The 56,940-nt window shown below is 72.2% G+C and carries 51 protein-coding genes and 1 pseudogene (2 of these 52 running past the window's edge); 25 read left to right on the top strand and 27 right to left on the bottom strand.

The genetic code is table 11. The features are described 5' to 3' along the window. The 5 genes from IE153_RS14315 to IE153_RS14295 form a co-directional block, all read left to right on the top strand. Positions 1-972 carry the 3' end of a glycosyl hydrolase 115 family protein gene (locus IE153_RS14315; RefSeq protein ID WP_189590081.1) on the top strand. 1,890 nt of this gene lie to the left of the window's left edge, so the window shows 972 of its 2,862 coding nt (coding positions 1,891-2,862); its start codon lies beyond the left edge, outside the window; it ends in the stop codon at positions 970-972. Between the two features lie 399 nt (positions 973-1,371). After that, on the top strand, positions 1,372-2,760 hold the full coding sequence (locus IE153_RS14310) for a cytochrome P450 (protein WP_229828997.1): 1,389 nt from the start codon (positions 1,372-1,374) through the stop codon (positions 2,758-2,760). Further along, positions 2,744-3,748, top strand: a complete 1,005-nt coding sequence (locus tag IE153_RS14305) for a (-)-alpha-amorphene synthase (protein WP_229828996.1) — start codon at positions 2,744-2,746, stop codon at positions 3,746-3,748. Before IE153_RS14310 ends, IE153_RS14305 begins: the two co-directional genes overlap by 17 nt. 193 nt (positions 3,749-3,941) lie before the next feature. After that, positions 3,942-6,845, top strand: coding sequence for an ATP-binding protein (locus IE153_RS14300; RefSeq protein ID WP_189590078.1), 2,904 nt, complete (start codon positions 3,942-3,944; stop codon positions 6,843-6,845). Between the two features lie 161 nt (positions 6,846-7,006). Further along, positions 7,007-8,059 carry an SGNH/GDSL hydrolase family protein gene (locus tag IE153_RS14295; RefSeq protein ID WP_229828995.1) on the top strand — a complete coding sequence of 351 codons (1,053 nt, stop codon included), beginning with the start codon at positions 7,007-7,009 and terminating at the stop codon, positions 8,057-8,059. A 27-nt stretch (positions 8,060-8,086) separates the two neighbouring features. On the opposite strand, the gene IE153_RS14290 is transcribed toward IE153_RS14295, so the two are convergent. Beyond that, on the bottom strand, positions 8,087-9,535 hold the full coding sequence (locus IE153_RS14290) for an MFS transporter (protein ID WP_229828994.1): 1,449 nt from the start codon (positions 9,533-9,535) through the stop codon (positions 8,087-8,089). A 232-nt stretch (positions 9,536-9,767) separates the two neighbouring features. On the opposite strand from IE153_RS14290, the gene IE153_RS14285 reads away from it, so the two are divergent. Then, complete coding sequence (locus tag IE153_RS14285) at positions 9,768-10,373, top strand: response regulator transcription factor (protein ID WP_229828993.1); 606 nt, start codon at positions 9,768-9,770, stop codon at positions 10,371-10,373. A gap of 306 nt (positions 10,374-10,679) precedes the next feature. Here the strand turns inward: IE153_RS14285 and IE153_RS14280 are convergent, their stop codons facing one another. The 7 genes from IE153_RS14280 to IE153_RS14250 form a co-directional block, all read right to left on the bottom strand. Then, complete coding sequence (locus IE153_RS14280) at positions 10,680-12,083, bottom strand: cytochrome P450 (protein ID WP_189590077.1); 1,404 nt, start codon at positions 12,081-12,083, stop codon at positions 10,680-10,682. 133 nt (positions 12,084-12,216) lie between these two features. Continuing rightward, on the bottom strand, positions 12,217-13,323 hold the full coding sequence (locus IE153_RS14275; RefSeq protein WP_189590076.1) for an NAD(P)/FAD-dependent oxidoreductase: 1,107 nt from the start codon (positions 13,321-13,323) through the stop codon (positions 12,217-12,219). Positions 13,324-13,490: 167 nt separating this feature from the next. Beyond that, positions 13,491-14,654 carry a substrate-binding domain-containing protein gene (locus IE153_RS14270; RefSeq protein ID WP_189590075.1) on the bottom strand — a complete coding sequence of 388 codons (1,164 nt, stop codon included), beginning with the start codon at positions 14,652-14,654 and terminating at the stop codon, positions 13,491-13,493. A 47-nt stretch (positions 14,655-14,701) separates the two neighbouring features. Beyond that, complete coding sequence (locus IE153_RS14265; RefSeq protein ID WP_189590074.1) at positions 14,702-15,760, bottom strand: ABC transporter permease; 1,059 nt, start codon at positions 15,758-15,760, stop codon at positions 14,702-14,704. Beyond that, positions 15,757-17,307, bottom strand: coding sequence for a sugar ABC transporter ATP-binding protein (locus IE153_RS14260; protein ID WP_189590073.1), 1,551 nt, complete (start codon positions 17,305-17,307; stop codon positions 15,757-15,759). Before IE153_RS14260 ends, IE153_RS14265 begins: the two co-directional genes overlap by 4 nt. 78 nt (positions 17,308-17,385) lie before the next feature. After that, entirely contained in the window at positions 17,386-20,502 is a 3,117-nt protein-coding gene (locus tag IE153_RS14255; protein WP_189590072.1) for a SpoIIE family protein phosphatase, read from the bottom strand. 145 nt (positions 20,503-20,647) lie between these two features. Further along, complete coding sequence (locus IE153_RS14250) at positions 20,648-21,070, bottom strand: secondary thiamine-phosphate synthase enzyme YjbQ (RefSeq protein ID WP_189590071.1); 423 nt, start codon at positions 21,068-21,070, stop codon at positions 20,648-20,650. Between the two features lie 122 nt (positions 21,071-21,192). Here IE153_RS14250 and IE153_RS42725 point away from each other — a divergent pair, with 122 nt between their 5' ends. The 4 genes from IE153_RS42725 to IE153_RS14235 all read left to right on the top strand — a co-directional run bounded on the left by IE153_RS42725 (position 21,193) and on the right by IE153_RS14235 (position 24,125). Next, positions 21,193-21,276, top strand: coding sequence for a putative leader peptide (locus IE153_RS42725; RefSeq protein WP_349817350.1), 84 nt, complete (start codon positions 21,193-21,195; stop codon positions 21,274-21,276). Positions 21,277-21,438: 162 nt separating this feature from the next. Beyond that, complete coding sequence (locus tag IE153_RS14245) at positions 21,439-22,308, top strand: ABC transporter permease (protein ID WP_189590070.1); 870 nt, start codon at positions 21,439-21,441, stop codon at positions 22,306-22,308. Then, positions 22,281-23,021 (top strand): ABC transporter ATP-binding protein, encoded by a 741-nt coding sequence (locus tag IE153_RS14240; RefSeq protein WP_189590069.1) that lies wholly within the window; start codon positions 22,281-22,283, stop codon positions 23,019-23,021. The genes IE153_RS14245 and IE153_RS14240 overlap by 28 nt, the downstream gene beginning before the upstream one ends. 72 nt (positions 23,022-23,093) lie before the next feature. Then, on the top strand, positions 23,094-24,125 hold the full coding sequence (locus IE153_RS14235) for an ABC transporter substrate-binding protein (RefSeq protein ID WP_189590068.1): 1,032 nt from the start codon (positions 23,094-23,096) through the stop codon (positions 24,123-24,125). A 42-nt stretch (positions 24,126-24,167) separates the two neighbouring features. Here IE153_RS14235 and IE153_RS14230 read toward each other — a convergent pair whose 3' ends face one another. Together IE153_RS14230 and IE153_RS14225 are read right to left on the bottom strand one after the other, a co-directional pair. After that, the gene (locus IE153_RS14230) at positions 24,168-24,329 is read right to left on the bottom strand and encodes a hypothetical protein (protein ID WP_189590067.1); all 162 of its coding nucleotides are present in this window, start codon (positions 24,327-24,329) and stop codon (positions 24,168-24,170) included. Beyond that, positions 24,326-25,081 (bottom strand): serine hydrolase, encoded by a 756-nt coding sequence (locus IE153_RS14225; RefSeq protein WP_229828992.1) that lies wholly within the window; start codon positions 25,079-25,081, stop codon positions 24,326-24,328. The genes IE153_RS14230 and IE153_RS14225 overlap by 4 nt, the downstream gene beginning before the upstream one ends. Between IE153_RS14225 and IE153_RS14220 the strand changes: the two genes are divergently transcribed. Next, positions 25,071-26,147: an NAD(P)-binding domain-containing protein gene (locus tag IE153_RS14220; RefSeq protein ID WP_189590065.1), complete on the top strand. Its 1,077-nt coding sequence runs from the start codon at positions 25,071-25,073 to the stop codon at positions 26,145-26,147. The two genes, IE153_RS14225 and IE153_RS14220, sit on opposite strands and share 11 nt — an antisense overlap. Positions 26,148-26,171: 24 nt before the next feature. On the opposite strand, the gene mltG is transcribed toward IE153_RS14220, so the two are convergent. Continuing rightward, on the bottom strand, positions 26,172-27,020 hold the full coding sequence (mltG, locus tag IE153_RS14215) for an endolytic transglycosylase MltG (protein WP_189590064.1): 849 nt from the start codon (positions 27,018-27,020) through the stop codon (positions 26,172-26,174). A 43-nt stretch (positions 27,021-27,063) separates the two neighbouring features. Next, positions 27,064-28,866, bottom strand: coding sequence for an ABC transporter ATP-binding protein (locus IE153_RS14210; RefSeq protein WP_189590063.1), 1,803 nt, complete (start codon positions 28,864-28,866; stop codon positions 27,064-27,066). Between the two features lie 86 nt (positions 28,867-28,952). Here IE153_RS14210 and IE153_RS14205 point away from each other — a divergent pair, with 86 nt between their 5' ends. Continuing rightward, positions 28,953-29,402: a MarR family winged helix-turn-helix transcriptional regulator gene (locus IE153_RS14205; RefSeq protein WP_189590062.1), complete on the top strand. Its 450-nt coding sequence runs from the start codon at positions 28,953-28,955 to the stop codon at positions 29,400-29,402. A 76-nt stretch (positions 29,403-29,478) separates the two neighbouring features. On the opposite strand, the gene IE153_RS14200 is transcribed toward IE153_RS14205, so the two are convergent. The 3 genes from IE153_RS14200 to IE153_RS14190 form a co-directional block, all read right to left on the bottom strand. Further along, positions 29,479-30,963, bottom strand: a complete 1,485-nt coding sequence (locus tag IE153_RS14200) for a cation:dicarboxylate symporter family transporter (RefSeq protein WP_229828991.1) — start codon at positions 30,961-30,963, stop codon at positions 29,479-29,481. 175 nt (positions 30,964-31,138) lie between these two features. Beyond that, entirely contained in the window at positions 31,139-32,743 is a 1,605-nt protein-coding gene (locus IE153_RS14195) for a peptide-N4-asparagine amidase (RefSeq protein ID WP_189590061.1), read from the bottom strand. Between the two features lie 43 nt (positions 32,744-32,786). After that, entirely contained in the window at positions 32,787-33,518 is a 732-nt protein-coding gene (locus IE153_RS14190; RefSeq protein WP_189590060.1) for a L,D-transpeptidase family protein, read from the bottom strand. A 320-nt stretch (positions 33,519-33,838) separates the two neighbouring features. On the opposite strand from IE153_RS14190, the gene IE153_RS14185 reads away from it, so the two are divergent. The 4 genes from IE153_RS14185 (at position 33,839) to IE153_RS14170 (ending at position 38,388) form a co-directional block, all read left to right on the top strand. Beyond that, positions 33,839-35,644: an ABC transporter ATP-binding protein gene (locus IE153_RS14185; protein ID WP_189590059.1), complete on the top strand. Its 1,806-nt coding sequence runs from the start codon at positions 33,839-33,841 to the stop codon at positions 35,642-35,644. After that, complete coding sequence (locus IE153_RS14180) at positions 35,641-37,422, top strand: ABC transporter ATP-binding protein (protein ID WP_189590058.1); 1,782 nt, start codon at positions 35,641-35,643, stop codon at positions 37,420-37,422. The genes IE153_RS14185 and IE153_RS14180 overlap by 4 nt, the downstream gene beginning before the upstream one ends. Before the next feature lie 214 nt (positions 37,423-37,636). Beyond that, complete coding sequence (locus IE153_RS14175; RefSeq protein ID WP_030835227.1) at positions 37,637-38,107, top strand: DUF5709 domain-containing protein; 471 nt, start codon at positions 37,637-37,639, stop codon at positions 38,105-38,107. A 35-nt stretch (positions 38,108-38,142) separates the two neighbouring features. Next, complete coding sequence (locus tag IE153_RS14170; protein ID WP_097215271.1) at positions 38,143-38,388, top strand: type B 50S ribosomal protein L31; 246 nt, start codon at positions 38,143-38,145, stop codon at positions 38,386-38,388. Between the two features lie 64 nt (positions 38,389-38,452). Here the strand turns inward: IE153_RS14170 and IE153_RS14165 are convergent, their stop codons facing one another. Next, positions 38,453-39,247: a metal-dependent hydrolase gene (locus IE153_RS14165; protein WP_189590057.1), complete on the bottom strand. Its 795-nt coding sequence runs from the start codon at positions 39,245-39,247 to the stop codon at positions 38,453-38,455. 145 nt (positions 39,248-39,392) lie between these two features. Here IE153_RS14165 and IE153_RS14160 point away from each other — a divergent pair, with 145 nt between their 5' ends. The 4 genes and pseudogenes from IE153_RS14160 to IE153_RS14145 all read left to right on the top strand — a co-directional run bounded on the left by IE153_RS14160 (position 39,393) and on the right by IE153_RS14145 (position 44,410). Further along, entirely contained in the window at positions 39,393-41,906 is a 2,514-nt protein-coding gene (locus tag IE153_RS14160; protein ID WP_189590056.1) for a DEAD/DEAH box helicase, read from the top strand. 37 nt (positions 41,907-41,943) lie between these two features. After that, positions 41,944-42,816: an acyl-CoA thioesterase gene (locus IE153_RS14155; RefSeq protein WP_189590055.1), complete on the top strand. Its 873-nt coding sequence runs from the start codon at positions 41,944-41,946 to the stop codon at positions 42,814-42,816. After that, on the top strand, positions 42,758-43,645 hold the full coding sequence (locus tag IE153_RS14150; protein ID WP_438817917.1) for a DMT family transporter: 888 nt from the start codon (positions 42,758-42,760) through the stop codon (positions 43,643-43,645). Before IE153_RS14155 ends, IE153_RS14150 begins: the two co-directional genes overlap by 59 nt. Before the next feature lie 13 nt (positions 43,646-43,658). Further along, positions 43,659-44,410 (top strand): annotated as a pseudogene (locus IE153_RS14145) (SDR family oxidoreductase). Positions 44,411-44,522: 112 nt separating this feature from the next. Here IE153_RS14145 and IE153_RS14140 read toward each other — a convergent pair. From IE153_RS14140 to IE153_RS14125, 4 genes are all read right to left on the bottom strand, one after another. Continuing rightward, entirely contained in the window at positions 44,523-45,308 is a 786-nt protein-coding gene (locus IE153_RS14140) for an Fpg/Nei family DNA glycosylase (RefSeq protein ID WP_189590054.1), read from the bottom strand. Positions 45,309-45,318: 10 nt separating this feature from the next. After that, complete coding sequence (locus IE153_RS14135) at positions 45,319-45,690, bottom strand: VOC family protein (RefSeq protein WP_189590053.1); 372 nt, start codon at positions 45,688-45,690, stop codon at positions 45,319-45,321. A 94-nt stretch (positions 45,691-45,784) separates the two neighbouring features. Continuing rightward, positions 45,785-46,792 carry a DUF6397 family protein gene (locus IE153_RS14130; protein WP_189590052.1) on the bottom strand — a complete coding sequence of 336 codons (1,008 nt, stop codon included), beginning with the start codon at positions 46,790-46,792 and terminating at the stop codon, positions 45,785-45,787. A 127-nt stretch (positions 46,793-46,919) separates the two neighbouring features. Continuing rightward, positions 46,920-47,333, bottom strand: a complete 414-nt coding sequence (locus IE153_RS14125) for a roadblock/LC7 domain-containing protein (protein ID WP_189590051.1) — start codon at positions 47,331-47,333, stop codon at positions 46,920-46,922. A gap of 104 nt (positions 47,334-47,437) precedes the next feature. Between IE153_RS14125 and IE153_RS14120 the strand changes: the two genes are divergently transcribed. Then, positions 47,438-47,866: a PPOX class F420-dependent oxidoreductase gene (locus IE153_RS14120; RefSeq protein ID WP_189590050.1), complete on the top strand. Its 429-nt coding sequence runs from the start codon at positions 47,438-47,440 to the stop codon at positions 47,864-47,866. Between the two features lie 46 nt (positions 47,867-47,912). Here IE153_RS14120 and IE153_RS14115 read toward each other — a convergent pair whose 3' ends face one another. The 5 genes from IE153_RS14115 to IE153_RS14095 all read right to left on the bottom strand — a co-directional run bounded on the left by IE153_RS14115 (position 47,913) and on the right by IE153_RS14095 (position 53,005). Further along, positions 47,913-48,518 carry a GTP-binding protein gene (locus IE153_RS14115; RefSeq protein WP_142165300.1) on the bottom strand — a complete coding sequence of 202 codons (606 nt, stop codon included), beginning with the start codon at positions 48,516-48,518 and terminating at the stop codon, positions 47,913-47,915. A gap of 126 nt (positions 48,519-48,644) precedes the next feature. Continuing rightward, positions 48,645-49,055 (bottom strand): DUF742 domain-containing protein, encoded by a 411-nt coding sequence (locus IE153_RS14110; protein WP_097215279.1) that lies wholly within the window; start codon positions 49,053-49,055, stop codon positions 48,645-48,647. 22 nt (positions 49,056-49,077) lie between these two features. Beyond that, complete coding sequence (locus tag IE153_RS14105; protein WP_031107026.1) at positions 49,078-49,515, bottom strand: roadblock/LC7 domain-containing protein; 438 nt, start codon at positions 49,513-49,515, stop codon at positions 49,078-49,080. Beyond that, a complete protein-coding gene (locus IE153_RS14100) occupies positions 49,512-52,127 on the bottom strand; it encodes a sensor histidine kinase (protein ID WP_189590049.1) in 2,616 nt (871 codons plus the stop codon). The genes IE153_RS14105 and IE153_RS14100 overlap by 4 nt, the downstream gene beginning before the upstream one ends. Before the next feature lie 104 nt (positions 52,128-52,231). Further along, a complete protein-coding gene (locus tag IE153_RS14095) occupies positions 52,232-53,005 on the bottom strand; it encodes an MHYT domain-containing protein (protein WP_185013564.1) in 774 nt (257 codons plus the stop codon). Positions 53,006-53,197: 192 nt separating this feature from the next. Here IE153_RS14095 and IE153_RS14090 point away from each other — a divergent pair, with 192 nt between their 5' ends. Then, complete coding sequence (locus IE153_RS14090; protein ID WP_189590048.1) at positions 53,198-53,797, top strand: class I SAM-dependent methyltransferase; 600 nt, start codon at positions 53,198-53,200, stop codon at positions 53,795-53,797. A 9-nt stretch (positions 53,798-53,806) separates the two neighbouring features. Here IE153_RS14090 and IE153_RS14085 read toward each other — a convergent pair whose 3' ends face one another. Beyond that, positions 53,807-54,706, bottom strand: coding sequence for an oxygenase MpaB family protein (locus IE153_RS14085; RefSeq protein WP_189590323.1), 900 nt, complete (start codon positions 54,704-54,706; stop codon positions 53,807-53,809). Positions 54,707-54,805: 99 nt separating this feature from the next. On the opposite strand from IE153_RS14085, the gene IE153_RS14080 reads away from it, so the two are divergent. Both IE153_RS14080 and IE153_RS14075 read left to right on the top strand, forming a co-directional pair. Beyond that, a complete protein-coding gene (locus tag IE153_RS14080; RefSeq protein ID WP_189590047.1) occupies positions 54,806-55,102 on the top strand; it encodes a hypothetical protein in 297 nt (98 codons plus the stop codon). Between the two features lie 135 nt (positions 55,103-55,237). Continuing rightward, positions 55,238-56,110: a hypothetical protein gene (locus IE153_RS14075; protein WP_189590046.1), complete on the top strand. Its 873-nt coding sequence runs from the start codon at positions 55,238-55,240 to the stop codon at positions 56,108-56,110. Between the two features lie 204 nt (positions 56,111-56,314). On the opposite strand, the gene IE153_RS14070 is transcribed toward IE153_RS14075, so the two are convergent. Further along, positions 56,315-56,497, bottom strand: a complete 183-nt coding sequence (locus tag IE153_RS14070) for a tail-anchor membrane protein (RefSeq protein ID WP_189590045.1) — start codon at positions 56,495-56,497, stop codon at positions 56,315-56,317. A 278-nt stretch (positions 56,498-56,775) separates the two neighbouring features. On the opposite strand from IE153_RS14070, the gene IE153_RS14065 reads away from it, so the two are divergent. After that, positions 56,776-56,940, top strand: partial view of an SCO1167/SCO6262 family helicase gene (locus tag IE153_RS14065; RefSeq protein ID WP_229828988.1) — the 5' portion only. The gene runs 2,643 nt beyond the window's last position; only the first 165 of its 2,808 coding nucleotides appear in the window; the start codon lies at positions 56,776-56,778; its stop codon lies beyond the right edge, outside the window.

Raw genomic sequence — 56,940 nt, 5'->3', positions numbered from 1 at the left:
CGGATCGCGGGCGGGAAGTGGGACGGCATCGTCAACCCCTACCCCTCCGAGATCCCGAAGGCGCCGGGCCGCCCGGCCGTGACCAGGCTCCCCCGGCAGGAGACATCGGGCCTGGGACTGGCCTCCGAGGGCAACGAGACGGGGACCGACCGCCCGCTGTCGTTCTCCTCCTACACCCGGGACCGCCGCTTCGTGGACGTCTTCAACACCGGCTTCCTGCCGCTGGAGTGGCGGGCCGAGGCGAGTGTGCCCTGGGTCCGGCTGAGTGCGACGGGCGGTGAACTCACCGACCAGGTCCGGGTGTGGGCCGAGGTCGACTGGGCCCGGGTGCCGGAGGGCACGCACCGTCCGACGCTGACCTTCTCCGGTGCCGGCCGGAGCATCCAGGTGCCGTTGCTGGTGGTCGACGACGGGGAGCGGGCGCGCCGGCGCGCCCGCGGCTTCGTCGAGGCCCACGGCTATGTGTCGATCGACGCCGCGCACTTCGACCGCGCGGTGCCGCGCGGCGGGGCGCGGTGGCGGATCGTCCGCGGCCTGGGCCGCGGTACGGGAGCCGTCGAGGCCGTACCGACGACGGCACCACCCGTCGCCGAGGACCTCGCCACCCGGTCGCCGGAGTTGCGTTACCGGGTCCGTTTCACCACGGCCGGAACCTTCCCGGTGACGGTCTTCCGGCTGCCTTCCCTCGATGAACGCGGCAAGCGGCGCCTCGCGGTCGCCCTCGACGACCAGCCCCCGACGGTCCTGTCGGGCCAGGCGGTCGCCACCGGCAACCGGGGCGACGCCTGGGCCCGCAACGTGGAGGAGGGCATCGAGAAGCTGACGGCCCGGGTGGCCGTGTCCGCGCCCGGTGAGCACGTGCTGAGGGTGTTCATGGTGGATCCGGGGATCGCGGTGGACCAGATCGTGATCGACACGGGCGGGGTGGCGGGCGGGTATCTGGCGCCGCCCGAAAGTTTCCGCCGCACCTGATCCGGGGGGCCGGGCGGCCCCCGTCCGTCGACCGTGTGACCCGCCCGGTCCTTCGCCTCGGCATTCTTCTCCGAATCCGCGCATACGGAAAAGACCTCAAGTCTCTTCGAGGCGCCGAAGTGACGGAAGAAGACCACCTGTTCGCATGACGTGCATGTGATTCACTCAGCGCTTCCCCGTGCACCCGTGCGCCCCCTCGGAGAAAGGGTTCACCAAGTCGGCGGCCGGCTGGGACTGGGCAGGACATGGGGCAAGCACCACGTCGTTGAAACGTCACCGTTTTCCCAGATCGACTGAAGCAGGTGGTATTCGATGAACGGCTGCGTTCCTGAATCGGAACAGGCATGGACGGTTGGTACTGCTCCAGGCATATTCCCATCCATCGGCCACGGTATCGCCTTGTTCCGCCGGCCGCTGGAGTTTCTGAAATCTCTTCCCGCGCAGGGCGATCTGGTCGAGATACGCCTGGGCCCTCAGCGGGCGTGGATGGTGTGTCACCCGGAGCTGGTCCACCGGATGCTCCGCGACACCCGCACGTTCGACAAGGGCGGACCGCAGTACGAGAGGCTGCGGGCGCTGATGGGCAACGGTGTCGTCACCTGCCCGCATGCCGAGCACCGGCGTCAGCGCCGGTTGCTGCAACCCACCTTCCGCCCCACCGGTGTCGCCGCGCAGACGGACGTGATGGCCGCGGAGGCCGCGGCGCTGTGCCGTGACTGGCGCACGGGGCAGGAGGTCGATGTCAGCGCTGCCACGCTGGGTCTGACGACCCGGCTGATCAGCCGGCTCCTGCTCTCCGACTCGCTCACCCCGGCCGCGGCCGACGAGGTGCGGCACTGCCTCGCCGCCATCGTGCGCGGCCTGTTCGTGCGCACGGTCGTGCCGGTGGACGCGCTGTTCCGCCTTCCGACGCCCGCGAACCGCCGCTACCGGCGGGCGGTGGAGCGGGTGCGCGAGCTCACCGACGCGGCCATCGCCGAACGCCGCCGGGGCACTCCCCGCGACGATCTGCTCGGGCTCCTGCTGATGGCCGCCGAGGCCGGGGACGGCGGGGTCCCGGTCACCGACCGGGAGGTCCACGACCAGTTGGTGTCCCTCCTGCTCACCGGTTCCGAGAGTCCGTCGATGTGTCTGGCCTCCACCTTCAGCCTTCTCGCGCAGCACCCGGAGGTGGAGCGGCGGTTGCACGCGGAGGTCGACACCGTCCTCGCCGGCAAGTTGCCGGACGTCGACGACCTGCCGCGCCTGGTCTACACGAGGTCCGTCCTCACCGAAACGCTGCGCCACTCCCCGCCCGGCTGGCTCTTCACACGGGTCACGACCCGGGAGGCGGAGCTGGCCGGACGCAGGCTGCCGCGGGGGACGACGGTCCTGTACAGCCCGTATCTCCTGCACCACGACCCCGCGTCCTTCCCCGAGCCCGACCGGTTCCTGCCAGAGCGCTGGCTGGAGGGCGAAGCCGCCACCGGTCCGCACGGGGCGCTGATCCCGTTCGCCGCGGGCAACCGCAAGTGCATCGGCGACCTGTTCTCCATGGCCGAGATGACCGTGGCCCTGGCGACCGTCGCCGGTCGCTGGCGGCTGCGGCATCCGGCCGGGCGGGTCGCACCACCGCGCCCCGGGGCGACGCTGGGACCGAGGTCCCTGACGATGATCTGCACGTCACGGGCGGACGCACCGGGCGGCACCGCGCCGCACGCCGCCGCCCTCGCGCCCGGAACCGCGCCGGCGGCGTCCGGGGCGGAGAAAACCCGGAGGGACGGTGACAACGGTGTCCACCACGCATGAGGAGAGGGCGGCCGTCGCGCAGGACGTGATTCCCGCTGCCACCCTGGTCGAACTGATCGACGCCCACCTCTACATGCCCTTCCCGTTCCGGCACCATCCTCAGGAGCAGGCGGCCGCGGCGGGGGTCGACCACTGGCTGCGCGTGACGGGGCTGAGCGACGAGCCCGGGGTGGCGGCCATGATCGCCCACACCCGCCCGGCCGAGCTGGCGTCCTACAACAGCCCGGACGCGGATCCCGGCATCCTGCAGCTCGTCGCTCACCAGATCGCCTACCAGTTCGTCTTCGACGACCGGGCCGAGGAGGTCGGCCGGCACCGGCCCGGCCAGTTGCTGCCGATGCTGTGCGAGAGCATCGCGGTCCTGCGGGACGGCACGGCGCCCAGCACCCCGCTGGGAGCGGCCCTGTCCGACCTCTACCGGCAGATCCGCGAGCGGTGCACACCGGCGCAGGCCGCGCGCTGGGCGTGGAAGAGCCGTGAGTACGTGCACGGACTGCTGTACGAGGCGGTGGCCCAGGCCCACCCCTCGCCCCCGCGGTCCGGGCTGTGCACCTCGATACGGTCCCTCACCGCGGGCGTCGAGCCCTTCCACCCGCTGTGTGAGGCCGCGCAGCCGTGCGAGCTGACCTCCGGGGAGCTCCACCACCCGTTGATGCGGCGCCTGAGCCGGCTGTCGGCCGACGCGGCGGTGTGGATCCCCGACCTCTTCTCCGCGGTCAAGGAGCAGCGGTCCGGCCAGATGATCAACCTGGCCCTCGCCTACCAACGGGCCCATCACTGTTCGCTGCCGGTGGCCGTCACCCTGGCCATCCAGCAGATCAACCGCACGATCCGCGAGTTCGAGAGGCTCTACGCGGAGATCGAACCGGAGTTGAGCCCTTCGGGGGTCGGCTATGTGGAAGGCATGGCCGGCTGGATCCGCGGCTGCTACTACTGGTCGCGCACCGTGCCCCGCTACGCGGACGCGGCGGCCCCGGCGCTGCCGTGAGGAGGCGCTTCGTCAGGCCGCGGAGCGGATGCCCATTCGAGCCACGGTACCCGCTGAACTCGCACCTCACGCGGCTTTAGCAGGTCATTCACCCTTCTTCGTCGTGCTCGTTCCGGAACCCGGAACGGGGCCCATCGGGAGGCGTACGCTCTCGCTGCCTCCCGATGGCCGACGACAGGAAGCGGTACGGCACATGGCGCATGAGCTGTGGCAACCCACGTCCGAGAGCCGGCCGTTGCTCGAGCGCCGCAAGGAGCTCCGGGCGCTCGAATCGGCGCTGACGGGCCTGCGGGACTCCGTCGACGGCGTGCCCCAGGCGCCCCGGGGCGGGCTCCTCGCCTTCACCGGTCCCGGTGGCATGGGGAAGACGGCCCTGCTGAATCAGGCCCGGGCCCGGGCGCAGGGCTTCACCGTGCTGTCGGGCAGGGGCGGTGAGAAGGAGCAGGAGCTGGCCTTCCACCTGGTGCGCCAGGTCGTCCAGCCCGCGCTGGCGTCGATGGACGAGCAGGAACTGCGCACCTTTCTGGGCGGCTGGTACGACATCGTCGCCGCCGCGCTCGGCCTGGTCGCGACGCCGAGCGGTCATGTGCCGGACCCGACCGGGGTCCGCGACGGTCTCGACTGGGTGATGACGCGCCTCGCCGTGATGAAGGCGCCCGTCGTCCTGCTGCTGGACGACCTGCACTGGGCGGACGTGGAGTCGCTGAGCTGGCTCGCCTCGTTCGCGCCCCGGGCCGTGGACCTGTCGATGCTGATCGTCGTCGCCTTCCGGCCCGAACTGCCCCTCGAGGCCGCCGCCTTCAGCGCACCCTCCGCCGATCTGGGGAACCGTCCCTTCACCCTGGCACCGCTCAGCGCCACGGCCGTGGCACGGATCATCCGGGACGAGGTCGGCGAGGAAGCCGAGGACGCGTTCTGCGAGGAGTGCTGGGAGGTCACCGGAGGAAGCCCGTTCGAGGCCGTGGAACTCTCCATCAGACTCGGGGAGCGCAACCTCAGGGGCACCGGTGACGATCTGCCCGCGATGCGCGACCTGGCGGCCGCGGTGAAGGGGCCCGGGCTGATCGAGCGGCTCCAGGGCTTCGGCACCACCACCGTCCGCTTCGCCTACGCGGCGGCGGTCCTCGGGCAGGCCATCTCGCCGGAACTGGCCGCACGGATCGCGGCGATCGGAAGCACGGCGGCGGCCGAGGCCACGGAGAAGCTGCGCGGCGCCCGCATCCTGGCCGACGGCGAGGGGCCCGGTGGGAGTCTGGAGTTCGTCCACCCGCTGATCGCCACCACGATCTACCGGTCCATCGGGGCGAGCCTGCGGGAGGGGATGCACAACTCGGCCGCCGAGGCCGTCCGGGCGGCCGGGCTCGGCCACGCCGCCGCGGCCCGGCACCTGCTGGAGGTGCCCTGTGAGGGCAGCTCCGAGGCGGTGGACTGTCTGCGGGAGGCCGCGCGTGAAGCCCTGCACTCGGGTGCCCCGGAGGCGGCCCGGCGGCTGCTGAACCGGGCGCTGCAGGAGCCACCGCTGCCGGAGGAGCGTGCCGCGCTGCTGCACGAACTCGCCTGCGCGACCTTCCTCATCAAGCCCACGGCCACCGTGGCGCATCTGCGGGAGGCGCTCGCGGAACCGGGCATCGACCCCGAGCTGCGTGCCTCGATGGTGTACCGGCTGACCCAGGCCCTGGCCCACACCGACCGGATGGCGGAGGCCGCGACGGTGGCCGCCGAGGAGGCGCAGCGGGCCGCCGCCCATCCCAGGATCCGGCTGCGGATGCAGGGGGACCACTTCGTGTGGAGCGCGTTCCGCACCGACGAGGCGGACTCGTCGGGCCGTTCGCGGGCGCTGGCCCGGCTCGCCGACCGGCTGTCCGGCCGCGGTCTGGAGGAGCGCTACATCCTGGGGTCGCGCGCCTGGGACGCCATGATGTGCGGCGAGCCGCGGCAGAAGGCGCTCGCCTACGCCGAGGAGGCCCTGCGCGGCGGGCTGAGCTGGACGCATGAGAACCGGGGCTTCGAGGTGCCCGTCTCGGTCGCGCTGGTGTTCATGTACTGCGACCAGCCGCGACGGGCCGAGGAGCTGTTCGCGAAGGGCATGGCCGAGTGCGAGTCGAAGGGCTGGCGCGGCTCCCACCTGGCCCTGGGCCAGACGCTCTCCGGGTACATCCGGTACCGCCGCGGCAGCCTGGCCGAGGCCGAGAACCTGGTGCGGGAGGGCCTGCGCATCGCCGACCGGGTGGAAGGCGGCGTACCCGCCCAGTGGTTCGCCATCGGCATCCTGATCCAGACCCTCCTGGCCCGCGGCCGCGTCGTGGCGGCACGCCGACTCGCCGACACGTACCACTACGGCGACATCATCCCGAACGCCGTCATCTACCCCGACCCGCGCACCGTCTACGCCGAGCTGCTCCTGGCGGAGGGACGGCCCGACGACGCCGCTCCCCTGCTGTCCCGCGTCGGCGAGTGGCTGGAGGGCCGGGACTGGCGCAACCCCGCGTGGTGCCCCTGGCAGCTGGGGCTGGCCTCGGCTCTGTCCCGCATTGCGCCCGACCGGGCGGTGCGCCATGCGCAGGACGCCGTGAAGCGGGCCCGGGACTTCGGCGCGGCATCGGCGATCGGCCAGGCCATGCACGCCCAGGCGGAGGTGACGGGCGGCGAGGCGGGGCTCGATCTGCACGCGCAGGCCGTCGATCACCTCCAGCAGTCGCCCGCCGCGTACGAACTGGCCCGTGCCCTGGTGGGTCATGGCGCCGCGCTGGCACGCGCCGGGCGGCTGCACGACGCCGCCGACCGGCTCTACCAGGGCCTGGAAGGAGCCGTGCACTGCGGTGCCGAGGGCCTGGCCGCCCGGGCGAGGCGGGAGCTGTCCGCGGCCGGGCTGCGGCCGCTGCCCCTGCGCTACCCGCAGACGGACACGCTCACCGCGCAGGAGCGCAAGGCCGCCGAGATGACGGCCCGGGGCCAGGCCGCGGCGGTCGTCGCCAAGGCATTGCACCTCACCGAGCAGGGTGTGCGGCAGCTGCTCTCGTCCGTGTACCGCAAGGTCGGCACGGACGCGGCGGGCCTGGCCGAGGCCCTGGAGACGTTCCCCCGACCGCGTCCGTAGACCGCCGACCGTCACGCGCTCGGTCAGGGGGCGGTCCAGACGGCGGGATCCTCTCAACTTCCCTCCATAAGCGACCACTTGACGTTGAACCGTTTCACTGCTTCCCTCGAAAGGCTGCCTATGGGAGCGCTCCCGTACCACCCCCACGTGAAGGGAACCCCGTGCAGACCTCCCCCCGCACCTCCCCAAGACGCACCCTGCCGGCCCTCGTCGCGGCCGTGCTCATGGCGTGCCTGCTGTCCTGGACCGGCGGCTCGCCCGCACAGGCCGCGGCCGCCCCCGGACAGCCCGGCGACCCGAACATCAAGTTCATCGGGCGCTGGGACACGACGAGCTCCTCCACCGCCTACACCCCGTACTGGGCGGGCGCCTACTACCGGGCCGGCTTCACCGGCCGGACGGTCAAGCTGAAGCAGCGCGGCACCATCGACCTGTGGGCGCGGATCGACAACGGTCCCGTGACGTTCTACGACGACGTCAAGGGGACCGTGAACCTGACCCCGGCGGCTCTCTCGCCGGGCAACCACACCCTCCAGGTCAACTACCAGGTGGTGGCCGGGTCGTACAAGGGCGACGCCGTCTTCCAGGGCCTGGTCCTGGACAGCGGCGCGACGACGTTCGCACCACCGGCCCCGGCCAGGACGGTCGAGTTCGTCGGAGATTCGATCACCGTGGGCACGACGAGCTCGCAGAACGCCCGTACCGCGTACGGCTGGCTGATCGGGGGACGCCTGGGCGTGGAACACACGCAGATCGCGCAGGGCGGGGCGTGCCTGGTGGCCGCGGCGGACGGATGTGTGGGGCTGGAGCGGCAGTTCACCAAGCTCAACCCGAACGCGGCGACGCCCGACTGGAACTTCTCCCGCTACCGGGCCGACGCGGTCGTCATCAACCTCGGCACCAACGACGTCGGTCACGGGGTGAGTTCGGCGCAGTTCCAGTCGGCGTACAGCAGTCTGCTGCGCACGGTGCGGGCCGCCTATCCGCAGGCGTGGATCTTCGCCTTGGAGACGTTCCGCGGGCGGTTCGTCCCGCAGACCGAGGCCGCGGTGAAGGCCGCCGTCGCCGGGGGTGACGCGCGCGTCTCCTTCGTGGACACGACCGGCTGGCTGGGGTCGGGCGATCTGACGGACTCGGTGCACCCCAACGACCGGGGGCACCGGGTCATCGCCGACCGGCTGGCTCCGGTCATCGCGGCGCGGATCGGATCCTAGCGGGCCCGAGGGGTTCGGGGGCGGGCCTCACATCGGGCCGGGGCCCGCTCCGCCCTTGAGGCGTTCCAGGTCGGAGGGACGGACCTGGATGACGACCAGGGCGATCAGCGCGGCGACCGCGGTGAAGATCGCCGCCATGATGAAGGCGGCCGACACTCCGGCGGTGAGGATCTCGTCGGACCAGGGCTTGGGCAGTTGCCCGGTGCGTTCGAACCGGATGCGTTCGGCCGGGGTCGCCTGCCGGAGGAAGTCCGGGACCTGCTTGTCCGCCTCGTTGGTGCTGGCCGTGCCGTACATCGTGACCAGGATGGACAGGCCGAGGGAGCCGCCGACCTGCTGGGTGGCGTTGAGGAGTCCCGAGGCCGCGCCGGTCTCCCGCGTGGGCACGTTGGACAGCGCCATGAGGGTCAGCGACACGAACTCCATGCCCATGCCCAGGCTGAAGACGAGCATCGGGCCGAGGACGCTGCCCGCGTAGGTGGAGTGAACGTCGGTCAGGGTCAGCCAGGCCAGGCCCGCCGCCGCCAGGATCGCGCCGACCACCATGAACGGCTTGGGTCCGTAGACGGGCAGGAACCGCGAGGCCAGTCCGGCGCCGATGGCGATGACCGCGCTGACCGGCAGGAAGGCCAGTCCGGCCGCGAGTGGGCTGAACCCCAGCACGTTCTGCACGAAGAGCGTGAGGAAGAAGAACATGCCGAAGATGGCGGCGGCCAGGCACAGCATGATGCCGTAGGTGCCCGCGCGGTTGCGGTCGGCGAACATGTGCAGCGGCGTGATGGGCTGCTTCGAACGCCGCTCGACCATGATGAAGGCCGCCAGGACGATGACCGCTCCGGCGAACGAGGCGAGGGTCAGAGGGTCCCGCCAGCCGTCCTGCGCGGCCCTGATGAAGCCGTAGACGAGCAGCACCATGCCCGCGGTGGAGGTCAGCGCGCCGGTGATGTCGAAGCGCCCGGGGTGGCGTTCGGACTCCCTGATGAAGCGCGGTGTGGCGAGCACGATGAGCAGGCCGATGGGCACGTTGACGAACAGCACCCACCGCCAGTTCAACCACTCCACCAGCATGCCGCCGGCGAGCAGGCCGATCGCGCCGCCACCGGCCGACACGGCCGCGAAGACCCCGAAGGCGCGGTTGCGGTCCGGTCCCTCGCGGAAGGTGGTGCTGATCAGGGCGAGGGAGGTCGGGGAGGCGATGGCGCCGCCGACGCCCTGCAGAGCGCGGGCGCCGAGGAGTTGGCCGGCGTTCTGGGCGAATCCGCCGAGCAGCGAGGCGAACACGAAGAGCAGCACGCCGAAGACGAAGACGCGCCGCCGCCCCAGGATGTCTCCGGCCCGGCCGCCGAGCAGCAGCAGACCGCCGAAGGTGAGGGTGTAGGCGTTCACCACCCAGGACAGGCTCGTGGTGGAGAACTCCAGGTCGCTCTGGATGTGCGGCAGCGCGATGTTCACGATGGTGATGTCGAGGACCACCATCAACTAGCAGGAGGCGATGACCAGCAGCGCCATCGCGTTTCCGCCACCACCGGATTCCCTGGTGGTGGTCGCCTGTGGTGAAGCCGGCTGCGGGCTGCTGCCTGCGGTGTCCACCGTTCGACGGTACGCCCGGGCCCCACACCCCACCACTCGGACTGAAATATCAGCGAGGTGGGGCGATAATCCGATCAAGGTGGCTCAGTGGCCCGCGTACGGCGCAATGGGAGGGACAGTGATCCGTGTTCTTCTCGTCGAGCGGACCCGCCTCGTGCGGGGAGCGTTCGCCGCTCTGCTGTCGCGGGAGGACGACATCGAGGTCGTCGCCGAGGCCGACGGCAACGGTGACGTCCTCGCGCGTGCCCTGGTGTACCGGCCGGACGTGGCGGTGATCGGCGTGGACTCCAGGGAGGGCGAGGAGATCGCCGTCCGGGGCGAGCTGCGGGCGCGGCTGCCGGAGTGCCGGATGCTGCTGATGATGGCCTCGACGACACCTGAGCGGCTGCACCGCATGCTCGATCTGCACGCCGCCGGCGTCATCAGCACGAACGCCCCGCCGGACCGGCTGGTCCACGGTGTCCGCAAGCTGGTGAGGGGGCAGCGGTTCGTCGACCCCGAGTTCGCGCTGGCCGCGCTGGACGCGGGAGCGAATCCGCTGACCCCGCGCGAGGTCGAGGTGCTGCGGCTGACCGCCGACGGTACGCCCACCCGGGAGATCGCCGAGCGGCTGTGCCTGTCCGCGGCGACGGTCCGCAACCATCTGTCCGCGATCACCCGGAAAACGGGCGGCCGCAACCGGATCGACGCGATCAGGATCGCCACGGAGTCGGGCTGGGTGTGAGCTCCACGCCCCGTTCTTGCCTGCTTCCCGCCTGTTCCCGCCCTCTTCCCGCCTGTCTGTCGCCGGCTCCCCGTCCCGTTCCGCGACCCCGTTCCGTGCCCTGGCGGAAGAACGGCCGGGCAGGTCATCGAGGTGTACCTGCCCGGCCCCCGCGGGCCCTCGCGCCCTGTCCCGGGTTCTGATAAGAGCATCCCAGAGCGGGGGCGCCCCCACCAGCACCGTTTGTCACGCTTCCGGCGTGAAAGCGTCATCCCGGAACCGTGACGAACGCCGGGGCCGGGTGGGCGTTCGGTTCGGTCCCCCTGGTCAGCGGCCGCCGCGGATGAGGCCCGTCAGATAGCGCCACAGCGAGGAGCGCTGCCGGGCGGACGGGTCCGGCAAAACCTCCTCGGCCACCCCCGCCGCGGGTTCCTCCGCCCAGGGCCGTGGCGGCGGCGCGGAGGCCAGTTCGTAGTGCACGGGCAGGGAGCGCAGACCGCGCATGAACGGCGAGGAGCGCCAGGGCAGTTGGTCGGCCGGCAGGGCCAGGTCGAGGTAGTCGAACCGCTCGAAGAGGCGCCCCACGCCGGCCGCCGCGACCGCCGAGGCGAGCTCGCGGGCCGGGCACTGGCGCGGTCCTGCCCCCCAGGACAGGTGGGCCCGGGTGCTGATGGTGGTGCCCGACGCGACGTGGTCGGCGAAGAGCGGGTCGGCGTGGGCGGCGCCCGGGGAGACCCACACCGGGTCGCCCGCCCGGATGGTGTAGTTGCCGAGCGGGGTGTCCCGGGCCGCGAAACGCGGGACGAAGTTGACCAGGGGCGGCTTGCGCATGACCACCCGGTTCATGGTCTCCCGGACCATCCCGGCGGACAGGCTGGCGCGCACGCTGCCCTCACCCGAGATGACCTCCACGACGGTGTTGGAGATGAGGATGCCGACGTGGTCGGAGGTCATGCCGAGCAGCATGAACAGCTCGCGGGCGAGGTGGTCGAGCGACAGGTCCGGGTGGGCGGCCAGCAGGTAGGAGGGGAAGTCGTCGCCCGGCTTCTCCAGTTTCAGCGCGGCCAGTTCGGCCAGCGTCGCCAGCAGGCGCTCCAGGGCCGCCTCGGCGTCCGGGCCCGCGTCGAGCACGCGCCACATGTCCATCAGCGCGTCGTCGCCCTGCGAGCCGGGGAAGCCCAGCAGGTGGCTGGCCACCATCAGCGGCAGCGGCCGGGAGAACTGCGCGGACAGGTCGGCCACACCGGTCTTACCGCCTTGGCCGACCAGGGTGATCAGTTCGTCGGCGTAGGCGGTGACGGCGGCCTTCAGGCGCTTGGCCTGGGGGTGGCGGGGGTCCTGGAAGGGCTTGAGGGCGACGTCCCAGGCGGTGCGCAGCGGCCGGTAGCCGGCGCCGCCCTGGATCAGGATGTGGTTGACCTCCAGGGACGGTCCGAGTGGCCAGTCGGCCGGCACCCTGCCCTCGGAGCGGGCCCGCCAGTTCTCCAGGCCCTTGGGCCAGCCGTCGTCGTCCTGGAGCACCTGGAGCGACTCGCGATAGCCGAGGACCAGCCAGGCCGGCACCCCCAGCAGATCGACGGGCGCGACCGGGCCGTGCTGCTGCCGCAGCCGCTCGTACACGAGCGCGGGACGCGTCTCGTAGTCCCTGGTCAGCAGCGGTTCGGGAGCGAGTTCCTCCAGACTCGTGTCGTCCAGGTCCACGGGTCCGCCGTCACCCCGCTGCGATTCCATCGTCTTGCCACCCTCCGACACGCCCTGTACCGGCCCACCATCAGCCGGTAGCCGGAAACGGTGGGGACCCTACCCCAGGCTGAACTCGCGGGTAACGACGGGGGTGGGTGGTGAGGAGGGGTCAGAGTGCGGGTCAGGCCGCCGTGTAACCGAGTTGACGGCGCATGTAGGGCGTCATGAGGCTCTTCGCCTTGGCCATGGTGGTGGTGCGGCTGCCGAGGACCGCGGACTCGCCGCCCGGGACGGGCAGCACGGTCAGTCCGTCGGCGGGGCCGAACGGCACGATCAGCGGGGTGCGCTGGGTCGGCCGGTAGAAGCGCGGTTCCCTGCGGTGTTTTCCCGAACTCTGCAGGTAGGTGCGGATGTTGTGGGCGGCGATGTCGGCCTGGGCGAGGGCGGCGGGGGTGATCTTGAGTTCGCTGACGTCGTTCACGTCGCCGACGGCGAACACGTCCAGCCTGCCCTCGACCCGGAGCGTCCGGTCGACCTTCACGTGCCCGGCTCCGTCTAGCCAGTCGCCGTGTCCGGCCAGGCGCAGCCAGAGGGTGTTGGGGGTGGTGCCCGTCGCCCAGAAGGACAGGTCGGCCTCGACGATCGTGCCGCGGGCGTCGCGGTAGGTGCCGAAGTCGTTGCCAGGCGACATGAAGGAGTCGAGCCGTACGTCGATGTCGTGGGACTCCAGCCAGGCCAGGGCCTTCCGCCCGGGGCGGGCGCTGCCCGTGGAGTCGAGCAGCGCGGGCCCGGAGTGGGCGAGCGTGACCCGGGCGTCCGGGCGGGCGAGGCGGATCTCGGCGCTGAGTTCGACACCGCCGGGGCCGCCGCCGACGACCAGGACGTGCTCGGCGGCGGCGATGTTGCGCTGGTGCTCGGCGAACGACTTGGCCGCTTCCTCGGTGGTGGTGCCGGTGAAGCGGGCCGGCTCGGGGTAATCGGCGCCGGTGGCGATCACGACCACGTCGTAGGGCAGTCGCTCGCCGGTGGCGAGGACGACCTGCCGCTCGGTGGTGTCGATGCGCACGACCTTGCCGGTGGCGACCCGGCCGTGGCGCAGCAGCCGGTCGTAGGGGATGAAGGGGGTGTGCGTCCACTCGGGGTGCACTCCGGCGCGCAGGGAGGCGATGCGGTGGAAGAAGACCTCTTTGCGGTCCACCAGCGTGACCCGGGCCGTGTCGTCGAGCCGTCTGGCCAGCCGGACACCGGCGTACCCGCCGCCGATCACCACTACGTCGCCGTCGTACACACCCAGCCTCCTGTGCCTGGTGGGGGGAAGCGAGGGCCGCCGCGGACGGGCCCCGCTCGGATCGACCCCCGGCGGCCACTCGACTGACGTGACAGTAGCGCTTGAAACCTAAAGGAATTCCGAGGTTCCGTGCATGTTCCGTGAAGAGATCGGAACCTGACCGGCCGTCATTTTCCCCAGATCTTCCGGTAGGCCTCCCGGTAGCCCGACGGGTCCCAGGTCGAGGCGCCTTCGCTGTTGCGGGCCGTGGCGATGTGCACGGGGGCCACGTATCCGCTGTCGGGCCGGCCGGCGAAGGCGCGGTTGAACTCGTCGACGATCTGCCAGCCCTGGAGGGACAGCGGCTCGGGCACCGTCGCGGCCTGGTACTGCTCGTTGTTGACGCGCTGGAAGGCGGACGGGTCGCCGTCGCCGGCCCCGATGTTGTAAGGCGGCCCGGAGCCCTGCTCGCCGGCGGCGCGGAAGGCGGGTGCGGCGTCGGCGAAGTACAGGTCGTTGATGGCCACGGAGTGGGTCCAGCGGTCCTGGAAGCGGGAGAGCAGGGAGGAGATCTCCCGGGGGGTGCGGCTGCTGGCGTCGGGGATCGGGATGTTCTGCACCGAGAGCAGCCGCACGCCCTGACAGCTCGCCAGCTCCTTGCGGATCAGGTCGGACTTGTTGCGCGCGAAGGGGATCGACGCGTCGGTGATGAGCACGACCCCGGCGCGGCCGCCCGAGTCGGAGATGATCCACTGCGCGCTGATGCGGGCCACGTCCTGGACGCGCGTGGTGACGTTGGTGAAGAGGTCGGGCTGCCGACTGGGGCCGGGCTCGGGGACCGCGTGCCAGCCGATGAGCTCGATGCCCTGCGCGCCCGCCCGGGCGGCCTGCTGGGCCGTCGAGTCGGGGTCGAACCCGCCGATGACGATCCCCGAGGGCCGCAGGGCGACGGCTTCGCTCATGGCCGCCTGGATGCCGGCCGGGGTGCCGCCGCCGTCGATCACCCGCACGTCCCAGCCGATGGTCCGCGCGGCGTCCCGCACCCCGTTCGCGGCGCCCGCGACACCGGGGTTGGTCATGGTCTGGGCGACGAAGACGAGGGTCTTGCCGGACACCGCCTCGGGGCCGCCGGTGGGCCCTCCCCAGGGGATGCCGTTCTGCTCCGCCCGGGTGACGGCTTCCCGGGCCCGGGTGTGGACGGCGGGGCAGCCGCTCGGGCCCGTCGCGGTCTCGTCCGCGCCGTCGGAGGAACCGCGTTCGCAGCCGGTCAGGGCGGCGGCCGTGGCCAGCAGGGCGCAGGAGGCGAGCCGCGCGGTGCGGACTGCGGGTGCGGCCTTGCGGGTGCGGTGCACGGGAGCTCCAGTGGGGGATCGGCGCGGCGGGGCGGTGCCGGAAGGGGTCAGGGCGGGGCCGTGCCGCCACCCGGCGCCGGGGCGGACGGGGGCGGCGCGGCGGGTGTGTCGCGGGCGGCGCCGCCGCGCAGCCGGCGGCGGGCGGCGTATCCGGCCAGGCCCACGGCGATGAGCAGGGTGCCGCCGTTGAACAGCGGGACCGTCCAGAACTCGGCGCCCAGTTGGGCGATGCCGGTGAGGCCGACGGCGAGGACGGCGACGGCGACGACGGTGCCGAGGGCGTTGGGCCGCCCGGGTTTGATCGCCGTGGAGCCGAGGAGGGCACCGACGAAGGCGGGCAGCAGGTAGTCGAGGCCCACGCTCGGGTTGCCGATCTGCTGCTGGGCGGCGAGCAGCACACCGGCGAAGCCGACGATCAGGCCCGAGGCGGCGAACGCGTAGACGGTGTACCGGCGGGTCGGGATGCCCACGAGGTCGGCCGCGCGCGGGTTCGACCCGACGACGTACAGGTAGCGGCCGAGCGGCAGCCGTTCCAGCACCAGCCAGAGCACGGCCGCGAGGGCGAGCACGTAGAAGGCGGGGACCGGCAGGCCGAGGAACGAGGAGTCGTAGAGGTCGGTGAACGCGGGTGGCAGGCCCTGCGGGCCGGGGACGATCCGGCCGCCGTCGGTGATCCAGCCGGTCACGGCGTACATCATGCTGCCGGTGCCGAGGGTGGCGATGAAGGAGTCGATCCGGCCGAACTCGACGACGACGCCGTTGAGGACGCCCACGACCAGTCCCCCGGCGAGCACGGTGAGACAGGCGAGCGGCCAGGGCCAGCCCTCGTTGACGACGAGCTGCAGCACCATCACATGGGCCAGGCCGAGGCCGTAGCCGATGGAGAGGTCGAAGGCGCCGGTGACGACGGGCACCATGGCGGCGAGCGCGAGGACGGCCGGGATCGACTGGTTGGACAGGATCGAGTCGACGGTGTCCAGCGTGGGGAAGGTGTCGGGCAGGGCGAGGGAGAAGACCAGGTAGAGCAGGGCGGTGAGGACCAGCAGGCCGTAGGCGCCGATGTGGTGGCCGCCCGGGCGGCGGCGGGGCCGGGACGGCGGCGTCACGGGGGACCGTCCGTGGACGGGGGCATGGCCGAGGCCGCCCGGGTGAGTCCGGCGACGGTGAGGGCGGGGCCGCTCAGTTCGGCCGTCACGGTGCCGCGCACGAAGACCAGCGTGCGCCGGCACACGCTCGCCACCTCCTCGAAGTCGGTGGACAGCAGCAGCACCGCGAGGCCCGCCTCCAGCGCCTCGTGGAGCAGGCGGTGGATCGCGGCCTTGGCTCCGACGTCGACGCTCGCGGTCGGCTCCTCCAGGATGAGCAGCCGCAGATCCGTCCGCAGCCAGCGGCCGATCATGACCTTCTGCTGGTTGCCGCCGGAGAGCGTGGCGATGGGCGTCTCGGTGTCGCGGGGGCGCACGGAGAAGCGTTCCATCAGGGCGGCGGCCCGGGCCCGTTCGCCGCGGGGGCCGATCCAGCGCGGGGTCGGCGGGCCTCCCGCGCGGGGGTTGGCCAGGAGGTTCTCCCGCACGGTCAGCTCGGCGAGACAGCCCTCCCGCAGCCGGTCGCCCGGCACGAGCCCGACCCCGAGACCGACGGCCTCGGCGACCGAACGGGGACGGTACGGCCGCCCGTCCAGCAGGGCCCGACCGCCCAGCAGGGACCCGGCCCCGGCGAGGGCGCGGCCCAGGTCCGTGTGCCCGGCGTCGGAGAGTCCGACCAGGCCGAGGACCTCCCCGGGATCGAGCTCCAGGTGGACGGGTCCGGCCCGGGCGGTGCGCACCCCGTCGAGGGCCAGGACGGAGGGTGCGCCGACCGGGGTCCCGGCGGGGCGGTGGGGGGCCTGCTCGTCCGCCTCGCCGACGATGTCGCGGACCAGGCGCTCGGGGCTGTGGCCGGCGAGCCGGCCGTGGCTGACGACACGGCCGTCCCGCAGGACGACGAAGGTGTCGGCGACCCGGTACACCTCGTCCAGGCGGTGGCTGACGTAGAGGATCGCGTGTCCGCGGTCGCGCAGGTCGTGCAGGACGTGGAAGAGCCGGGCGCAGTCCGCGGCGGGCAGGCGGGCGGTCGGCTCGTCGAGGACGATGAGCCGCGCGCGGGCCGCAAGGGCCCGGGCGATCGCGACCAGCGAGCGGTCGGCCGGCGGCAGGCCGGAGACCGGCGCGTCCGGATCGAGGTGGGTGGCGACGACCCGCAGCGCCTCGACACAGCGCGCGCGGGTGCGCCGCCAGGAGATCAGCCCGGTCCGGCGCCCGTACCCGGTGGTCAGAGCGATGTTCTCGGCGACGGTCGTCCACTCCACGAGACCGAGGTCCTGGTGGATGAACGACATGCTCCGGGTGGCGGTGGGGCTGCCGAGGGGTTCCCCGGCGACGGTGACCTGCCCCGCGTCGGCACGGTGGACCCCGGCGAGGATCTTGATGAGCGTGGACTTCCCGGCGCCGTTGGGCCCGAGCAGGGCGAGGACGCTGCCGGGGTGGACGTCGAGGTCGGCTCCGGCCAGCGCGACGGTGCCGCCGAACCGCTTGCCGAGTCCGCGGATCCGGACCAGGGGTTCCGGCCCGAAGGGCGAAGCCGCCTTCGGGGGTGTGTCGGGAGCGTCGCGCACCCGATCAAATTACAGCATTTCGGGCATTCTTCGGCGCGCCGGCGGGCCGGTGGCCGCGTCACGCCGCGTCGAGCCGCATCACGCCGCGTCGAGCCCGCACTCGGCCCAGATGACCTTGCCCTCGGGCAGATAGCGCGTGCCCCAGCTCTGCGAGAGCTGCGCCACGAGGAACAGACCGCGTCCGCCCTCGTCCGTGCTGGCGGCCCGGCGCAGGTGCGGCGCGGTGTTGCTCGCGTCGGAGACCTCGCAGATCAGGGTCCTTCGGTGGAGCAGCCGCACCCGGATGGGTCCGGCGCCGTGCCGGATGGCGTTGGTGATCAGCTCGCTGAGGATCAGCTCCGCGGCGAACGCGGTCTCGTCGAGCCCCCGGTCGGACAGCCACCGCATGGCGGACGCCCGGACCTCTCCGACGAGGGCCGGGTCGGCGGACAGCTCCCAGGTCGCGATCCGGTCGGCGTCCAGGGCGTGCACACGGGCGACGAGCAGGGCGATGTCGTCGTGCGGGTGGGCGGGTGCCACGGCGTCCAGGACCGCCTGGCAGGTCTCCTCCGGGGCCCGCTCGGGATGGGCCAGGGCCTCGCGCAACTGCTCCAGGACCAGGTCGACGTCACGGTGCCGGTCCTCGATGAGCCCGTCGGTGTACAGGACCAGCTGACTGCCCGCGGGCAGGTCCACCTCGACGGCGTCGAAGGGCAGGCCGCCGAGGCCGAGCGGGGGCCCGGCGGGGAGGTCGGGGTAGGTCACGGTGCCGTCGGGACGGACGAGCGCGGGGGGCGGGTGTCCGGCGCGGGCCATCAGGCAGCGCTGCACGGTCGGGTCGTAGACGGCGTACAGGCAGGTCGCACCGATGACACCGGCGCCCTTGCCGTCCGGGTCGTCCCGGTCCAGACGGCCCACAAGGTTGTCCAGGTGGGTGAGGACCTCCTCCGGCGGGAAGTCGAGCTCGGCGAAACTGCGGGCGGCGGTGCGCAGCCGGCCCATGGTGGCCGCGGAGAGCATGCCGTGGCCCACGACATCGCCGACGAGGAGGCCGACGCGGGCGCCGGACAGGGGGATGACGTCGTACCAGTCGCCGCCCACGTCGGATTCGGCGGGCAGGTAGCGATGGGCCACTTCGACGGCGTCCTGGTCGGGCAGGCCGTGCGGGAGGAGCCTGCGCTGGAGGGCCAGGACCATGGTGCGCTCATGGGTGTAGCGCCGGGCGTTGTCGATGGACAGGGCGGCGCGGGAGGCGAGTTCCTGCGCCAGGGAGCGGTCGTCGTCCCCGAAGGGGCTTCCGGCGCGGTAGAAGGCGGCGACGCCCAGGACGACACCGCGGGCGACCAGGGGCACCGCGATGAGGGAGCGGACGTGGGCCAGCAGGCGCTCGGTGTGCTCGGGGTCCTGGGAGAGCCAGCCCGCGGCGGCCTTCAGGTCCGGCTCCAGCACGGCCTCGCCGCTGCTGAGGCAGCGCAACTGGGGCGTGGTCGGGCCGAAGTCGATGCGCTTGCCGGGTGGCGTGAAGGGCAGGCCCTCGCGGATGCCGTGGACGACGGCGCGGCGCAGGTCGGCGAGGGGGTCGGCGGACTCCTCGCCGCGCAGCACTGCGTCGGGCAGGTCGATGGTGACGAAGTCGGCCAGCCCGGGGACCGCGGTCTCGGCCAGTTCCTCGGCGGTGCGGCGGACGTCCAGGGTGGTGCCGATGCGGGTGCTGGCCTCGGACAGCAGCTCCAGACGCCGACGGGCGGCCAGCGCATAGGCCCCGACCTGCGGCTCCCCCAGCATCACCAGCCCTCGGGCCGGGAACGCCGCTTCGGAGTGCTCACCGGCCGATTCGGATAGGGCCCTGTCGCGGTCGGGTGCGGCGGGCTCGTCGGGGGCCCGGGGGATGTCGGATGTGGCGGGCTCGGCGAGGGCCTGGCCGCCGTCGGCCGTAGCGGGCCCCGCGGTGCGCCCTCGCCCGTCCGCCGTGACGGGTTCCGGACCGCTCGACGCGGTGCCGTCCGCGATGACGGGCTCCAGGGCGTTCGCGACGGTGCCGTCCGCCGTGGCCGGCTTCGCGGTACTCGGGGCGCTGTCGGCCGTGGCCGGCTTCGCGGCGTCGACGGCGCTCCAGTCGGTTCTGCCACCGTCGGTCCCGCCACCCCCGTCGGCTGTCATGACCGGGCCGGCGGAGGCGGCGACGTGTCCGGACGGCAGGGTGAGTGCCGGGCGCGCGGAGAGCGGGACGGCGAGGGCGGTGACGCCGGACAGCTCGTCCATCTGGTGCGGTATGGCCAGCGGCTCCCCCGCCGGGGAACCGGACAGGACGGCCTCGATCGCGATGCCCCGCACACCGGAACCGCTCGTCACCGGACGGCTCACCAGCATCACCCGCCGGCCGTCGGGCAGGGTCACCTCGGCGGCACCCACCTGCGCCCCGGAGATCAACTCGGCGGCCTTCTCCCTGAGGATTGCCTGGTCACGGGGGTGGAAGTCGTTCGCCAGCGCGTCCAACGCCACACCGCGGTACGGACCGGCCGTTCCGGCGCCGGTGGCCAGGTACGTCCGCAGCAAGGCCCGCTCGCGCGCGGAGCTCTGTCCCAGCAGCCGCCGCTCGATCCCTTCGGCCGCCCGGCGGATGGCGACGCCCAGTGCGGGCCGCTCGAAGCCACGGGGGTAGCCGAGGCACAGGACGCCCTCGATGCACCCGCTGAGCGGGTCACGGACGGGCAGGGCGACGCAGGCGCTCTGCTGGGAGCGCTCCGCGAAGTGCTCGGCGCCGTAGACGCGGATGAGCTGCCGCTCCGCCAGGGCCAGCCCGATGCCGTTGGTACCGGCGACCTGCTCGGCGAACACGAACCCCGGGACGACCTGGATGGCCGGGAGGCTTCTGGTCATCGCCGGATCCCCGAAGCGGCGCAGCAGTACCGTCCCGTTCGCGTCGGCGACCGAGATGTTGACCTGACTGCCGGCGAACGTGGCCTGTAGCCGGTCGAGCACCGGCAGGGCCGCCCGGACGATACGGCCGCCCGGGTCGAAGTCCTCCCGGTAGGGCAGGTCGGACGTGTCCGGTGACAGCCCGAGGGACCGAGAGCGTCGCCAGGAGTTCAGGATGGACGTCCGCACGCCCGTCTCGACCGGCTCGCCCTGGAGGAACAGCTCGCGAAGACTGACGGGCCCCGTGCCGTCCGTCGCACGCCCCGCCGGCCTGGGCTCCTCGCCGGATCGAACCACGCTTCGCCTCACTCGCGCCCGCGACAATCCGCTTCTCCGAAGAGAATCTGGCATTGATGAGAATACGGGCATTAAGGGCGGGCGTCACGGCGCGCCGGGACCGGGCCGCCCCGGCGTCCGGCAGGCAGGGCCCGAGGGGCCGCGCTCACCCCAGGAAACTCAGACGCACCTTCCGTTCCGGATTGTCCCTGTTGGTGTCCACCAGGCACACCGACTGCCAGGTGCCGAGCTCCAGCCGCCCGCCCACCACCGGCAGGGTCGCGTGGGGCGGCACGAGGGCGGGCAGGACGTGGTCGCGGCCGTGGCCGGGGCTGCCGTGCCGGTGCTGCCAGCGATCGTCGGCGGGCAGCAGGGTGTGCAGCGCGGCCAGGAGGTCGTCATCGCTGCCGGCACCGGTCTCCAGAACGGCGATGCCGGCCGTGGCGTGCGGGACGAAGACGTTGAGGAGGCCGTCGCGGCCGCCCGCCGCCTCGCGCAGGAAGGACTCGCAGTCACCGGTGATGTCGAGGACCCTCTCCGCGGCACCGGTGCTGACGTCGAGAACTCGGGTGGTGAAGACATCTGACATGCCCCCATCCTGACGCACACGCCGGGCTCCCCCGGGCCAGGCCGGGCCGGGTGGCGATACGGACGTCCCACTGATCGAGACGCCGTTGACCGTGCGCATGCCAGCTGGCTAGGTTCGGCCGCATGTTGCGTTCAGCCCTGCTCACCACGCGCGGTCACATCGACCTGCTGCGGGTGGCCTCTGCCGCGTGTCGCCGCGGCTGCTGACGCCCTCCCTCCTTCACTTCACGGCTTCCCCGCCTTCGTTCCGCCTGCCCGGCGATCGCTCCGGATCGATCCCGATTCGCTTCTGATTCGCTTCTGATCGCGTCGGCACGGCGATGGCGAGGCATGCCTCCCCGGCCCGCACTCTCCCCTTGTGGAGCCCTCATGAGCATCAGCCATGCGCCACCCGTGTCCGAAGAACCCGATATTTCGCCTGTATCGGTTTCCGATCTCGACCTCCAGCCCCTCGTTCCCGCCTCCTCCCGCCGCACCCGCGTCCCGCGCTGGCTGCGCCGCACCGCCGGCCCGGTCCTGCTGCTGGTGTTGTGGCAACTCCTCAGCGGCACCGGCGCGTTGCCTCCGGACGTGCTCGCCTCGCCGGGCCGGATCGCCCGGGTCGGCGGCGACATGCTGGCGGACGGCTCCCTGCCCGCGGCCATGGGCACCTCGCTCCAGCGGGTCGCCGGCGGGCTGCTGCTCGGCCTGGTCGTCGGCACCGGACTCGCCCTGATCGCGGGCCTGTTCAGGATCGGCGAGGACCTCGTGGACGCGCCCGTGCAGATGCTGCGGACGGTGCCGTTCGTGGGACTCATCCCGCTGTTCATCATCTGGTTCGGCATCGGCGAGGCCCCCAAGGTCGCCATCATCACGCTCGGCGTGACCTTCCCGCTCTACCTCAACGTCTACGCCGGAATCCGGGGCGTGGACGCCCAGTTGATCGAGGCCGGCGAGTCCCTCGGACTGTCGCGGTGGGGTCTCGTACGGCATGTCGTGCTGCCGGGTGCGCTGCCCGGCGCGATGACCGGCCTGCGCTACTCGCTCGGCATCGCCTGGCTCGCGCTGGTCTTCGCCGAGCAGGTCAACGCCGACTCCGGCATCGGGTTCCTCATGGTGCAGGCACGGGACTTCTTGCGGACCGACGTGATCGTGGTCTGCCTCGTCGTCTACGCCTTCCTCGGCCTGCTCGCCGACTTCATCGTCCGCTCTCTCGAAAAGGTGCTGCTGCAATGGCGACCGACGTTCACCGGCCGGTGACCCCCCAGGCGGTCCACGTCGAGGGCCTCACCCGTTCCTTCGACGGCCGTGCCGTCATCGACGATCTGCGACTGGACGTCCGGCCGGGCGAGTTCGTGGCCCTGCTCGGCCGCAGCGGCTGCGGCAAGTCGACGCTGCTGCGCATCCTCGCCGGGCTCGACCGCGAGATCGAGGGCACCGTGCTGGTGCCGCGCCGCAAGGCCGTCGCCTTTCAGGCGCCGCGGCTGATGCCGTGGAAGAAGGTGTGGCGCAACGTGCTCCTCGGCCTGCCCGGCAAGCCAGAGCGCGCCGTCGCCGAACAGGCCCTGGACGAGGTCGGCCTCGGCCACCGCACGGACGCCTGGCCCAAGACCCTCTCCGGCGGCGAGGCCCAACGCGCCTCGCTGGCCAGGGCGTTGGTGCGCGAGCCCGATCTGCTGCTGCTCGACGAGCCGTTCGGCGCGCTCGACGCGCTCACCCGCATCAAGGCCCAGCGGCTCGTCGGCGAGTTGTGGCAGCGCCGCGGCTGCGCGGTCCTCCTCGTCACCCATGACGTCGAGGAGGCCGTGCTGCTCGCCGACCGCGTCCTGGTGATGGACCGCGGGGTCATCGCCCACGAGCAGCGCATCGACCTGGACCGCCCCCGCGACATCACCGATCCGCGCTTCGCCACCCTGCGCGCCGCTCTCCTCGAACGCCTCGGCGTCGAGCCGACCGCCGCCGAAGCCGCCTGAACCTCCCCGCGTACACCTACCGCCCATACACCCCGTACGGCCCGCACGACCCACACGAACGGAAGCACCACCATGCGACGACGACGCCTCGCCCCCGCAGCCCTGCTCCTCCCCCTGGCCCTGCTGCTCTCCGCCTGCGGCGGCAACTCGGCGGCCAGTACGTCCGGGGGCCGCGTCGACGGCAAGGGCTCCGTGACCCTGAACGTCGGTGACCAGAAGGGCGGTTCGGAGGCCATCCTGCGGGCCGCCGGGGAACTGAAGGACCTCGACTACAAGATCAAGTGGTCGACGTTCACCTCCGGCCCGCCGCTGCTGGAGGCCATCAACGCCGGGGCCGTCGACACCGGAGGCGTGGGCAACACCCCGCCGGTCTTCGCGGCCGGTGCGGGTTCGAAGATCAAGGTCGTCGGCGCCTGGCACGGCACGTCCAAGGGCGACACCATCCTCGTCCCGAAGGACTCGCCCCTGAAGAACCCCGAGCAGCTGAAGGGCCGTTCGGTCGCCGTCGCCCAGGGGTCCTCCGCCCACTTCCAACTGGTCGCGTCCCTTGAGAAGGCCGGGCTGAAGCTGAGCGACGTCAAGGTCAAGTACCTCCAGCCGGCCGACGCGCTCGCCGCGTTCACCTCCGGCAAGGTCGACGCGTGGGCGGTGTGGGACCCGTACACCTCCCAGATCCTCCAGGGCGGGCAGGGGCGGGTGCTGACCGACGGCGACGGCGTGACCAACGGGCACACCTTCCAGGTCGCGGCCCCGGCCGCGCTGAAGGACAAGAAGAAGTCGGCCGCCCTCAAGGACTATCTGGAGCGGCTGCGGCGCGCCTACACCTGGGTGTACGACCACCAGGAGGAGTGGGCGAAAGTCTGGGCCGAGGACACCGGGCTCCCCGAGGACGTGGCGCTGGCGGCGGTGAAGCGTACCTACACGACCCGGATCGCGGTCGCCGTCGACAAGCCGCTGATCGCCTCCGAGCAGGAGATCGCCGACACCTTCACGTCGTTGAAGCTCATCCCGCGCAAGGTGGACTTCGCCGAGTTCACCGACACCCGGTTCAACGGCGACCTGCCCCCTTCGACGACCCCGGCGCGCCCTTCCACCGGGTCGTGAGGCTGCGGCAGGGGCCCCGCCGACCGGCGGGGGCCCCGCGCGTCACGCCCTGGTGACGGCCGAGCAGTCGTAGACGTTGTCGGGGGTCGCGACCGCGGTGCTCGCCCGGGCGAGCAGCGTCGACGGTTCCTGGCCGTCGACCACGAGATCCGTGTTGATCATGATGACCAGGGTGGCCTTCTGCGAGGGCAGGCAGACGGTCACGGTCTCGTAGCCCGGGATCGAGCCGTTGCGGCCGATCCAGCCGTTGGTCTCGAAGATGCCGAGGCCGTAGGAAGATGCCGAGGCCGTAGTCGGTGCCGGGGTAGCCGGTCGGCAGCATCCTCAGGCGCTGTGCCTGGGTCTCCGGGCTGAGCAGTTCGCCGGTGGCGACGACCTTCGCTCAGCGGCGCAGGTCGTGCAGGTCCGAGATCATCACCCCGGCCGCCCAGGCCCGGCTGGGGTGCCAGTCGGTGACGTCCTCGACCTCGCCGCTGAGCGTCTGGTCGGTGTAGCCGCGCGGGTCGCTCGGGGAACTCGTCGTCCTGCGGGAAGAGGGTGTGGCGCGGACCGGCCGGGCGGAGCACCCGCTCGTGGAGGATGTCGGCGAGCTTGCGGCCGGTGACCTTCTCGATCACCAGGCCCAGCAGGACGAGATTTGCTGTTGGAGTACTGGAAGTCCTGGCCCGGCCCGAAGGTGTTCGCGTGCCGGAAGCCGTAGGCGAGGACCTCGCGGGGGTTGCACCGACGCCACGAGCAGTGCTGCGGCGAACAGACGGCGGGAGGGAGTACGTCGCATCGGGGCGCCTCTTCCGGAGGGGGCGGGACGAAGGAACATCACCACCCGCACCGGTGGCGGGGGCCGCCTTGTGGCGCGGGCGGGGAGTCCACTCGTTCGGAGCCACGCCCTCCGCCGAGAAGATCCACCCTGGGAAGATCCACGACCCCGTCCCGGTTAGTAGAAGAGTGAACACCATGCGCGAGGTCGAGGTGGTCGTCGTAGGCGCTGGTCAGGCCGGTCTGGCAGGCGCCTATCACCTGCGGCGGTCCGGTTTCGAGCCGGGCCGCGACTTCGTGGTGCTGGACCACTCCCCCGGCCCCGGGGGCGCCTGGCAGTTCCGCTGGCCGTCGCTGACGTACGGCAAGGTGCACGGGATGCACGCCCTGCCGGGCATGGAGCTCACGGACGCGGACCCGGAGCGCCCGTCCGCCGAGGTGATCCGCGAGTACTTCGACCGCTACGAGCGGACCTTCGACCTGCGGGTCAGGCGCCCGGTGGATGTACGGGCCGTGCGCGAGGGGCCCGGCGGGCGGCTGCTCGTGGAGACCTCGGACGGTGTGTGGTCGACCCGGGCGCTGATCAACGCGACCGGCACCTGGGACCGGCCGTTCTGGCCGCGCTACCCGGGCCAGGAGACCTTCCGGGGGCGGCAGTTGCACACCGCGCAGTACCCCGGGCCCGAGGAGTTCGCCGGGCAGCGGGTCGTGGTCGTGGGCGGCGGCGCCTCGGGCACCCAGCACCTGCTGGAGATCGCCTCCTACGCGGCGGCCACCACCTGGGTGACGCGGCGCCCGCCGGTCTTCCGCGAGGGCCCCTTCGACGAGGGCGCCGGCCGCGCGGCGGTGGCGCTCGTCGAGGAACGGGTGCGGCAGGGGCTGCCGCCCCGCAGTGTCGTCTCGGTCACCGGGCTGCCGCTCAACGACGCGATCCGGCAGGGCATCGAGGACGGGGTGCTCGACCGTCAGCCGATGTTCGACCGCATCACGCCCACGGGAGTGGATTGGGAGGACGGCCGCCACATCGACGCCGACGTCATCCTCTGGGCCACCGGCTTCCGCGCCGCCATCGACCACCTCGCGCCCCTGCATCTGCGCGCCCCGGGCGGCGGCATCCGCATGGAAGGCACCCACGCGGCCGCGGACCCCCGTATCCATCTGGTCGGCTACGGACCGTCGGCCAGCACCATCGGAGCCAACCGCGCCGGCCGCGCGGCCGTGCGGGACATCCGGCGGTGGCTGGAGCGGGAGCCGGCCGCGGCGTGACACGGGGCGGGGCCCACCAGGACCTCACCCGGCCGCCTGCGCCCCGCTCTTCTTCTTCGCCTGCGCGTTGAACTCCGCGACGTTGCGCTGGTGTTGCTGGTAGTCCGCGGTGAAGCGGGTGTCGCCCGGGCGGACCGTGACGAAGTACAGCCAGTTGCCCGGGGGCGGGTTGATGGCCGCGCGCATCGCCTCCTCGCCGGGGTTGGCGATGGGCGTGGGCGGCAGGCCCATGCGCTGGTACGAGTTGTAGGGGCTCTCGATCCGGGTGTCGCTCTCCGTCGTACGCAGGGTGGAGCGGTTGAGGGCGTAGTTGATGGTGGAGTCCATCTGCAGCGGCATGCCGCGCTCGAGACGGTTGAAGATCACCCGGGCCACCTTGCCCATGTCGGCCCTGGTGGCCGCCTCCGCCTGGACGATGCTCGCGATGGTGACGGCCTGGTACACGTTCATGGCGTTGCGCTGCGCCCCGGCGGCGATGGGCGCGCCGTTGAACTTCTCGTTCGCGGTGTCCACCATCAGCGCGAGGAGCTTGTCCGGCGTGACCTTCTCCTGGAGCGGATAGGTGGCCGGGAAGAGGTAGCCCTCCGGATTGCCCTCGGCGTCGTTCGGCAGCTTCAGGGCGGCCTTGTCCAGGGACTTCTTCGTACTGCCGGCGGGCAGGGCGAGGGCCTTGTCGACGGCCGTGTACACCTGGCTCGCGCGCCATCCCTCGGGGACCGCCAGGGTCGTGGGGCGGCTCTCCTCCTCGGTCCCCAGAGTCAGCAGCGGCACCGCCACGGCGGTACCGACCACGACGGCTCCGGTCGCGACGAGGGCGATGCGGCCCCTGCGCGTCAGTCGAATCGTGCTCCGTGGCGGAGTGTTCTTCTGCATGCGGGCACGGTAACCCGTATATCGTCACAAACTCGGCATATTTTCAGCTTGTCGGTTCCAGTTGAGCGTCCCGGCGTACCAGCGCCGCGTACCGTCCGCCCTCCTCCAGGAGCTCCTCGTGCGTGCCGCGTTCGACCGCGCGGCCCGAGTCGAGGACCACGATCTGGTCGGCGCCGCGCACGGTGGACAGCCGGTGGGCGATGGTGAGGGTGGTGCGGTTGGCCGACAGGGCGTCGATGGCGTCCTGGACGGCGGCCTCGGTCCGGGTGTCCAGCGCGCTGGTGGCCTCGTCGAGGATGAGCACCGGCGGGTCGCGCAGGATGGTACGGGCGATGGCCAGGCGCTGCTTCTCCCCGCCGGAGAAGCGGTGGCCGCGCTCGCCGACGACGGTGTCGTACCCGTCGGGCAGGGCCGCGATGTGGTCGTGGATCTGGGCGGCCTTCGCCGCCTGGTGCAATTCCTCGTCGGTGGCGTCGGGCTTGGCGAAGCGGAGGTTCTCGGCGACCGAGGCGTGGAAGAGGTACGTCTCCTGCGAGACGACGCCGACCGCGCGCGCCAGGGTGTCGAAGTCGAGGTCGCGGACGTCGGTCCCGTCGAGGGTGACGCGGCCGCCGGTGACGTCGTAGAGACGGGGCACCAGATAGCCCAGCGTGGACTTGCCGGCGCCGGTGGAGCCGACGAGGGCGAGGCTGCTGCCCGCCGGGACGGTGAGGTCGATGCCGTCGAGGACCGGGCCGCCCTTGTCGTCGTAGCCGAAGGAGACGTTCTCGAAGCGGACCTCTCCCTTGATCCGGTCGAGGCGCACCGGGTCGGGACGCTCGGTGATGTCGATCGGCAGGTCGAGGTACTCGAAGATGCGCTGGAAGAGGGCGAGCGAGGTCTGGATCTGCACTCCGGTCGACAGCAGGCTCACGGCCGGGCGGAACAGGCCCTGCTGGAGCGAGACGAAGGCGACGATCGTGCCGATGGAGACCTCCGGGCCGCCCAGTTGGAGGGCCATGCCGGCGGTCCAGTAGATGACGGCGGGCAGGGCGGCCATGACGATCGTGATGACGGCCATGCGCCACCGGCCTGCCATGTTCGACCGCACCTCCAGGTCGACGAGCTCCTCGGACTCGTCGGAGAAGGACTTCGTCAGCGAGTCGGAGCGGCCCATCGTGCGGCCCAGCAGGATGCCGCTGACGGAGAGCGACTCGGTGACGGTGGCGGCCATGGCGGCCATCTGCTTCTGGCGCTGCGTGGTGATCTTGCGGCGTTCGTTGCCGACACGGCGGCTGATCCACACGAACACCGGCAGCAACAGCAGGGAGACGACCGTCAGGCGCCAGTCGAGGGCGATCATCGCGACGATGGTGGCGACCACGCTGGTGACGTTGGAGACCAGGGAGGTCGCGGTGGAGGTGACGGTGGCCTGCATGCCGCCGATGTCGTTGGCGATGCGGGACTGCACCTCGCCCGTACGGGTGCGCGTGAAGAAGGCGAGGGACATGCGCTGGAGCCGGCCGTAGACGGCGGTGCGCAGGTCGTGCATGACGCGCTGGCCGACCGTCGTGGAGATCAGGGTCTGGAGGACTCCGAAGACGCTGGTCAGGACGGCGCTGAGGATCATGCCCAGGGCGAGGAGGCTGAGCAGGCCCGTGCGCCCCTCGGGGATCGCGACGTCGAGGATCTCCTTCAGCAGGAAGGGCGTGGCGACCGAGACCAGCGACGCGGCGCCGACCAGCAGGCCGACGATCGCGAGGCGGCCCCGGTAGGGGCGGAAGAGGCCGAGGATGCGGCGGACCTGCCGGGGCTGCTCCTTCGAGTCGGCCGGCAGGGTCCAGGGGGCTTCACGGTCGGGATGCATGGGCTCCTACGAGGGATGCGGCGGATCGGATCACAGCTCATTGTTACCTATGCTCACAATGAACTGCATCCTGATATTGTTCCCGCATGACCACGCCCGACCCCGACGGCCTGCTCGCCGAGCAGTTGCTGCGGCTCACCCGCCGGGTGCACCGTATCCAGAAACGCCATCTGGAGCACCGCGACCTCGGCATCACCCCGGCCCAGTCCCGGCTGTTGCGCACGCTGGCGCACTGGGGCTCGCCGCCGCGCATGGCCGACCTGGCCGAGCGCCTCGAGGTGGTGCCGCGGGCCGTGACGACTCTGGTCGACGGCCTGGAGGTGAGCGGCAAGGTGCGGCGGGTCCCGGACCCGGCGAACCGGCGGGTGATCCGCATCGAGCTCACGGACGACGGCCGGAGCGCGCTGCGCGAGCTGCGGGCGGCGCGCAGATCGGCCGCGGAGGAGATCCTCGCGCCGCTGACGGGGGATCAGCGGGAGGCGCTCGGGGGGTTGCTGAACACCCTGATCGACGGAACGCCTGCGGGGCCCTGCTGACGGGCCGGGACACGGCAGTGGGCCGCGGCCTCCGCTCGCCCTGCCGGAGCGGAGACCGCGGCCCACTCGGTTCCGGTCAACCGGCCTCGGGAGCGGGCTCCTTGAGTTCCTTGGACTCATTGAGCTCCTTGGGCTTCTGGGCCGGGATGCCCGGCGCCAGCGCCTCGGTGCCGGCCTCACCGCCGAGGCCCTTCTCGGGACCGGCGCCCTTCTCAGCACCGCCGTTCTTCTCAGCGCCGAGGCCCTTCTCGCCGTCGCCCGGCGTGGAGGTGTCCTCCCCGTCGAGCACCTTCTTCGCCCGGTCCGTGTCCAGGGCTCCCTCCCAGCGGGACACCGCGAAGACGGCGACGCAGTTGCCGAGCAGGTTCGTGACGACGCGCATCGAGTCCATGATGCGGTCCACACCGAGCAGCAGCGCGACCGCTCCGGCGGGGATCGCCCCCAGGGACGAGGCAGTCGCGGACAGGGCGAGGAACGCCGAACCGGGGATGCCCGCCATGCCCTTGCTGGTCAGCATCAGCACCAGGACGACGGTGATCTGCTGGCCGAGGCTCAGATCCACACCCACCGCCTGGGCGATGAACAGCGTGCCGATGGACAGGTAGAGCGAGGCGCCGTCGAGGTTGAAGGAGTAGCCGGTGGGGAGCACCAGCCCCACGGCGTCGTCGCGGGCACCGGCCCGGCGCAGCTTCTGCATCACGCGCGGCATGACCGACTCGGTGGACGCGGTGCCGAGCGCGAGCAGCATCTCCTCGCGGATGTAGCGCAGGAACTTCCACAGACTGAGGCCGGTCACCAGCTTCAGCGCGACGGCCAGCAGCGCGACGAACAGCGCCGCGGCCACGTAGCAGAGCACGATGAGTTTGGCGTACGTCCGCATCACGCCCAGGCCGTAGTTGCCGACCAGGTGGGCCATCGCGCCGAACACCGCGAGCGGGGCCAGCCGCATGATGAAGCCGACGACCGCGAAGATGATGTCCTGGGCCTGCTCGATCGCGGGCAGGACCTTCGGCACCTTGGTGTGCCCGAGGTGCAGCAGGGCGGCACCCACCAGGCAGGCCAGGATGAGGACTTGGAGCAGCTCGTTCTCGGCGAAGGATCCGATGAAACTCTGTGGAAGCGCGTTCAGGACGAACTCGGTCGTCGTGGGCAGATGACCCCCGCCCGTCGTCTCCTCCACCGCCGCGGCGTCGAGCGAGGAGGGGTCGACGTTCATGCCCCTGCCCGGGCCGACGACGTTGGCGGCGACGAGACCGATGACCAGGGCGGCCGTCGAGGCGATCTCGAACCAGATGAGGGCCTTGACCCCGATCCGGCCGAACGCCTTCAGGTCACCGGCCTTGGCGATGCCGACGACGACCACGCAGAACACCAGTGGCGAGATCACCGTCTTGATGAGCCGGGTGAAACCGTCGCCGAGCGGCTGGAGAGCCGTGGCCGTGTCCGGCCACAGCTTTCCGACGACGATTCCGAGGACGAGCGCGCAGGTAACCTGCGCGAAAAGCGAGGTACGTAGAGTGCGTGCGACGCGTCGCGGGAGGGACGGTACGGACGGGGGCACGAAGCCTCCTAGGGGGACGGGGTGCACAGAAGCCGGAGGGGACTTCTGCGATACGGAAAGCGGCTTCCGTTTCCGAACACTCTGGAGGCTGTCTTGATCGCGCACAAGACCGCAACGTTTCAGCCAAGTAAAAGCGTCATAAGTGACACACGTCACCCGCACCCCACCGCTCACCTCAGCACCGGCTGCGGTCCTCCGTGAGCACCCCCTGCACGGTGGTCAGGGTCCGGTCGTGGCAACCGCGTGAGCCGTACAGCCGGTAGCGCTCACTCGTGGTGCCGACCGCGTGGCGCTGGTCGCGCGGCACGTTCGCCGTGTACGTCGCATCGCCCGTATAGGAGTTGTCGAACCGCGACCACGCGGTGCGTCGACCGCCATCCGCGCCGACGACCGTGGCGCGGTCGCCGAGGGTCAGCACGGTGCGCAGGCGGTCGCCCGCACCGAGGGTGGTCGTGCCGTCCATCGTGTAGGCGCGGTGGGTCCGAGTGGTACGCCCGCCGACGGTCACCGACTCGCCGTCCGTCCAGCCGGCTTCGAGCGCGTCACGCGTCTCGCCGTCGGTCCAGCGGTGCGTGGAGGTGTTGGCGAGCGCGCGACTGACGGTGGTCCGCACGCGGCCGTGCGAGGTGTCGGCGTAGCCGCCGACGGTCAGCCGGTGGGCGCCTTCGGTGTCGACCCGGTGCTCCGAACCGGGCGTGTGAACCGACGAGTTGGTGAGGTCGCCTTCCTTGTGCACGGTGAGCTTCCCGGTGACCCGTGCGCGCTGCTCGTCCTGCCAGACGAGGACGTTGACGGGCGTGCTCCAGCCGGTCTGCCCCTCGGGTACACCGACGACCGAGACCTCGACGCGATGCGGGCGGCCGTCGTTGAGGATCCCGGCGAAGGGGGTGAGGTCGTAGGTGATCGGCTTGATGTCGAAGGCGCGCGGGCCCGGGATCACGTACCAGAGGAACGGGTTGGACCAGCCTCCGGTCCACACTGTCGGGAACGGGGCGGCGATGCCGGCGAGCCTGCCGTCCACGCTGATCCGCACCTCCCGGTAGGGGCCTTGCCCGGCTTTGCAGGAGTAGGGGGCCGGATCGGGCACCGTCAGGTACCAGTACTCCTCGCAGCCGCCGCCGGAGCCGGTCGCGTACACCTCGGCGACGATGCGCTCGCTGTTGCGCGGGGTGCTGAGGGCCGAGTCGCCGTCGAGGGTGAGGACCCGGTCGGGGCTCGGACCGTCGGGTCGGCCCCGGTAGAACGTCAGCGTGGCCTTGACGTCGAGGACGCCCGTGTAGGTGTCGTCGACGACGTTCCCGATGAGCATCTCGACGTCCCGGCCCGTGCGGAAGGTGTCGCTGTAGCGCGTGACGTCCTTCTCCACGGACCACTCGATGCCGTCGGGTGAGGGCTGCGGCGTCGACGTCCGGAGGATCTCGACCCCGCCGACGCGGAGGTAGCCGAGCCGGTCGTACTGGCGTCCCTTGACCTTGCCGTCGAGGCGCAGCACCACCTTGCTCCAGCGGTCGCCGCAGCCGTCCGGCGGTGTGTACGTGCCGCGATAGGGGGTGAAGTCACGGAACTGCGCCTGGGCGAGGGTGACTTCGCAGGACGTTCCGGAGGGCCGTTCCACCGGCGGTGCCGCCGTGACCGGGTCGTGCCAGTCGGTGCCGAACTCGGCGGGGACGCCGGCCGCCGGGGCCGGGACGTCCGCCGCCCCGGCGGGTCCGGTGCCGAGGAGGGTGCTTGCCAGGAGGGTCGCTCCGGCAAGCATGGACATGACGATCCGTCTCTTCATGTGCGGTGTTCTACGGGGGAGTCGGCCACCCGCGCAATGACGACTATGCCGCCAGGTCCGCCCTGTCCCCCATCACCACCACGGGACGCTGTCGCGGGTCGAGCGTGCGCAGGAGGTACCTCATCGCCCGCTCGGGCACGCTGACACAGGCCGACGTGCCGCTGCCGTGGTCCATGTGCAGCCAGATCCCGCCACCCTTCTTCTCACCCTCGGGTCGGGTCGGGTCGTTCGGCGGGGTGCCCTTGACGCGGTTGTAGTCGATGGCGATGACGTAATCGAAGTCGTGCCAGTGCGACGTGGCCCACCAGCGCGGGGCGGCGAAGGCCGCGGAGCGGGTGTACGGCAGTCCGGAGCCCGGGTCCGGCAGGACGCCGCCCGCGTCGCTGAGGGTGAACACGCCCACGGGGCTGCGGTCGTCGTCCTCGTGGTGGTCGGTGGTCCAGCCCTTCTTGCCGTTGTGCCCGGCCCAGCCGCGCTCCCGCTGCCAGGTCGAGCCGTGCTTCGTGTACAGGACGACCGTGGAGTCGGCGGAGTCCTTCCCGTCGCCGTAGACCGCGACGACCTGACGTGAGCCGGACGGGATCCGCCGCTGGAGCCGGTCGCCGACGCCGGGGACGCCCGTCGGGGCGGCCGTGGCCGCATGGGTGCGGGCCGCCCGGCCCGCGGCTTGTGTCGCCCCACTGCCTTCCGCGCCGCCGCAGGCGGACAGAACTGTCAGGAAAGAGGCGAGGACCGCCGTCGCGGTCACGGCTCGTCGTACGCCACCACTGTGCATCGCTCCATGGTCACACCGCGTTCCGGGCGACGGCGGACCGAGGCCGGAGAGTCGGTGCGCGAGGGGTGTCGGCCCGGCGCCGCCCGACTGCGCCCGGCTGTCGGCCGTGCGCCCGGAGGACGGCCGGTTCCGCCGGCTGACGGCCGTGCGCCCGGGGAACGGCCGATTCCGCCGGTTGTCGGCCGGTGGCGCACGGCGGACGGCCGGTTCCGTTCGGTGGGCGGAAAACCTGTTGCCCGCCACCTCGCGACAGGGCGAACCTGTCACGGTTTGCTGCCTTCGGCCGGACTCCACCCCCTGACACGAGCCACTGGGACGTCATGCAGATTCAAGACCTTCCGTACCCCGACCCGGGCGTGCCGGACGCGCGTTCGGGGCCCCGATTCCTGTGGTGGCTCTTCCGCAATCAGCTGGGCGGTCAGCTCAAGTCGCTGGCCTGGGGACTGCTGCACTTCGCCTCCGTCGCCGCCCTGCCGTTCTGTGTCGGGGTCGCCGTGCAGGCCGTCGTCGACCGCTCCGGCACCGGGCTCGCCCTGGCGGGCGGCCTGCTGGCGCTGGCCTGCGTCGGCAACGCGGTCGGCGACACCTTCCTGCACCGCACCGCGATCACCAACTGGATCACGGCGGCCGCCCGCGTCCAGCAACTGCTCGCCCGCAAGGCCGCCCATCTGGGCTCGGCGCTGACGCGGCGCGTCGCGGCCGGGGAAGTGGTGGCGGTCTCGACCGGCGACGTCGAGAAGATCGGCTGGTTCGTCGAGGCCCTGTCCCGCTTCACCGCGGCTCTGGTCACGATCGTGCTGGTCTGCGTGGGCCTGCTCGTCTACCAGCCGGCGCTCGGCGTGGTCGTCGCCGTCGGACTGCCCGCGCTGGCGCTCGCCGTGCTGCCGTTGCTGCCCCGCGCCACCCGGCGTGCCGACACCCAGCGCGAGAAGGCCGGACGCGCCACCGAACTCGCCTCGGACACCGTCGCCGGCCTGCGCGTGCTGCGCGGCATCGGCGGCGAGGAACTGTTCCTCGACCGCTACCGCAGCGCCTCCCAGGAGGTACGCCACGCGGCCGTGCGCAGCGCCCGGATGTGGTCCCTGATCTCCGCCATCCAGGTCCTGCTGCCGGGACTGCTGCTCATCGCGGTCGTCTGGTACGGCGTGGGGCTGGCGCGCGAGGGCCGGATCACCGTCGGCGAACTGGTCACCGTCTACAGCTCGGTCATGGTCCTCACCTACCCGCTGCGCCACTTCGAGGAGATCGCCATGGCGTACTCCTTCTCCCGGCCGTCCGCCAAGCGGGCCGCGGGAGTGCTGTCGCTGCAACGGCCCACCGACACCGCCGGATCACGCGCGGCCGACGTCCCCTCCGGCGACCTGTACGACCCGCAGACCGGGCTGCTCGTGCCCGCCGGCCTTCTCACGGCGGTGGTGTGCGGCGACCCGGACGCGGCGGGCCTGCTGGCCGAACGGCTGGGGGGACACCCGTCCCAGGAGGGCACCTCGGTGCTGCTGGGCGGAGTGCCGCTCGACGAACTGCCGTTGGACAGCGCCCGTACGGCCGTCCTCGTCCAGGACAAGGACCCGGTGCTGCTGTCCGGCACGCTGCGCGAGCTGCTCGACGTACCCGCGTCGGGCGTCGTCCGGCCGGAAGCGGCGCTGGCGGCCGCGCAGTGCGACGACGTGCTGGCGGCGCTGGTGCAGGGCTCACTGGACGCCACCGACCCCATGGACGCCCGGATCACCGAGCGCGGCCGGTCCCTGTCCGGCGGTCAGCGCCAGCGGCTCGCGCTCGCCCGGTCGCTGATCACGGACCCGGAGGCGCTCGTCCTGGACGAGCCGACCTCGGCCGTCGACTCGCACACCGAGGCGCGGATCGCGCAGGGCGTGCGGGAGTTGCGCGCCGGGCGCACGACCGTGGTGTTCACCTCCTCGCCGCTGCTGCTGGACCGCGCCGACCGGGTCGTGTTCCTGCACGACGGCGAGGCCGTGGCGGTCGGCGCACACCGCGAACTGGTGCGTACCGAGCCCCGCTACCGGGCGGTGGTCACCCGCGAGACGGACGACGAGGCCGCGCTGAACCGCTCCGTCGCCGTGAACGACGTCCTGCAGGAACTGGAAGAGATCGAGGAGAAGGCATGATCGGCGTCGCGCCACCGGCGTACGACCCGGCGGCCCCGACGACGGCGAACACCCTGCCGGTCGGCGCCCCCGAGACCGTCCGCACCTACGTGGCCGAACTGCTGCGCCGCCATCGGCGGGCGTTCCTGCTGCTGGTCGCCGTCAACACCGCCGCCGTGATCGCCTCGATGGCCGGTCCCTGGCTGCTGGGCGGACTGGTGGAGCGGGTGTCCGACGGGGCGCGGGACCTGCGGCTGGAACTCACCGCCGGGCTCTTCGTGGCCGCACTGGCCGTCCAGGCCGTGTTCGTCCGTCAGGTACGGCTGCGCGGCGCGATGCTGGGCGAGCGAATGCTGGCCGACCTGCGCGAGGACTTCCTCGTCCGGTCGGTCGGGCTGCCGCCCGGGGTGCTGGAGCGAGCCGGGACCGGCGACCTGCTGTCGCGCATCACGACGGACATCGACCGCCTCGGCAACGCCATGCGCGAGGCCGTGCCGCAGCTGTCGATCGGCGTGGTGTGGGTGTTCCTGCTGATGGGCGGCCTGGTGATCACGGCGCCGCCACTGGCGCTCGCCGTACTGCTCGCCCTGCCGCTGCTGATCGTCGGCTGCCGCTGGTACTTCCGGCGGGCGCCCTCCGCCTACCGTTCCGAGTCCGCCGGGTACGCCGCCGTGGCCGCCGCGCTCGCCGAGACCGTGGACGCCGGGCGCACCGTCGAGGCCCACCGCCTGGGCGAGCGCCGCGTCGGGCTGTCCGAGCAGCGGATCCGGGAGTGGACGGCCTGGGAGCGGTACACGCTCTGGCTGCGGTCGGTGCTCTTCCCGGTCATCAACATCACCCACGTGACCGTGCTCGCCTCGGTCCTGATGATCGGCGGTGTGTTCGCCCTCCACGGGTGGATCGACGTCGGCCAGCTGACCACCGGCGCGCTGATCGCCCAGATGCTGGTCGACCCGGTGGGCATGATCCTGCGCTGGTACGACGAGCTGCAGGTGGCCCAGGTGTCGCTGGCCCGGCTCGTCGGGGTCCGGGACATCGAGCCGGACGCCGGGGATCCGTCGGTGGCCCCCGAGGGACGCCACGTGCACGCCGACCGGGTGCACTTCGGCTACCTGGAGGGCGTGGACGTCCTGCGCAAGGTGTCCCTGGAGGTCTCCCCCGGCACCCGGCTGGCCCTGGTCGGCCCCTCGGGTGCGGGCAAGTCCACGCTGGGCCGGCTGCTCGCCGGGATCTACGCGCCCCGGGACGGGCGGATCACCCTGGGCAGCGCCGAGCTGTCCCGGATGCCCGCCGAACGCGTCCGCTCCCATGTGGCCCTGGTCAACCAGGAGCACCACGTCTTCGTGGGCTCCCTGCGCGACAACCTGCGGCTCGCGCGGACCGGCGCCGTCGATGCCGAGCTGTGGGCGGCGCTGGGCGCGGTCGACGCGGAGGGCTGGGCCCGTGCACTGGAGGAGGGCCTGGACACCGAGGTCGGCTCGGGCGGGCTGGCGCTCACCCCGGCCCAGGCCCAGCAGATCGCGCTGGCCCGCCTGGTGCTGGCCGACCCGCACACGCTGGTCCTCGACGAGGCGACGTCCCTGCTCGACCCGCGCGCCGCCCGCAACCTGGAACGGTCCCTGGCCCGGGTCCTGGACGGCCGCACTGTCGTCGCCATCGCCCACCGGCTGCACACGGCCCACGACGCGGACGTCATCGCCGTTGTCGAAAACGGCCGCATCAGCGAGCTGGGCAGCCATGAGGAGCTGGTCGCGGCGGACGGGGCGTATGCGGCGCTGTGGAGGTCGTGGCACGGCTGAGCACCTCGTCGTCCGAGACGGCCGTCCGCCTCCCAGGGGGGCGGCCGTGTCCTTGGCGTTGCGCGGTCCCGAGGCGGGGTGGAAGGCTGGAATCAGGCACCGGCTCGGGGAGCGCCCGGAAAGCAGTGGTTCGGGCGGCGTCTGTGCTCCGTGCGGCGGCGGCCCGGAGCGGGTCCCGTGACAACGGGCTCGTCCCCACCCCCTGGAGGTACCCGTGAACAGCTCCGACGGCTGGGGAGACGACGTCTACCAGCCGGACCAAGACGAGCAGAGGGAGGACACGGGGCTGCTCGACGCCGAGGACACCCTGGAGAACGACGGCGTCGACGATCCCCTGGACCGGGGCTGGTCCCCTCCCGAACGGCCCTGGGCCGTCGAGCACCTCGGTGTGACGGCCGCCGAGCGGCAGCGGGGCGAGACGCTGGACCAGCGGCTCTCCGAGGAACTGCCGGACGCCGCCGTCCCGGACGGTGACGGCCTCGGGGACTGCGCGGGCTCCGACGGGGAACTCCTGGACAACGAGGTCGGCGCCGCGCGCTCCGGCCGGCTCGTGGCACCCGACGAGGGCGCCCACGAGGACGAGGAGGAGGCGCTGGTCGCCATGGACGTGGGCATCGACGGCGCCGCGGCGTCGGCCGAGGAGGCCGCCGTGCACATCGTCGACGAGGACACCCTGTCCGGCTGATCGCAAGCCCGTCCCGAGCCGTTCGAGGAGCATCCATGCAGCAGGACAAGCACCCCGACTACCACTCCGTCGTCTTCCGCGACCGCGCCGCCGGGTACGCGTTCCTCACCCGGTCCACTGCGACCAGCGACCAGACCATCGAATGGGACGACGGCGAGACCTACCCGGTCGTGGACGTGGAGATCTCCTCCGAGAGCCACCCCTTCTACACGGGCAAGGCCCGCACGGTGGACTCGGAGGGCCGGGTCGCCGCGTTCGAGCGGCGCTACGGCGGCGGATGAGGCCTGCGGGGCGGGGCTCCTGGGGCGGCGGAGCTTCCTGGGGTCGGCGGAGCTAACGCGGGGGTCAGATGAAGTTGAGGGCCGCCGCGCAGCCCACCCCGCCCAGCAGCATGAACACCGGCATCAGCACCTTGAGCTCGACCCAGCTGCCCGCCCGGAACCGCATGGCCTTGGGCGGACCGATCGGGTACCAGCGCTTGCGCCCGACCGGGACGGGCCACAGGATCGGGCAGCCGGACACGGTCAGCGCGTCCCCGATGTCGTGCACGATCGCGCCCAGCACCACCGGCAGCCCCAGCCACAGGTACTCCTGCCCCGGCGCCGTGAACAGCCAGTCCGCGCCGTTGCCCGGCTTGTCCAGGACCCCCGCGAGGATCCACGCGGTGGTCGCGGCCAGCAGCCACACCAGGACATCGCTGCTGGAGCCACGTGCCGCCCGCCACAGCAGGCCCTCGATGGCCAGGACCAGGTGGACGAAGAGGACCGCGAGCACGCCCCACCGATCACTGGTGATCGCCACGGCCGAGGTGCCCGCACCGATCAGGACCGCCCACAGCCAGGTGTGCGTCAGCGTGCGGTGCCCGCCGGAGCGGCGCGGGTCGCCCTGCTTCTTGGTGGCCTTGTAGACGGCGTACGACAGCTTGTCGACGATCTCGCACAGCCAGCGCGACAGCGGTCCGAAGGACCGGGAGATGGTGGCCGCCTTGTGGTCGAGATCCGGGGCGAGAGCGGCTCCGGCGCAGATCAGGGCGCCGACGAGGAGGACCGGCCAGGGCATCGGGTGCCCGGCCGCCGCGGCGGCCGCGCCGACGCCCAGCCAGGCGGCGGCTCCCGACAGTGAGTGTGCTGGTCCCATCATGGCGCTGCCCGCCCCATTCCTCGTGTGCCGCTGTCCAGTTGACCGGGCGCGCTGACGTCCCGTCGGCGCCCCAGCGTAGCGTTCGTGATCTTCGGGCCCGCAGCCGATTCCCGCATCGGGCATCGGGCCAGGCAAGATGGGGGGTGTGACCCTCATCGATCAGCTGCCGCGGACCCCCGACCCCGATGCCTTGTACGAAGCCTTCGAGTCGTGGGCCGGCGAGCGGGGTCTCACGCTCTACCCCCACCAGGAGGAGGCGCTGATCGAGGTGGTCTCCGGCGCGAACGTGATCGTGTCGACGCCCACCGGCTCCGGAAAGAGCATGATCGCGGCGGGCGCGCACTTCGCCGCGCTGGCCCGGGACGAGGTCACCTTCTACACCGCCCCGATCAAGGCGCTGGTGTCGGAGAAGTTCTTCGAGCTGTGCAAGATCTTCGGCACCGAGAACGTCGGCATGCTCACCGGTGACGCGTCCGTCAACGCCGACGCCCCGGTCATCTGCTGCACCGCCGAGGTGCTCGCGTCGATCGCGCTCCGCGACGGCCGGCACGCGGACGTCGGCCAGGTCGTGATGGACGAGTTCCACTTCTACGCCGAGGGCGACCGCGGCTGGGCGTGGCAGATCCCCATCCTGGAGCTGCCACAGGCGCAGTTCGTGCTGATGTCGGCGACGCTCGGCGACGTCTCCTTCTTCGAGAAGGACCTCGCCCGCCGCACGGGCCGCCCGACCGCGGTGGTCCGCTCGGCGACCCGCCCGGTGCCGCTCTCCTACGAATACCGGTACACCCCGCTCACCGAGACGCTCACCGATCTGCTCTCCGCCCGGCAGGCGCCCGTCTACATCGTGCACTTCACGCAGGCGCAGGCCGTGGAGCGGGCGCAGGCGCTGATGAGCATCAACATGTGCTCGAAGGAGGAGAAGGAGCAGATCGCCGATCTGATCGGCAACTTCCGCTTCACCACCAAGTTCGGCCGCAACCTCTCCCGTTACGTCCGGCACGGCATCGGCGTGCACCACGCCGGCATGCTGCCCAAGTACCGCCGTCTGGTGGAGAAGCTCGCGCAGGCCGGTCTGCTGAAGGTCATCTGCGGCACGGACACGCTCGGCGTCGGTGTCAACGTCCCCATCCGCACCGTGCTGTTCACGGCCCTCACCAAGTACGACGGCACCCGTGTACGCACCCTGCGTGCCCGGGAGTTCCACCAGATCGCCGGCCGGGCCGGGCGGGCCGGCTACGACACGGAGGGCTTCGTCGTCGCGCAGGCTCCCGAGCACGTCGTCGAGAACGAGAAGGCCCTCGCCAAGGCGGGCGACGACCCGAAGAAGCGCCGCAAGGTCGTCCGCAAGAAGGCCCCGGAGGGCTTCGTCGCGTGGTCGGAGCAGACCTTCGAGAAGCTCATCGGCTCCGAACCGGAGCCGTTGACCTCCCGGTTCCGGGTCACGCACACCATGCTGCTGTCGGTGATCGCCCGCCCCGGCAACGCCTTCGAAGCGATGCGCCGCATGCTGGAGGACAACCACGAGCCGCGCAAGCAGCAGTTGCGGCATATCCGCCGGGCCATCGCGATCTACCGTTCGCTGCTGGACGGCGGCATCGTCGAGAAGCTCGACCAGCCGGACGCCGAGGGGCGCATCGTCCGTCTCACGGTCGACCTCCAGCAGGACTTCGCCCTCAACCAGCCGCTGTCCACGTTCGCGCTCGCCGCCTTCGAACTGCTCGACCCCGAGTCGCCGTCGTACGCCCTCGACATGGTGTCCGTGGTGGAGTCGACCCTGGACGACCCGCGGCAGATCCTCGCCGCCCAGCAGAACAAGGCGCGCGGCGAGGCCGTGGCCCAGATGAAGGCGGACGGGGTCGAGTACGAGGAGCGCATGGAGCGGCTCCAGGACATCACCTACCCCAAGCCCCTGGAGGAGCTGCTCTTCCACGCGTACAACACGTACCGCAAGAGCCACCCCTGGGTCGGCGACCATCCGCTGTCGCCGAAGTCGGTCATCCGCGACATGTACGAACGGGCGATGTCGTTCACCGAGTTGGTGTCCCACTACGAGCTGGCCCGCACCGAGGGCATCGTGCTGCGCTACCTGGCCAGCGCCTTCAAGGCCCTCGACCACACCGTCCCCGACGACCTCAAGTCCGAGGACCTTCAGGACCTGATCGCCTGGCTGGGCGAGATGGTGCGCCAGGTCGACTCCAGCCTGCTGGACGAGTGGGAGCAGCTGGCCAACCCGGCGGAGATGACCGCCGAGGAGGCCCAGGAGAAGGCCGACGAGGTCAAGCCGGTCACCGCCAACGCGCGCGCCTTCCGTGTCCTGGTCCGCAACGCCATGTTCCGCCGGGTGGAACTGGCCGCCCTCGACCAGGTCGGTGAGCTGGGCGAGATGGACGGGGAGTCCGGCTGGGACGCCGACGCGTGGGGCGAGGCGATGGACAAGTACTGGGACGAGTACGAGGATCTCGGCACCGGACCCGACGCCCGCGGCCCCAAGCTGCTGCTCATCGAGGAGGAGCCGGAGAACGCCCTGTGGCGGGTCCGGCAGATCTTCCACGACCCGAACGGCGACCACGACTGGGGCATCAGCGCGGAGGTCGACCTCACGGCCTCGGACGCGGAGGGCCGCGCGGTCGTCCGCGTGACCGACGTCGGCCAGCTGTGACGGGCCGGTCAGCAGCGAGCACAGGAGAATCCCACCCATGACGACGAACCCGGCCGAGAGGCTCGTCGACCTGCTCGACCTGGAGCAGATCGAGGTCAACATCTTCCGCGGCCGCAGCCCGCAGGAGTCCCTGCAGCGGGTCTTCGGTGGGCAGGTGGCGGGGCAGGCACTGGTCGCCGCCGGCCGCACCACGGAGGGCGACCGCCCGGTGCACTCGCTGCACGCGTACTTCCTGCGCCCGGGCCGGCCGGGCGTGCCGATCGTCTACCAGGTCCAGCATGTGCGCGACGGGCGGTCGTTCACCACCCGCCGGGTCACGGCCGTGCAGCAGGGCCGCACGATCTTCAACCTCACCGCCTCCTTCCACAAGCCGGAGGAGGGCAGCTTCGAGCACCAGCTGCCGCCGGCCCGCGAGGTCCCGGACCCGGAGTCCCTGCCCACCGTCACCGACGAGATCCGGGAGCACCTGGGCGCGCTGCCCGAACAGCTGGAGCGGATGGCCCGGCGCCAGCCCTTCGACATCCGGTACGTGGACCGGCTGCGCTGGACCGCCGAGGAGGTCGAGGACGCCGAGCCGCGCAGCGCCGTGTGGATGCGCGCGGTCGGGCCGCTCGGCGACGACCCGCTCGTGCACACCTGCGCCCTCACCTACGCCAGCGACATGACCCTCCTGGACGCCGTCCGCATCCCGGTCGAGCCGCTGTGGGGCCCGCGCGGCTTCGACCTGGCGTCGCTGGACCACGCGATGTGGTTCCACCGTCCGTTCCGCGCGGACGACTGGCTCCTCTACGACCAGGAGTCGCCGATCGCGGTCGGGGGCCGCGGTCTGGCCCGGGGGCGAATCTACGACCGTGAGGGCCGGCTGGTCGTGTCCGTGGTGCAGGAGGGGCTCTTCCGGAAGCTGGGCTGACCCGGCCCTTCGCCGGTCGGAACCCCGCGCGCGCCGGGGGTTGCGGGCCGGGCTGATCGCCGATCTGCTGCGCCGGCCGGTGTGGCTGGCCGGGATCGTCGCGGTGATCGGCGCCGCCGTCTGCCAGGCGCTGGCGCTGGCCACCGGCCCGCTGACGATCGTGCAGCCGCTGTTCGTGCTGGAGCTGCCGCTCACTCTCATCGTCGCGTCGCTGCTGATGCACCGGCATCTGCCGGGCACCGGCTGGCTGGCGGTGACGGTGGTGGTGGCCGGTCTCGCGGTCGCGCTCGCCGCGGCCTCCCCCGCCGGCAACCGCACCCATGTGGCGCTGGACCGCTGGATTCCCGCGCTCGCCGTGTGCGCGGGGGCGGTCGTCGCCCTCGCCGTAGCGGCCCTTCGGCGCCCACAGGGCCGGGCCCGGGCGGCCTGCCTGGGCGCCGCGACGGCGATCAGCTACGCGGTGACCGCGGCGCTGATGAAGGCCGCCATGCACATCCTCGACGAACAGGGCCTCGTGGGCTTCCTCACCGCCTGGCAGACCTACGCCTTCGCCGCCACGGGCGTGTGCGCGCTGTTCCTGCTGGAGAACGCCATGCAGGCCGGTCCGCTGGTCGCCTCGCAGCCCGCCCTCACCCTGGGCGACGCCCTGGTGAGCCTCGCGCTGGGCATCACCCTGTTCGAGGAGACCATCCGCTCCGGGTGGTGGCTGCTGCCGCAGCTGTTCGGCGTCGCGCTGATCGCCGCGGGGGTGCTCGCGCTGGCGCGGATCCCGTTCACGCAGTCGCTGGTGGCTCCGGGCGAGGAGCGCGAGACCGCGGCGGCACCCTGAGCGAAGGAGGTCGATGATGGGACGCCTCAGCGAGCGGGTGGCGATCGTCACCGGCGGGGCCGGAGGCATCGGAAGCGCGGTGGCTCGTGCTCTCGCGGCCGAGGGTGCCTCCGTCGTGATCGCCGACATCCGGGACGCCGAGGGAACAGACCTCGCCGCCGACCTCGGCGGCCGAAGCCGCTTCCAGCGCCTGGACGTCACCGGCGAGGACGACTGGCAGCGGGCGGTGACCGACACGGAGCGGGACCTGGGGCCGGTCTCGGTGCCGGCCAACATCGCGGGGATCATGGACTGGGGCACGATGGAGGAGCAGAGCCCCGCGTCGTTCCGCCGGGTCGTCGACGTCAACCTCACGGGTGCCTGGCTGGGCATGCGCGGGGTGGCACCGTCGCTGCGCCGTGCCGGGGGTGGCGTCATCGTCGACATGTCCTCTCTGTCAGGGCTGACCGCCTACGCCGGCGTCGCGCGTACACGGCCGGCAAGTGGGGTTTGCGCGGCCTGCCCAAGGCCGCTGCGCTGGAGCTGGCTCCCGACCGGGTCCGGGTCTGCTCCGTCCATCCCGGTGCCATCCGCACCCCGGTGACGGCCGGGTGCGGCGACGCCTACACGGCGGGGCAGCCGATCCCCCGGTTCGGGAAGCCCGAGGAGGTCGCCCGCATGGTGCTCTTCATCGTCACCGACGCGACCTTCTCGACGGGCTGTGAGTTCATCGCGGACGGCGGCATCCCGGCCGGGGCGCCGGCCGTCCTGACGCCGGACGTCTGAGCCGCCGGTGCAGCTCCTCCGGGCCGCCCGTCGCTGCGACGAGGGCCGCGGCTGCCCTGTCCGGCCGCCCACGATGTCTCGCCCTGCACTGCTCGGCGCTGCTTTGCCCAGGTCATCCGTCAGGCTGGCACCGCGGGCACCACACCGTGCCCCGCCCGCCCATCCGGGACCTGCGCAGCCCGGTGCCGCACCGCGGGCACCGCGGTTCCCGGTCGTCCCGGTGGCCGGTGAGCCAGGAGTCACGCGGCGGCACGCAGCCGGCGCTGACAGACGAGCGCAAGGTACGGCGCATGGCCTCGTAGAGCCGGCGGCGGTCCCCGCGGCTCAGGTCGCGCGCCCCGCGGTCGGGGCGCAGCCTGGCCCGCCACAGGATCTCGTCGGCGAGCAGATTGCCGAGGCCGGCGAGAACGGACTGGTCGGTGAGCGCTGTCTTGAGATGCCCGCGGCGCGACGACAGCACCTTCTCGAACTGCGTACGGTCCACCTCCAGTGCGTCGGGCCCCTGCCGCCGCAGCAGCGCCTCCACGTCGGACTCCTCGTGGGCCAGCCAGAGCCCCTGCAGTTTGCGCTGGTCACGGAAGCGCAGCTGGCGGCCGCCGCCCAGAGTGAACAGGACGCGGTCATGCGCTTCGACCGGGTCCTCGGCACGCCCGCAGACCAGGCGGCCCGTCATGCCGAAGTGCAGGGCGAGGGTCGGGCCGCCGGTGCGTGCGAGCAGCCACTTGCCGTGCCGCTCCGGTGTCCCGAACCGCCGCCCCTCCAGCGCGTCCCGCAGCCGCCGGGCGTCGACGCCGTGCAGGACGCCTTCGTCCCGCACGTCGACGCGCCGGATGACGCGTCCTTTCGCGCAGGACTCGAGCACCTGCCGGAAGCCCTCGACGTCGGGGAGTTCGGGCACGACCGGTGGGTCAGGCGTCCTGGAGGACGGACAGCACGTTCCCCGCGGGGTCGGTGAACCAGGCGATCAGCGGGCCGCCGCCACGGAAGATGCCCTTGTCGTCCGTCTTGAGGTGGTCGTAGCGCTCGAAGCGCACCCCTCTCCTCGCCAGCTCGTCGACCGCGGCCTCGATGTCGTCGACCGGGAAGTTGAGGACGGTGAACGTCGCCGGGGTGTGGTCCGGCTTGAGGTAGACCAGGGTGTCCCGGTCACCCGCGATGTGCAGGAACATCAGCCCGTTCTTCTCCGACACCCGGAGCCCCAGCGTGTCGGCGTAGAACGCCCTCGCCGCGTCGATGTCGTCCACCGAGAAACCGCTGAACGCCTTCGTTGTACCGAACATGATCGCCTCCCGAGACCAGTCTCCTCAGGGTCGGACCCGGGCGCATCCGGAAACTCATCGGCGGGCCGGTCAGCGGAGCCGCGGTACCGCGGCGTCATCCGGCCGGCCGTCGGCGCCTGCGGCGGAGCCAGCTCAGCAGGCCGTGGGGAGGGGTGGGGTCGTTGGGCTCGGGACGGCGCTGCGCCGCCGGAGCCGGGGGTGGCGCGAGCGGATCTGGTCCAGTCGGTGGCGCCGGGGATGGTACGACCGGATTCGGTACTGCCGGCGGTGCCGGGAGTGGCACGAGCGAAGGGGGTCCTGCCGGTGGTGCCGAGGACAGTGTGGCCGCCACGGGGTGGTGCCGTCGGGCCGTTTCCATCGTGTGCGCCAGGTCCGCGCGGAACCAGGCCACTTCGTCCGGCTCGCTCGCCGTCATCAGCGTCTCGGCCAGCTCGGCGGTGGGGGAACCGGGTGTGCCGTGGGCCGGGAGCCGAGGGTGGCAGCGGGCCAGGCGGGTGCGCTCGTGGGGGTCCCGCACGACGTCCGCCACATCGGCCGCGTCCAGGAGGCAGGCGACCGCTCCCGCTCGCGCCCAGGGATCGTCCCCCGCCTGGCGTGTCAGGAATCCGACGTGCCGCCCCCGCCAGTTGCGGGGCCGCCGGTCCATTCCGGCCTTCATTCCCTCCCGGATCTCCGTGGGCGTGCGGCGGGCGGTCAGCAGCCGGGCGTGGCTCCCCTCGGCCGCGAACTGCCGTAGCTCCTCGGCCAGATACAGCCAGACGACCGTCCGGTAGCGGTTCAGGTAGAACGTGACCGGGATCAGCAGGCCGTAGCGCGCGAAGCTCGTGAACCTGGTGGGCGTCACGTCCATGAGCTCGGCGCCCGCTGTGGTGCCGACGGTCGCGACCCGTCCGCGCAGGGCGTCCGGGAAGCCGTCCCCGGAGCGCAGGTGGTCGATCTCGGCCATGGCCACGCGCGGGCCCCCGCCTCCTTCGTCGGGCACGGTCCGGATGAGCCCCAGGTTCACAGCAAGGTCGAACTCGCCTCGCTTGAGGCCCAGTTCGCGGGCGGCCCGGCTCGGGGCGCAGGTAAGGCGGTCGGACGTCGTGCCGGTGCGTGACATGGTCGGTCTCCCCCGTGGAGTCTGCGGCTCACGCCGTGTGCGGTCGCCGTGCAAAAAACCGTAGCCGCTGCGGCGGATCTCGTGGCGAGCCTGTGGATAACTCCGCGGAGGGTGACGAACGTGCAGGTCAGAGGTCTGTGATCGGTTTTGGTTCAGGCTGGCGCGCATCCACGTCGAGGTGCTCACCGACCCGGTTGACCAGCAGTGTCATCTCGTAGGCGATCTGGCCTATGTCGGCCTCCGCGGCGCTGAGAACGCACAGACAGCTGCCCGTTCCGGCCGCGGTGACGAAGAGCACCGCGTCGTCGAACTCGATCATCGTCTGGCGTACGCTGCCCGCGCCGAAATGTCGTCCGGAGCCCTTGGCCAGGCTGTGCAGCCCGGACGACACGGCCGCGAGGTGCTCCGCGTCCTCGCGGCGCAGTCCGGTGCTCGCGCCGGTCACCAGGCCGTCGTTGGACAGCACCAGCGCGTGCCGCACCTCGTGGACGCGCTCGGTCAGGTCGTCCAGCAGCCAGTCGAGTCCCTGGTTCTGCACCATCTTCCGTTCTCCCCGTTTTCTCCCCGTGCGATTACCCTCCTGGCCGGAGGATCTCCATCTCAGCCTTCCCCACGACCGCGGCCGGGGCAAGGAGGATGGGAGCCATGGCAGAGAAGATGACCGACGCGCAATGGCGGGAGTTCGTCTCCCACGGCACCCGCACCGCAAAGCTCTCCACGGTCCGGGCCGACGGCAGCCCGCACGTGGCTCCGATCTGGTTCCTGCTGGACGGGGACGAGGTGGTGTGCAACACCGGCAAGGAGACCGTGAAGGGGCGCAACATCGTCCGGGACGGCCGGATCGCCCTGTGCGTGGACGACGACCGGCCGCCGTACTCCTTCGTGGTGCTGCAGGGGCGCGCACGTGTCTCGGAAGACCTGGACGAGGTGCGGCACTGGGCCACCCGGATCGGCGCCCGGTACATGGGCGAAGAGCGCGCCGAAGAGTTCGGCGCGCGCAACGGCGTCCCCGGCGAACTCCTCGTCCGTGTCACGGTCGACAGGGTGCTGGCGGAGCGGGACATCGCGAACTGACCGCGGGGAAGGCCCTGTCGGACTCCGGGGAAGCCCCCGTCTGCGGTCAGCCGACCGAGTCGAGCAGCCGGGCGGTGTGCATCCGCCCGGCGTACTCGACGAGCCGGATCAGCACCTCCTTTCCCGAATCGCGGTCGCGGGCGTCGCACAGCACCACGGGCGTGCCCCTGTCGAGGTCGAGGGCGCGCGAGACGTCCGGGGCGCCGTGCCGCCGGGCGCCCGCGAAGCAGTTGACGGCCACGACGAACGGGATGCGCCGGTGCTCGAAGTAGTCGACCGCGGGGAAGCAGTCCTCCAGGCGACGGGTGTCCGCGAGGACCACCGCGCCGAGCGCTCCCTGCGACAACTCGTCCCACAGGAACCAGAACCGGTCCTGGCCCGGCGTGCCGAACAGGTACAGGGAGAGGCCGGAGCGGATGGTGATGCGTCCGAAGTCCATGGCGACGGTCGTGGTGGTCTTGTGGTCCACGCCGTCGGTGTCGTCGACCGACTGGCCGGCTTCGCTGAGGAGTTCCTCGGTGCGCAGGGGCCGGATCTCGCTGACGGCGCCCACCAGCGTGGTCTTGCCCACGCCGAATCCGCCGGCGACCAGGATCTTCAGCGCCAGTGCGGCGGTGTCGCCGCCCGGGGCGTCGGAGTGCTCGGAGACCATTGATCACTTCTCTCGGGAGTGCCGGGTGTCGGGCAGGCGTGGGTGTCGTCGGTGGTGTGGGTCGTGTGGGTGGTGTGGGGCCGGGTGCCGGCCGACGGGTGTGTAGCCGGTGCGGTGCGTGGCGGGCTACAGCGCTCTCAGGCCCTCGATCACCTCGCGCAGGATGCGTTCGTCGGGTAGTTGCGCCGGTGGTACGGGGCGGCTGACGGTGACGCAGCCGAGTTCCAGGAGGTCGCCGAGGAGGACCCTGACCACGCCCACGGGCAGGTCCGCACCGGCGGCGAGTTCGGCGACCGACTGGGTTTCCGGGCGGCACAGGTCGAGGAGGTTGCGGTGTTCCGGGCCGAGCGGGGCGTCGTCCACGCCCGGTGCGCCCGGGTCCAGCGTGACCAGGGCTATCAGGTCGAACCGTACGCCGGTGGGGCCGGGCCGGGTGCGTCCGCCCGTCATGGCGTAGGGGCGGACGAGCGGGCCGGCCTCGTTGTCGTACCACTGGCTGCCCTGCTCGTGCTGGGCGTCCGTCATGTCCTCGGTCATCTGCGCGGACCGTTCTCCCGGTTCATCCGGCTGCGGGTGGCTGCGCGGCCACGCGGGGTGCCGTGCCGAGGTGTTCGCCCACGCGTTTGACCAGGCGGGCCATCTCGTAGGCCACGAGGCCGATGTCGGCGGTGACGGCGGTGAGGAGGGCGAGGCAGGAACCGTCACCCGCGGCGGCCACGAACAGGAAGGCCTCGTCCATCTCCACCATGGTCTGGCGGACCCCTCCGGCGCCGAAGTGCCGGCCCGCGCCCTTGGCGAGGCTGTTGAAGCCCGAGGCGACCGCGGCGAGGTGCTCGGCGTCCTCACGGCGCAGTCCGGTCGACGCGCCCACGGCGAGGCCGTCGTTGGACAGCACCACGGCGTGCCGGATGTCGCTCACGCGGAGCACCAGATCGTCCAGCAGCCAGTCGAGTTCGCCGGAGCGCCGGGCGGACTGGGTGCTCGGGTCCTGGATCATGCGGGGTCTCCTTCGCTGCTGTCGCTGCCGGTCGCGGGGCCGGGAGTGGTGCCGCGGCCGGGTCGCCTGCCGCCGCCGCGCGCCCAGCCGTCGCGGTAGGCGGCCATGCGGTCCCGGACGAGTTCGGGGGTGCGCTCGTCGTCCCGGGGCCCGGGCGCCGACGGCTGCTCCTCGGGGCGCCTTTCACGCAGTTGGGGAGCGAGGCTTGCCTGCCGCACGCGGCGCGGAAGGTCGTCGGAGTCTTCGGGCTGCTGCGGTGGTCGGTGCAGTCGCAAGGTGGCGACTCCTGGGGGTGGGGTCTGGCTCGGGGTCTCCATGTGGCGCGGACTGTCCGCGTGGCGCGAAGTCTCCGCGTGACGCGCGATATCCGGATGGCGCGAGGTCTTCGCGTGACGCGAGGCATCGGGCTCCGCGGCGGCCGGCACAGGCGCCACGAGGGCGCGCCGATCGGCCTGGGCCGGGACGGCGTCCTGGAGGAAGGTGTCGTCGGGCACGCGCGCGTAGGCGCGCTCCTCCGGCCGCCGCGCGGGTTCCGCCGCCTCCGGGGATCGTGCGGCTGCCGCCCCGGTGTGGAGCAGGGCGGTGGGCAGCAGGACGACCGCGGTGGTACCGCCGTACGGGGATGTCCGCAGGTGGACCTTGACGTCGTGCCGGGCGGCGAGCCTGCTGACCACGAAGAGGCCGAGCCTGTCGCTGTCGAAGAGGTCGAGCGCCTCGGACTGTGCGATGCGGCGGTTGGCCTCGGCGAGGGTCTCCTTGCCCATGCCGAGGCCGCGGTCCTCGACCTCGACGGCGTAGCCGTTGCCGACGGGTTCGCCGGTGACGCGCACGCGCGTGTGGGGCGGGGAGAACTGGGCGGCGTTCTCGATGATCTCGGCCAGCAGGTGCGTGAGGTCGGCGACGGCCGCGCCGACGACGGCTGCCTCGGGGAGTTGCCGTACCTCCACGCGCGCGTAGTCCTCCACTTCGGAGACGGCCGCGCGGACCACGTTCGTCAGGGAGACCGGCATGCGCCAGGCGCGGCCGGGGGCGGCCCCGGAGAGGATGATCAGGCTCTCGGCGTGGCGCCTCATGCGGGTGGTGAGGTGGTCGAGACGGAAGAGGTCGCTCAGCTCGTTCGGGTCGTCGGAGCGGCGTTCCATGCTGTCGAGGAGGGCCAGCTGGCGGTGGACGAGGATCTGGCTGCGGCGGGCGAGGTTGACGAAGACGCCGGAGATGCCGCTGGCGAGCTCGGCGCGTTCCACGGCGGCCCGCAGCGCGGCGCGGTGCACGGTGGTGAGGGCCTCGGCGACCTGCCCGGTCTCGTCCTCGGCGGGCGCTTCCGGTGGGGCCTCGGCGCGGATGTCGATCTCTTCGCCCGCCCGTAGTTTCCGCATGGCGTCGGGGAGTTTGCGGCGGGCGATCTCCAGGGCGCTGTTGCGCAGGCTGACCAGTTCCACCACGAGGCCGCGTCCGATGCGGACGGAGATGACGAGCGAGGCGGCGACGGCGGCGAGGCCGAGCAGGACGGCGGCGCCGGCCGGGGTGAGCAGTCCCCGGGTGAACGGGTCGGCCCGCTCCGCGACTCCGCGTGCCGCGTCGTCCTCGATGGTGCGCATGCCGTTCTGCACGCGCTCGTACGGCGTGTTCCAGGTGCTCTCGGGTGCCGCTTCGACCGCCTTCGCGCCCGGCCCGCGGGCCAGCACCCCGTCCTCGACGTCGCCGAGGCCCGTGTAGGCGCCGCCGCCGGCGAGGGCGTCCCATGCGAAGCGTTCGGTGCCGCTCAGGTCCGCGACGGCCGACTCGGTGAGCGTGCGGCGCAGATCGACGGCGCCGGTGAAGAGCCGGAGCCGCTCCCCGGTCAGGGTGCCGTCCAGGCGGGCGCTCGCCAGCACCGCGTCCTCCTGGGCCAGCGCCTCGCCCGCGCGGGCGAATTCGAGCAGCACGCGCGCGTCGGAGCCGAGGTCGGCGTCCCGGATGCCGGTGAGCGCCCCTCCGACCTCGAACGCGGCCGAGATGGTCCCGGTGTAGCGGTCGTACGTCTCGGCCCAGCCCGCGTGCCCGTCCCGCACGGCGGTGCGCAGCGGCCGCAGTCGCTCGGCGCCGGAGACGAAGGCCTTCAGCCGCTGGGCGACTCCGGCGGGCAGCTCCCCGCTGTCGGCGACGGTGGTGCCGTTGCCGAGGCGTAGCTTCGCGACGGCCCGGTCGGTGCGCCGGGCGAGTTCGTCCAGTTCGCCGGCGCGGACGGCGGACGGGTCGGTGGCGTGGCGTACGGCGGCCGCCCGTTCGGCCTGGAGGGCGGCGACGGCCGCGGAGACGGGGGCGCGGACCGTGGCGTCGACGCGCTGGACCTGGCGGAGCCGGGAGACGTCCTGGGCGGTGGTGACCGTGGCGTAGGCCCAAAGGGCCAGGAGGGAGACGACCGGCACCATCAGCAGGCAGATGATCTTGGCGCGCACGGTGCGGGGGCGTATGTGCCAGCGCTCCGCGCGCGTGGGCGCCACCTCCGGCGCGGCGTCCGAGGGCGCGTCGGGGCCTTCGTCGGCCGGTGGTCCGGCGTGCGCGCGGCGGCCGCGCATGGGAGAGGGCGGCGCGTCGGCGCCGGCTGTGGGGGTCCTACGGGGTGTGCGCATGGACTCCTCGCTCGGGAGTGGTTCGGGGCGTACGGGCCGAGGCCCTGGCCGGAGCGGCCCTCGTGGCTCATCGGCCCTGCGAGGCACGGCCGGCGTCGGCCCGGCTAGGGGGCGACGCTCTGGACCGGCCGCTGGGCCGAGGCGGACGCCGCACGCTCCCCCGCCGTCGGCGAGAGGGCGACGAAGGCCGAGGTCAGGAAGAGGTAGGAGCCGAGGCCGACGGCGAGGGGGAAGATGAACTGCATCGCCGTCGCCCCCGGCAGGGCCTCCCCGGAGGGCGTCACGCGCACGCCCACCGCGAACATGCCGGTGTAGTGCATGCTGCTGACGGCCGCGCCCATGATCAGGGAGGCGATGGTGACCGCCACGGGCGACTTGATGTTGAGGGCCGCCCACAGGGCCGCCGTCGCGGCGACGACGGCGATCAGCACGGAGAGTCCGACGAGCAGCGGGTCGTAGGTCACGTCGCCGTGCAGCCGGACGGCCGCCATGCCCAGGTAGTGCATGCTCGCGACGCCGAGGCCGGTGGTGAGCCCGCCGACGAGCAGGGCCCGGCCGCGGTCCTTGCCGTAGCCGACGGCGAAGACGCCGGCGCAGACGACGACCATGGCGACGAGGAGACTCAGGAGGGTGAGCGGCACGTCGTAGCGGATGTCGGTGCCGGTGACGCCGAAACCGAGCATGGCCACGAAGTGCATGGTCCAGATGCCGGTGCCGATCGCCGAGGCCGCCGTGACGAGCCAGTTGCGGCGCGAGCGACCGGTGGTGGCGAGCGCGCGGACGGTGCAGCGCAGACCGAGCGCGGCGCCTATGCAGGCCATCACGTACGACAGTGCGGGGGTCAGCCACCCCAGGGCTGCGTGGTCCAGGTGTCCCATGGCCCCGGGACGCTAGACCCGGCAGGGGCGCGCGAAGGGGGCGCAGTTCGAAAGGTGTTGGAATATGACCCAAGGATGTACCGGAGCGATCGGGTCACGCTCGAAGGTGTGCGCCGAGACGTCATCCCTGCCTGTGCAGCGTCATCCGTGGCGGTGCGGCGTCATCCGTACCGGTGAGGAATCATGCGGTACATGAGCGACGAGCAGACGCGTGTTCAGGAGTTCTTCACAGCCCGCGCCGCCGACTGGGACAGCCGGTTCCCGGACGACGGTCCTGCCTATGCGGCCGCGGTCACCGAGCTCGGGCTGCGGACGGGCGACCGGGTGCTCGACGCGGGGTGCGGCACCGGACGCGCCCTGCCGCCGCTGCGAGCCGCTGTGGGGGCCTCGGGGGTGGTCCTCGGGGCCGATCTGACCCCGGCCATGCTGCGGGAGGCCGTACGGGCCGGACGGGACCATGACGGGCAGTTGCTCCTCGCGGACGTCGCCGCGCTGCCCCTGCGCTCGCGGTCGCTGGACGCCGTGTTCGGGGCGGGCCTCATCTCGCACCTCGGGAACCCGGCCGAGAACCTGCGGGAGCTGGCGCGCGTGGTGCGCCCCGGCGGGGTGCTGGCGCTGTTCCACCCGATCGGCAGGGCGGCTCTCGCGGCTCGCCACGGTCGCCCGCTCACCCCGGACGACCTGCGCGCCGAGCCCAACCTCCGCCCGCTGCTGGCCGGTTCCGGGTGGCGCGTGACGTCGTACGTCGACGAGGACTCCCGTTTCCTCGTGCTCGCCGTGCGCGAGGACTGAGCCGCCGCCTCACCCGGCCTCGGCGTCCGGCGCCCCGCGCCGCACGGGGCAGCCCCGCAGGCCCGGCACCGGGCGGGTGCCCAGGTCGGCGATCCGGTAGCCGTACGGGTAGCCCTTGATCTCCCGGTTCTGGCGGGCGAAGTGCGGGGCGCGCCGGGGCGGCAGCAGGCGGACGGCACGGCCCCGGAGCCGGACGGCGCGACGCACCCACGCGCGCGTGGCGGCACTCGGCGGGGTGTAACGGAAGGCGCGCAGCAGCGAGTCGTCGAGCAGCGCGAGGGTCGTGGTGCGCAGCAGGGGCGCGAGCGGGCCGGGGTACCAGGAGGCCATCAGGTCAAGTGTGGCGTCCGAGACGCGCCGGGCCTCCTCGTCCCAGGCGAAGTGGGCGGCCTCGTAGGAGTCGAGGCAGGTCTCGAACTCCTCGTAGGTCTCGGGGATGTCCTTGATGCCCATGTGCCGGCCCAGGGCGCGGTAGTGGACGACACTGGCGACGGTCTCGTGGCGTGACATCCTGCGCCAGCCGTAGGCGTCGATCCACCGTTTCGGCATCACGACGAACGTGCAGAGCACGTAGCGCATGTCGTCGTCGCTGATGTCGTAGCTGCGGTGCATCTGGTTGATACGGCGGATCGCGGTCCGGCCCAGGTCGCTGCCGAAGCCGTGCTCGACGATGGCGTCCAGGAGCAGAGAGGTGTCGTCGTAGCGCTTCTGCGCCCGGTCCGTGAGCTCCGCGGTGCGCGCGAGCAGCCGGCCGATGCCGGGGACGGCGTACGTGCGGTACAGGGCCAGCTCCAAGGCGCGGGTGAAGTCCCAGGGGAACTCGTACGCCACGCTGAGCCGGTAGATCTCTGTAGCCTCCTCGTACGGGTCCATTCGCCGGATCCGTTCGAGCCGCGAATAGCGCTTCACCGTGCCGTCCCCCTTCTGCCACAGGTTCTCCAACTTTACGTTGGTGAGCGGGAGATGGATGATCAGGCACGGCAGGAGCACAGGGGGAAGGTGGTCAGCATGTGGGGCAGGTTCCGCAAAGCCGGGGGAAGGGTCGCCGATGTCTTGCGCACGGAACCGAAGGCCGAAGGCGACAAGCGTCCGCACAACCTCTTCGAGGCCGCGGCGACGTACGTGACGGCCGGCGCGGAGGACGACCAGGAGCGGGCCGACGAGGCGGCCGGCTGGGTGTCGCCGGAGGCGCTGTCGTTCGGCGTGAACGAGCTGGCCTGCCGGGCCGTGATCGCGCTGGCCCGGCAGCGCGGCGAGTCGCCGGAGACCGTGGCGCGCGAGTTGCTGGGGCTGCCGGCGGCATGATGCGCGCGGGCCGGACGGCCGATTCGCCCCGTCCGCCGGAAAACTGCAGCTCGGCGTGCGCATGCGAGGCAGTGACAAGGGGCTTGCGGGCGCACTAGGGTGCGCGCCGGTGGACGAACCGATGGGGAGGCTGGGATGGCCGGGACGGACGAGGAAGCCGTCGCCGCCGCGGACGATGCGCTCTATGTGCTCACGGCGGTGCTGCTGACGCCGGCGAAGTTCCCGAGTGTGCTGGGCGACGACTACCCCGAGGCTTGCGCGGCGCTCGGGCTCGCGCCGCTCGCCGACGGGTACGGGCTGGTGCTCGGGCAGGACGGCGAGGGCGCCCGGTGGACGGTGGCCATCGACGACGTCTCCCTGGTGGCCGTCGCGATCGCGTCCTGGGACTGCGGCATGGAGTACGAGCTGTCGCCCGACGAGCGCACGGTCGTCGCGGCCCTGCCCGGCTGGCCCCTCGCGGTCGCCGTCGCGGCCCCCGGGGTGCCCGCGCCGCACGATCCGGGCCCGGAGGCGGACGACCGGCCACCGCTGGCTCCGCCGGACACCAGCGTGTGGGGGCCGGCCCAGCGGCGCCTGGGCGCGGACGAGATCGCACTCCAGTGGGCGGTGTGGCGGGAGCAGGTCGACGACACGGAGTTCCCGACGCCCGCGTCCTCCGGAGCGCCCGGTGACGAGGGCGGGCCGGACGGAGAGCAGGAGCACGAGCCGGACGGGAGCGGGGAGAACGGGCAGAAGGGGGGCCGCAGCGGCATCCGGCGCGTCCTCGCGGAGGCCCGCACCTACCTCGACTCGCCACCGCCGCTGGGCCGGGTCCGGTCGTCCTTCGCGTCGGGTGACGCCCGGACGCTGCGGGCCGACGGTCCGGGCTGGTCGCTCGTCGCCAGGACCGACGACATCGCCTTCGTGCTGCTCGACGAGGAACCCGGCGAGGTCCTGCCGGTGGGCCGGGGGCCGGAGCTGCCGGGTCTCCTCGCCGCGCTGGACAAGATCGCCGTACGGCCGAACTGAGCCGGTCGGGCCGGGCTGAGCCGATTCAGCCGGGCCTGGCCGACACGGCTGGACCGTTCCGGTACGGCTGGACCGATCCGCAATGGCTGGGCCGATCCGGTACGGCTGGGCCGACCCGACACGGCCGCCTCGAGTCGCTCAGCCACCTCGAGCCGGTTCGGCCCGGCCGCCGCCGTACGCGTGAGGCCGCGCCGCTTCAGCGCCTCAGCGGCCGAGCTCCTTGCGTGTGGTGCGGCGCAGCCTGCGCCGCTGGGATGGATCCAGCGTGAGGTACGCGGCGGCCGGGGCCCCCAGGATGATCAGGAGCGCTGCCCACCAGGGCAGCCAGATCAGCAGGATGAGCCCGACCGCCACACCGCCCGCGGCGATCTTGGCGTTCTTCGACATGACTGTCGCCTCCTTCGCGGCCACTGCCGCTCTCTGTCTCGAAAACGGACCCGCCTCCACGGCGGTTCCGGACCGCGACCCTGAGACATCCCTGAGGTGCGACCCCGACGCACCCCTGAGACCTCCATGGTGACCCAGCTCACAGATAAGCCACACCCATGTGCACCGGAAGTGCTGTACTCTCGGCGACTCCGCTCCCACTAGTCAAATTTGAGGAATCAGCCATAGCCGAGCATCCGTCTCTCCCGGCACCCTCCTCCGACATCTCCCACCTGGCCATGTGTCGCTCCGTGTTCCTGCCCGGCGACCCCGCGCGCACGGGCAGTGTCGCCTTCTGGCGGCCCGACGGCGTCGCCCCTCCGGTGGTGGCCGCCGCGTCCGTCACCGACCTGACCGTCGTACTGCCCCGTGACGGCGGGATCGAGACGGCCCGAGTCCCCGCC

This window comes from Streptomyces massasporeus (assembly GCF_014648995.1).
Lineage (GTDB): Bacteria > Actinomycetota > Actinomycetes > Streptomycetales > Streptomycetaceae > Streptomyces > Streptomyces massasporeus.
The sequence above is the reverse complement of the archived record's forward strand: the minus strand, read 5'-3'. Positions and strand labels throughout refer to the sequence as shown.

Coding starts and splice junctions, on each gene's coding strand:
- IE153_RS42725 (WP_349817350.1), top strand. CDS start 21,193: ATGTTGCGTTCAGCCCTGCTCACCACGCGCGGTCACATCGACCTGCTG.
- IE153_RS14290 (WP_229828994.1), bottom strand. CDS start 9,535: ATGGTGGTCCTCGACATCACCATCGTGAACATCGCGCTGCCGCACATC.
- IE153_RS14070 (WP_189590045.1), bottom strand. CDS start 56,497: ATGTCGAAGAACGCCAAGATCGCCGCGGGCGGTGTGGCGGTCGGGCTC.
- IE153_RS14240 (WP_189590069.1), top strand. CDS start 22,281: ATGGCGACCGACGTTCACCGGCCGGTGACCCCCCAGGCGGTCCACGTC.
- IE153_RS14105 (WP_031107026.1), bottom strand. CDS start 49,515: ATGATCCAGGACCCGAGCACCCAGTCCGCCCGGCGCTCCGGCGAACTC.
- IE153_RS14190 (WP_189590060.1), bottom strand. CDS start 33,518: ATGCACAGTGGTGGCGTACGACGAGCCGTGACCGCGACGGCGGTCCTC.
- mltG (WP_189590064.1), bottom strand. CDS start 27,020: ATGCAGAAGAACACTCCGCCACGGAGCACGATTCGACTGACGCGCAGG.
- IE153_RS14225 (WP_229828992.1), bottom strand. CDS start 25,081: ATGGTGTTCACTCTTCTACTAACCGGGACGGGGTCGTGGATCTTCCCA.
- IE153_RS14185 (WP_189590059.1), top strand. CDS start 33,839: ATGCAGATTCAAGACCTTCCGTACCCCGACCCGGGCGTGCCGGACGCG.
- IE153_RS14195 (WP_189590061.1), bottom strand. CDS start 32,743: ATGAAGAGACGGATCGTCATGTCCATGCTTGCCGGAGCGACCCTCCTG.
- IE153_RS14300 (WP_189590078.1), top strand. CDS start 3,942: ATGGCGCATGAGCTGTGGCAACCCACGTCCGAGAGCCGGCCGTTGCTC.
- IE153_RS14205 (WP_189590062.1), top strand. CDS start 28,953: ATGACCACGCCCGACCCCGACGGCCTGCTCGCCGAGCAGTTGCTGCGG.
- IE153_RS14245 (WP_189590070.1), top strand. CDS start 21,439: ATGAGCATCAGCCATGCGCCACCCGTGTCCGAAGAACCCGATATTTCG.
- IE153_RS14250 (WP_189590071.1), bottom strand. CDS start 21,070: ATGTCAGATGTCTTCACCACCCGAGTTCTCGACGTCAGCACCGGTGCC.
- IE153_RS14165 (WP_189590057.1), bottom strand. CDS start 39,247: ATGATGGGACCAGCACACTCACTGTCGGGAGCCGCCGCCTGGCTGGGC.
- IE153_RS14155 (WP_189590055.1), top strand. CDS start 41,944: ATGACGACGAACCCGGCCGAGAGGCTCGTCGACCTGCTCGACCTGGAG.
- IE153_RS14235 (WP_189590068.1), top strand. CDS start 23,094: ATGCGACGACGACGCCTCGCCCCCGCAGCCCTGCTCCTCCCCCTGGCC.
- IE153_RS14090 (WP_189590048.1), top strand. CDS start 53,198: ATGAGCGACGAGCAGACGCGTGTTCAGGAGTTCTTCACAGCCCGCGCC.
- IE153_RS14110 (WP_097215279.1), bottom strand. CDS start 49,055: ATGACCGAGGACATGACGGACGCCCAGCACGAGCAGGGCAGCCAGTGG.
- IE153_RS14075 (WP_189590046.1), top strand. CDS start 55,238: ATGGCCGGGACGGACGAGGAAGCCGTCGCCGCCGCGGACGATGCGCTC.
- IE153_RS14280 (WP_189590077.1), bottom strand. CDS start 12,083: ATGGAATCGCAGCGGGGTGACGGCGGACCCGTGGACCTGGACGACACG.
- IE153_RS14095 (WP_185013564.1), bottom strand. CDS start 53,005: ATGGGACACCTGGACCACGCAGCCCTGGGGTGGCTGACCCCCGCACTG.
- IE153_RS14100 (WP_189590049.1), bottom strand. CDS start 52,127: ATGCGCACACCCCGTAGGACCCCCACAGCCGGCGCCGACGCGCCGCCC.
- IE153_RS14120 (WP_189590050.1), top strand. CDS start 47,438: ATGGCAGAGAAGATGACCGACGCGCAATGGCGGGAGTTCGTCTCCCAC.
- IE153_RS14080 (WP_189590047.1), top strand. CDS start 54,806: ATGTGGGGCAGGTTCCGCAAAGCCGGGGGAAGGGTCGCCGATGTCTTG.
- IE153_RS14180 (WP_189590058.1), top strand. CDS start 35,641: ATGATCGGCGTCGCGCCACCGGCGTACGACCCGGCGGCCCCGACGACG.
- IE153_RS14125 (WP_189590051.1), bottom strand. CDS start 47,333: ATGGTGCAGAACCAGGGACTCGACTGGCTGCTGGACGACCTGACCGAG.
- IE153_RS14135 (WP_189590053.1), bottom strand. CDS start 45,690: ATGTTCGGTACAACGAAGGCGTTCAGCGGTTTCTCGGTGGACGACATC.
- IE153_RS14130 (WP_189590052.1), bottom strand. CDS start 46,792: ATGTCACGCACCGGCACGACGTCCGACCGCCTTACCTGCGCCCCGAGC.
- IE153_RS14115 (WP_142165300.1), bottom strand. CDS start 48,518: ATGGTCTCCGAGCACTCCGACGCCCCGGGCGGCGACACCGCCGCACTG.
- IE153_RS14170 (WP_097215271.1), top strand. CDS start 38,143: ATGCAGCAGGACAAGCACCCCGACTACCACTCCGTCGTCTTCCGCGAC.
- IE153_RS14210 (WP_189590063.1), bottom strand. CDS start 28,866: ATGCATCCCGACCGTGAAGCCCCCTGGACCCTGCCGGCCGACTCGAAG.